We start from the raw sequence: 57,435 nt of genomic DNA on the forward strand, positions 1-57,435 counted from the left end.
CAACGACGGAACCGGAGGGTGATCTCGCGGCACTGCGGTCCTGGATGACCCTGACTCCACCCGACCCGCAGGCCGCGGCGGCTGCCGCCGACGCCGTCGAGGCAGCGGTGGCCGCGATGGCCAAGATTTCCGGCGGTGACAGCGACCAAGCGCGCCGGCTCGCCGCACTGTTGGAACAGGCTCTCGAACACGCTCATACAACGCACGACGCGGCCTGCCCAGTCTGCGGCGCGACCGACCGCCTCGACGACGCTTGGCGTACTGCTACGGCAACGCAGGTCGCCCGGCTGAAGGAGACCGCCGCCGAGGCGGACCGGACCCGGGCTGGCCTGCGCGCCGCGCGCACCGCCGCCGCGGCAACCGCTGCGGCCCCGCCGGCCTTTGCAGAAACGGTGCCCGTGGGTATCGCCGCGGACGGGTTGTTTGAGCGCTGGCGGGCCTGGGCAGAGGACGCCCGGTCGGAGGACGCGCCCACGGTGGTCGCGGCCCTGCGAGACGCCACTGCGCGCCTCGCCGAGGACATAGCGGAGGCAGCGGAGGCGGCGCGCGCGGAAGTCGGTCGCCGCGAGGACGTGTGGCAGCCGGTCGCTCGGCACCTGCAGACCTACGTCGAGCGGGCCCGTGGCGTCGGCGCTCGGGCGGAGGTCCGTGTCGACCTCAAGGCCGCTTGCGACTGGCTCAAGGGCCAGGCTGGCGTGCTGCGCGACGAGGGCCTGGCGCCGATCGCGGCCAAGGCGGCCGAGGTGTGGCGCAGTCTGCGCCGGGAAAGCAGCGTCGATCTCGGACCCGTGCGTCTGGAAGGTTCTAACACCAAGAGGCGCGTCGCCCTCGACGTCACGGTCGATGGCGTGAGCGGCACCGCGCTCGGCGTCATGAGTCAGGGCGAGTTGCACGCCCTCTCGCTTGCCCTGTTCCTTCCACGAGCCATGCTTGACCAGAGCCCGTTTCGCTTCCTCGTCATCGACGACCCGGTCCAGGCGATGGACCCGGCGAAGGTCGAGGGGCTAGCCAACGTCCTGGCCGAGGTTGCCCGCACCCACCAGGTCGTGGTGTTCACGCACGACGACCGGCTGCCGGAGGCCGTCCGCCGACTGCAGATTCAGGCCCCCATCCAGGAGGTTCACCGCAAGGAACGCAGCGTCGTCGAACTGACCTTGTCGGCCGATCCAGTGTCCCGGTACCTGGAAGACGCCCGGGCGGTCGCGTCGACCTCGGGACTGCCCGACGACATCAGGCAGCAGGTCGTCGCCGGGTTCTGCCGAAATGCGCTAGAGGCGGCCTGTCACGAGGTCATCCGCCGGAAGCGGCTAGGGCGGGGGGAGCGGCACGCCGATGTCGAGTCGGCGATCGCTGGCGCGACGACCCTGACCGCCACGACGGCGCTTGCCCTCTTCGACGACGCCCAGCGAGGCGGCGAGGTGCTGTCCCACTACAACGCCCGCCAAGGGCAGTGGGCTGGCGATGTCCATCAGATGTGCAACAAGGGTGTGCATGGTGGCCGGGCGGTCGAGTCGCTGAAGCTGGCGCGCGACACCTATCGGTTGACCGAGTGGCTCCGGGGCCGCACGCCAGTGCGAGCATCCCGGTGACCGGGTCGGCCGAGTTGCTCGCCGAGGCGGACCGGCTGCTCCGAGCGCAGACCTCCGACGCTGGGGGATGGTGGCCGCGCACCGTTGCATTCATCGTCCGCGCGGCTCTCGAGCAGGAACTCCGGTCCTACTGGGACCGTACGGCGCCTGGCACAGACCACGTATCCATGCGGGCGCAGTTGCTTGTTCTCCGGAGCAAGGCCAGCGGCGACGTGGCCCGCGAAGCCGCGGCCGCGTGGCATGGGTTGAGCCGTGCGTGCCACCACCATGCCTACGAACTGGCGCCAACGGCGGCCGAACTCCGCGGGTGGCTCGAGGCCGTGCGCGACCTTGCCCCGGCCCTGCGTGGCACGCACGCTGCTGTCGCCAGTACCTGACACCTTCCATCGAGAGCACCAGAGGGACAACTCCGTGACAGGCGATCTTAGAAACGCGACAGGAATGCAAGTCGTGACGGCTCCCCACCTGCACGCCGTCCCCGCGCACGCGACCCGCGCGGCCCTTTTCGCGGTCACGAGTGCCGGTGGCACCAGCACGGACGAACAGCTTGCGGCCATGCGTGCGTGCGCAGCCAGCCACGGCTGGACGGTCGCGGACGAGGTGGTGTTCATCGGCGATGAGCTGTTCTTGCAGGTAAATCTGTTTGAAGCTTTGCAGCAGCACCGAGGGCAGTTCGATGTCGTCGTGATTGCGTCGCTTGAACGCCCCGACGGCCGACCACGCAGCCTGCTGACCCTGGTGGCTTCGGGGCTCTGTGGCGGCGGGCTGCACGTCGCTGCCGATCACCGCACTTTCACCGCCGATGGAGGGGAGTTCCTCAGCGCGGCAGCCCCGTAGCCGTAGGTTCAGGCTTCCCTTCACTACGGCGCAGGCGCCTGATCGTGGCCGGGGACTGGCTCCTGTACGACTCAATCCACCTGCGTGAACCGGTCAGGTGACCGTCCCGGTGAGCACCCGGCCCGGGCGCTGCGGTAGAAGAATGGCATGGAGCTCGACAGCAAGGGACTGGGCCGACCGTCGCCGCAGAGGCTTCCGGCGCCTCGGACGACACCACGCCAATGTGAAGTCGCTGAACCGGGCAGGAGCCCGGGTAGCGGCCTAATCGGCAAAGCATCTCGGTGGGCCTCGACAGTCCCCGTTCTGGTGTCATCATCTCAGGATGAGCGCACCCGTCGACCCGGACCGAAGTAGGGAGGGAAGCGTGGGGTCCGGCGACCTGGCTCGGTGTTGTCGAACCTCGAGCGGTCGTGCTTGGACAGACTGACGCCGGCGGGTAGCCGATGGCCGCACGAGGCTGAAACTCGGGGGACTTCAGCACACCCGGTAGACTGCCTGCCATAACGTCAAGCCGCCTGGCGGTCGCGCCGAACGGGTCTCGCGTACTCCCAAAACCAGCCGGGAAGCGCCTCGAGCCGGGTGACCATCTGGGGCGTCATCGCACGGGCACCAGCACGGTAGTAGGCTTTCTGGTTCATTATCCAGCTTCGAAGTGCCGGGTCCAGTCCAACGTTGCGCGACTTGAGTGGCCCGAATGCGTCGGTCCACTCTTTCAGCTCGGTGTACCGGCGCTCCCATCTTTCTTCTCGGCTACTGGCAATGGCCACGCGCTCCGCGTTGGTGCTGAGCATGGTCCTAATGGCGGAGCTACTCCAGGTGATTGGACCAGAGGCGCTTTCGACGCCCTCGGTCGCGAAGTGATTAGCGATGGCTCTGAGGGACATGCCGGAGTCGTGCATGGCCCTCGCGCGGGACCTCAGTTCTCCGCTGATGCGCGGCGACTGCCAAAGCCAACCAGGAAGTGATTCGAGAGCCGCTATGTCCTCCGGGCTCATGTAGCCGTGGTTCCGACGATTGCGCTGGGTCTTTATGAACTGGTGCAGCTCCCGCGACGCGCTCGGCCTTGGGAGGTCGCCGTGCGCGGTGATGTAGTCGGCGAGCAGTTGCAGCTTCTCCCAGAAGGGTCTCGTCGTCTGCGCCAGTAGGCGCGTGCACAGGGCTGTATGAAAGTCGCTATCGAGCCGGTCTGGGAGGTCCGCGATGACCTTGCCCGGAAGCGACGGCATCATCGTTCGTGTGCCGACCTGCCCTCGGGCGGCGTCCAGCGCAGCACCGAACGCCGGGTCGTGGTCGCGCAGCGCTTGCAGCACGGTGCACACGTCCTCGAAAGCCGACGAGGACAGGACTGTTTCGGGGTCTTCGGCAGCACTGAGGTAGACGGGCAACAGGATGGTGCCGATTGTCTTGCCGGGTGCCGTCCGCAGCACTCGGCCAACCGCCTGGACGATGTCGACGTAGGAGCTACGCGGGTCGATGAAGGCGACGCCGTCGATGGCCGGCACGTCGACGCCTTCCGTAAGGCAGCGGGCGTTGGTAAGTACGCGCCGATGGCCGGACGGCAGAGTGCGCAGGCTGTCCAGCAGTGCCGTGCGCTCGCCGGCGGACATCCCGCCGTTGACGTGCCCGGTGGACAGTTGGACAGCGCGCTCGGGCGAAAGGAGCGCCGAGGCGATGCCGGGCAATGCGGTCGCGAAGCGCTCCGCGCGGCTCACATCACCGTGAAAGGTGACCATTCGGGTGATGCCGTAGTCCTCCATCGCCTTGAGGACGGCAACGGATGCGGCAGCCTCACGGCCGGTCAGCACGTGATTACCGACGAAGAGCTCGGCGCCCTCCTCCAGTTGCTGCCGGATGGACTCGTCCGTGACGCCTACGACGACGACCTGGTAGTCGCACAGCAGTCCAGCCTCGATGGCCTGAGCGAAGTTGAACCGAAACATAACTGGCCCGTAAAGCGTCTCGTCGTCCATCGACGTTGCGGACCGCGCCCGAGTGAGCCGCGGAGTGGCGGTCATGAAGACCCGCTTCCGCGCCCGAATGCGGTCGGCATCCAGGATGAGCTGGAACGCTGGGGCGGCGTGCCCGGCGGTGCGGTGTGCCTCGTCGGCGAGTGCCAGGTCGAAGGTGGGCGCGCCCATCGCCTGCGCTTCGGCGACTACGGCAGCGGAGTGGTAGGTGGCGAATACGACCGTCCGGCCACCACGCCGTCGGCTGGTCAGGTGCCCAGCGACAACTTCCGGCTGGGTGCTGACCGGTGCCGGGATGTCGGCGACAGAGACCGACGTCTCGACGTCGGTGACCGTGTCATCGGAGCAGACCGCGATTGCGGAGAACCAGCTTAGTGAGTGCTGACGCCATTCTCGCAAGGTTTGCGCGAGCAGGGAGAGGCTAGGCACCAGGACGAGGACCAGTTCGGTTTCCAGCGCCTCAGCCAGCCGCAGGGCGGTCAGGGTCTTGCCTGTACCGCAGGCCATGTGCAACTGCCCGCGATCGTGGTGGGAGAGGGTCTTGGTGGCGGCTGAGATGGCCGCGAGCTGGTGTGGACGAAGTTGAATGCACGCATTGACGTCGAGGGCAGTCTCCGAGAGCTCGGGGTCGACGTTCGTCGGTACAGAGGTGTTGGTCAACGAATGCTCCAGGGGCTTGTGGGTCTTGGCTCCCTGGAAGGTGCGGGGCTGCGCGGAGAGCGCAGTCAACTACTGGTGATTTGTGCCACATCCGGTCGTTCGCTGAGTGGCGTCTACCGAGGTGGTGTGCCAACGGGCCGGGTGAGGGCGTCGGCGTAGAGGTGTAGGTGGCCACCGCGTGATTCTTCGGACTGAGTTCCCACTCAAGATCGAGGAGTTCCACGCGATGACCGCTGCCCCCTTGATCGACCCTGCCCGCTTCCTGCACGAGCAGTTGGAGCAGGCCAGTCCCGACTTGCTGCGTTCGATGCTGACCACGTACATCGACGCGGTGACGAGCGCCGAGGCCGACGCTGTCTGCCGCGCCGAGTACGGCGCCCGCTCGGCCGAGCGGGCCAACGTCCGCAAGGGCTACCGGCACCGGGACTTCGACACTCGCGCCGGCACCCTGGACGCCGCGATCCCCAAGCTGCGTTCGGCAGCTACTTCCCGGACTGGCTGCTGGAGCGGCGCCGCCGGGCGGAGCGCGCGCTGACCACTGTGGTCGCGACCTGCTATCTGCTGGGCGTCTCGACCCGGCGGATGGAGAAGCTGGTCGAGAGCTTGGGGATCACCCGCCCGTCGAAGTCCCAGGTCAGCGGGATGGCCAGGGACCTGGACACGCAGGTCGCCGACTTTCGCCACCGCCCCCTCGACGAGGGGCCTTGCGCGTTCCTGGCTGCCGACGCGCTCGTGCTCAAGGTCCGCGGGGGCGGCCGCGTGGTCAACGTGCACGCTCTGGTCGCCTCGGGGTGAACGCCGACGGGCCTTCCGTGGACGCACGTGAGCGGACCGTTTCGTCGACGACACGCATCGACGAAACCTAAGTTGGGCGGGGGCTCAGGCGCGGGGCAGCCAAGTCCATAAGGCGACGTCGAGCACGCGCAACGGCACCGCGTCGCAGCGCACCCTGTGCGTGGTCTGCACCTGCTCGGTGAGCTCATCGAGCCGATGAAGAATGTCCGGCTCCCCGATCAGGAACGCGAACACCTGCCAGTCGACCCGGCGGGTTCCGTACCGCCGGAGTGGGGTGCCGTACAGGCCCAGTCCCTTGCAGACCACGCGGTCACGCACCGGGAACAACCGAGGGCGCTTGCGGGTGCACAGCTTGGCCGAAGTCACCCACGGATTGGGTGCGGCCACCCACGGGTCGCAGCACCCGGCATGGATGGCCTGCGCCAGTGCCTCCATCGCTTCGAATGTCGAGCGGTCCGCGGCGGCGAGGTCGGCATCGGTCGGTAGCCCGGCCAGGGCCTCGTCGATGCCCGCCCGGATGGCGGAGTCGGACAGCAACCGGCGGGTGATCAGCGCCCCCACGGGCGCATTGAGCACCGTCAGCGCGTGCAGGTCAGCTGCGGTGATGGTGGACGGGGCGACCGGGGGCAGTTCGAGGAACGTCGTGCCAGCGCCCCGCCTGGCCGGGTCGTAGTGCCCCGCGAGCCGCTCGGTGGCCGGGCGGGCGGTGTCATCGGAGAGCGCTTCGGTGGCCACCCGCCGCGCGTCCTCCAGCTCACTGGGTTCCGGCCGCGGCCAGTCTTCGGGAACCTCGGGTGGGGGAGGGGTGGTCACGGCGCTGGACCGTAGCGGGCCCACCACGATGGTCCTGGTATGCGGGGCGGTCGGGGCGTCGGGGGGAGGGCAGGTGCGGCCGGTGTTGGACGATGCTGCGGTGATCGACTGGCCGGGGGTCTGGGCTGCGGTGGCGGCGCGGGTAGCGGCGCATCGGGCGGCCGGCCGCGGACACCTGCTGACCGAGGACACTGTGCGGCTGGAGACGGTGCTGGTGCTTGAGCAGTTCGGTGTCGCACCGGGCCGGCTGGCCGCCGAGGTGCCCGCGCCGGAGCTCGCCGGCGGCAAGCTCGACCTGGCCGTGGACTTCCCCGGCGGCGCCGTCGTGGAGCTGAAGTACCCGCGGGACAGTCGCACCGGCTTCTCTCCGGACACGATGACCTTCGGCGAGCTGCTGCGTGACTTCCTGCGCGTGGCCGCCGTGCCGGCCGGTGACCGGTGGGTGGTGCAGCTGCTCAACGACCGGCTCGTCCGCTACGTGGCCAGCGCCGGCCTCCGGCACGGGCTCGGCTGGGCCGAGTCCGTGGGCGGCACGGTGACGCTGCCCGCCGCGGCGCTGTCCGCGCTGCCGGTGACGGCCGCCCGCGCGATCGGTACCGCCGCGGTTCCCGGCACCGTGACGGCCACCTGCGCCGTCCTCGAGCCGGTCGGTGACGGGCTGAGCCTGTACGCGTTCCGGGTCGACGCGCTGCCCGTCAGCGTCTCGCCCGTCGACGCGCCGAGCACCGGCGCCGGGGGCACCGTGCCGCCGCCTGCCGAGGCGGTGTCCGTCGATGCTGCACCGAGCCGCGCGACGCGGGACGGGGCGCGCGTGGAGATCCTCGCCTCCGCCCGCGCCGTCGTCGCGCGCAGCGGGCAGGAGGCCTTCACGATGCCGGAGGTCATCGCGGAGATGCGTCGCCGCGGCACCGGCTACGCCGACAGCACCATCCGCACGATGATCGCTGCGCACCTGTGCGCCGATGCCACCGGCGAGGGCGTTGCAAGCTACGCCGACTTCACTCGAGCCGGCCGGGGGCAGTACCGCTTCAACTGAACTCACGGGCGTGATGTCGGTGGTCGCTCGTAGCCTGCCCCCGTGACCGTCGAGCCGACCTCAGACGACGCCGAGCTCGCTCGGCGCATCGCTGACACTGAGACGCTGATGCGCGCCGCCGGTCTCGTCCCCGAGGCGTTCTGGCCCGTCGAGGATGACCACGAGCAGGAGCAGCGGTGACAACACCGCGTAGGCCAGCCGGTCATGACATCTTCACCGGCGTCATCGACGGCCTCACCGCCACGCTGCGCGAGCTCACCGCCGCGGACGGCGACCGCCAGCATCTGCTGGAGCAGTGACTCGCTGCCGTGGCCGAGCTGCAGCGGCAGCTACGCGCGACAGCAGCGTCGCTGCACACCGCTGAGGAGGTCGTAGCTCGGTAGAAGGCGCTGCTGGAGACGGCTACGGAGATGATCGAGGAGGCCCGCCGCTGGGCGCGGTCGCTGTGGGACGACGGGCCGGCGTCGGAGGAGCCGACGGTGCTGAACCAGCCGGAGTTCGCGCCGGCGTGGCTGACCGCCGACGGCGCCCGGCACACCGCGCGCCCCGCCGCGCACTCCGGGAGGCCTCCAACCGGCCGTGGCAGCGCGTGAGCTGCGGCTGGCGGCGCTCGACCGGTTGATAGGTGAGGTCGAGGACGAATGGGGTCCGCTCACTGCGGAGGAGATGGCCGCCGCTGTCCGGCGGTTGCGGCCCTAGGCCGTCGATCGAAGGGCGGTACCGGCGGGGCCGCCGGTGTGTGCGGTGCACCATCTTGCCGCTCCTACCTGGACTCGCCGGCGGCTACGGCTACCTTCGGCCCATGCGGGGGAGAGGGCTGCTTGCGGTGGCGGCCGTCTTGGTCGTCGTCGGGGCCTGCAACGACGACGCCGACGACTCCGAGCCAGCGGCCGAGGTGCGTTCGGCCTCGTCCACTTCGGCCCCGTCGGAGTCGCCGTCCGCAAGCTCAGCGCCGTCGCGCTCGCCCTCCGCATCGGCCGCTCCGAGCCCCTCGGCCGCACCGAAGCCTTCGACACCACCGCCTCCGCCACCGGTGACCGTGCAGCCCTTCGCGTTCGTGACCGATGTCGAAGACGAACCGCTTCAGGCCCCGCTGCCCGACCTGCCAACTACACCCGGCGCTTCCGCAACGCTGACCATCAGCGCCGGCTGGGCCGGTGGTCTGCAGACGTCGGAACCGCAGGCCGCTCCGTTCGTCCGGTGCCAGGTCATCCATGCGACTCCACGGATGGGCGGTGACCGCCTCTGGTACGAGGTCAGCTCCAACGGCGAGTTCTCGCAGTTCGTCGACGTCGGCGAGTACTACGTCAGCATCGTCCGCCGCGCCGGCAGCGGGGACCGGCCGATCGAGACCGAGGTCAAGCTCTGGAGTAGGACGGCCACCGACGAGCACTACGAGATGTGGGACAGCACCGGGGTCGTCGACCTCGACGAGCAGCAGATCTCCGTCGCAGCCTCACCGGACAACCGCATGTTCGCCTTCTCGGCGGTCACGGTTCCGATGACCTACCACTGGACGATCGACCCGGACGCCGCGGTCACCTGGGCCCTCGTGCAAGGGACCGTGGCGTGCCCGGTGTCGCCCGGCGCCATCCCGGGCGTCTAGCCGGGTGGGCTGGGATCCGATGTTCGGCGATGGGACAGATGCCGATGGAGGGTCTGGGGTGAGCTCAGCGGAAGAGACGGCGCAGTGGTTCGTCGACGTCTGGGCTGACGAGGTCCGCGGGCGGGTTCGCGATGTACGGGAGGACCGCAAGCGGTTCGACGACCTCGACCACGCCTACGAACGCGGCGAGTGGACCATCACGGAGAGGGACCTGCTCACGCGCGGGCAGCAGTTGTGGGTAGCGCAGCATCATCTCGTGTGGGCCACGAATCAGCTGGAGCAGTGGGTTCGCCGCCTGGCTCGCGAACGAGGCAAGCCGGAGGCGGAGCCGGACCCGGTGCTCACAGCACTCCGTGATGCCCTTGAGCACCTTGACGACGCGGTCCTCGACGAGGACATCGCATCAGCGGGCCCCGGCAAGGGGAACCGTGCCCTGCGCAGGCTGCCGGGGAGTCAGTTGTACATCGGCACCTTCGGGAGCCATCGCATGTTCGGCCTGGTCGACCCGGAGGACATCGAACGCCGAGCCCTCGCCATCGTCACGACCGCCGACCGTCTTGAGCAGCAGGCCGAGGACTACGTCCACGACCTGATGGCTCGCGGCGAATGGCCGCCGGGGGACGGCGACGTCGACGAGTAGGAGTGACCCATCGGCTGAACGGGCAAGTCAGCGGGTGTCGTCCCAGCGCGCCAGCAGCCTCCTCGCTGCGCCCAGCTCCTCCTCGAGCCTTGCCCGAGCGTGAGGACGCAGCGTGGTTGCGCGGCCCAGCTGCCGCTCGATGCTGACGATCCGCGCTCGCAACCGCCGCACTCCCGACTGCTTGTCCTGAGTGCTCAACCGGCGCGGCGTCGGAGACGTCTGCGCACGGGCCTGCGTTGATGACGTCTTCGGCGCGGCGGCTGGCGGTGCGACGTGCTTGTTCCTTCGCCGACGGTCATCGAGCCGCGCCTTGGCCTGGAGTCCGCGCGACCGGAGCTTGTGCAGGGGACTGCCGGCGGGGACCGGAGTGCTCAGTGGTGGCTGCCCGGCGGCCTTCAGCGCTGCGGCGACCTCGGCTATGATCCGCCAGTCCGGGGCGCAGACCTGGCACAGCTTGCTGCGCCCGCTCTCGGGGACGGCCGCCCTCCGGCCGCAGACCCTGCATTGCTCCCCGGGGCGGGTCGTGTAGTTGATGTCGTCTCCCGGCCGTCGCAGCCGTTCGCTCGCGCCCGACGGTTTGAGACGGACCTGCCCTGGACTGACACCGCCTGCGGTAAGCCTGACGCGCCCCATCCCCGGGATACTGCCTCCTGCCGTCACGCCCTGGCGTCACCTGGAGGGGCGAGATGTGTCAGTTCGTCGGCCCGTGGTCCGGCGAGCTACCACAGGCTGACGTCGACGGTCAGGGGTGCGTGGTCACTGCGCCACTTCGCCGCGGGGGAGACCCACTGCTCGTTCCCCCCCGACGACCACGTCGTCGATGCGCCAGCCGACGGGTACGAAGCAGTAGTCGAGGTGGTGCGGCGAATGCTGTCGGTACAGGTTGTAGTGGGTCGGCTCGGTCTCCTCACCGTGCATCTCGCCGCGGTGGGCGTGGCAAGCGGAGACGTAGCCATGGCCAGACAGCGCCTTCACGGTCGGGGCGAAGTCCGCGTCCCATTCCGCACGTCGAACTTCACGTTCTTGTTGAGGTCGCCGGCCAGCACTGCGTTGCCTCCAGCGAACAGCTCCGCATACCGGGACAGGGCGGTGATGACTGCGTCGGAGGCTTCCGCTTCGGGGTCTCCCTGGCGGCTCATCGTGTACGTGTCGCACGTCGCGAAGAGGGCGAACGCCTCCGGGCCGGTGACCTCCAGTGGCAGCACCCAGTGCAGCCCGGGGAAGTAGGTCTCGGCCACCCGCAGTCGGTAGTCCCCGAACGCGGCCACCAGTAGCCCTCGGTGCTTATCGCTTCCGATCCACTGCGCCTGGTCCGGTAGTGGCACGCCCTTGGCGCGCAGCACCGCTGGGCAGGCAGCCTCTTGGACGACGAGGATGTCGGGCGCCAGGTCGATGACCGGGTCCCACTTGCTGTGGAGCGCCTTTGCGCAGTTCCAGCTGAGCAGCCTCATGAATGGTCTCGTCGACGGCCGGCGCCGGAACGAGTCCGCCTCCGGTGAAGCTGATCAGCCATCGGCTGGGGTTGCCCGCCGCCACCGCACCGGCCGCTCGTCTCGAACGCGCACGAGGTAGTTCAGCTCCTCAAGGCGCTTCAGGATGTTGGTCGCGTTCGACGGCGTGTACTCCAGAGCCTGTGCCACCTCGCTGGCCGCCAGCCCGAGCTCCGCGCCCAGGCCGCTGAGATCGAGGACCGCCATCTGTCGCTCACCGAGCGGTTGGGCCCGCCGGATGTCGACGGGCGCCGGCCCCGGCGGCGCGGCCGCGCGGTCCGCGGCCTGCTCGCCCACGTGAAGTGCGCGCAGCCTCCCCGACAGCCGCATCAGTACGCGCGCGCCCTCGTCCAAAGCGTCCGCGAACGCCGCATCCCGCTCACGGTCAGCCGGCACGGCTTCAGAGTTCACTCTTGCCACACTTGCCAACATGGCCTGCTATCTCGGCAAGTGGAGGCCGCTTGGCAAGAAATGTCACCCGCAAGTCTCGGACTGACACTTGGACGAGTCTCGCCACATCGCCCGCGAGCTGGGTGCCTCCCACCGGACGGTGCGCCGGCTCCTCGACGAGGCAGCCGTCCCGCGTCGTCGGCCGGGGTGGCCGCACACTGGGCAGCCCGGTGCTGCTCCAGGTGCGGGAGCCGTGCGCTGAGCGACTACCGATGTGGGAGACGAGCTCGACCCCTCGACGGACCTCTTCCGGCCGATCTGACCGGTCCCGGGGTGCGGAACCTGTTCGAGGGCCCGGGGCGGCAGCTGATCGACGAGCTCGCCGAGCAGCTGGACGCGGTGGTGCGCCCGGCGGGGTAGGCGTTCACCGGGAGCACCACGACGCACCACGACGGCCGCACCACGTCAGCCGGCCCACTACGGCAGTGCGCCGCACCCCGGCCGGCAGGTCGAGCGCGCACAGTCCGCAAGGTCCCCTACTGCTGGTTAGCCGGTCCTGGTACGGGCCGTTCGTCCGATCGGTCCCCGCCACGCGCACGCGTCTCTCCGCCGCATAGCTCCCTTGGTGTCCGGTCGGCGAGCGCCCCGTCCGTCAGTGCCGTCGGGTAGGCAGACGGCATGACGCACGTGGGCGACCCCGGTGAGAACTTCGACGTCCAGCTGGCGAGTGGCCTCAGCCCCGAGCAGCGCGAGGAGGCGCTGCGCATCTTCGCGGGCCTCCGAGCGACCCGTGCGGCCCGCGACGAGCATGAGGGCGACGCGGGTCGTCCGCTGCCTCTCTGCTCGGTGCCGGTCGATGACATGGGCACTCCCTGCATGCTGCCTCTGCCGCACGAAGCCCACCGTGTGCCCGAGGAGCGCGACGAAGGCTGATGGTCGAGGGCGTTCGTGAAGGACCGCGGCAGGGCAACCGTTGGGTCAGCGCATCGACGACGGGTCCGTCCGGTTTCCGGGCACGAGCATCGCCACCACGTACCTCGGCTGACCCAGCTCAGGATCTTCTCGGGACACGACGTCGAAGGAGAAGTCGAGGCTCGGGGTGGGACCGGTCCGCTTGCGCAGATCGAGTACGGCCATGAAGCCCAGGCGCACGTCCGCACTCTGGTAGCCGGAGGTCTGGGACAGGAAGTTGGACCTCTTGACCAGGTCCATCTTCCGGACGTCCTTCTTGAGCTCGATGTACAGGGTGAAGAGAGGGAACACGCACGCCACGTCGACACGGCCGCCACCGACGTGACGAACCTCGGTCTTGGTCCGACCTGCGTGCGGGGTTCCGTCGAACCACGTCTTCAGGTCCGCGGCGAGCTCCTTCTCGAGCGCGTCCGCTTTGAAGAGGTAGGGCATCTCGGCCTCACCCAGACCGTCGCGCGAGCGCCAGAATCGCAGCAGTAGCAGCAGTATCTCGTCGACGGCGAACTTCACGTCGCCGCGGTACTCGGCGCTGGCCGACAGCTCCCGTCGCACGCGAGCGAACGTCTCGTTGATGACCAGCACGTCGCCAGGCGAGGCCCTGAAGCCGGTCCCCTCATGGCCCTCGGCGATGCGCCGTTCCAGGGCCTGGGCCACATGGGCCGGGATGGAGGTGAGAGCGGCGAGGTCGTGGTCCAGCATCATCTCGAGCAAGGGCAGCTCCGGCTGGCCGTCAGTGGAGACGAAGGCGTCGGCGCCGCCCTTCGCTTTTGGGAAGCGCTCGGCGTTTACCACTTTCTCTCGGGCGGCCGCCAGGAGGGAGCGGGCGGCCTCGAGTTCCACGTCGACAGCTCCCTCGTCCGCCGGCCCCCCGACCCCGGTCCCCACCCCGCCGGACGCCGCGATGCCGGCCTCCAGCGCCCGCACGTGGTCGTCGAGGTGCTTCATGAGACCGGCCCGGACGGCGATGCCATCCTCGATGACGGGCCCGAGGATGGCGGCGACGCCGACCTGGTCCTCACGGCGCAGGACGCGACTACATCGGGACGCCGTGTAGGCGGCGAGGACGTGGGCGAGCATCGCCTCCGCCTGGTACCAGCTCGGTTCCGTCAACGCGGCGCTGGAGCGGACGACGTCGTTGGCGAGCCCAACCCAGGCGACCTCGGCATCGAGGCGGGGGAAGCGCCAGTGCGGCAGCCCAGTGGACCAGAACACGTGCTCTCGCACGTGTTCGTCGAGCCGGACTGCAAGGCCGGGCAGGTCCGTCGAGCTGAGGAGGGCGCGTCCGGTGTCGGTGGGGAGATGTGCTGCCAGCAGACGCGAGACGTCGGCCATGGCGGCGGCGTCGACTCTGCTGGCCGCAGCGACGTCCAGTCGCCGCTCCGCGTCCTGCAGGTGCGTCTCAGTGTCGGTCAGCGTCTGCCCACCGAGGGCCTGGAGCAGGGACGCGCATCCAAGCTCATAGGCGGCATCGGCTGCGACTTCGTGGGACCAGTTCTTGGCGGTTTCGGGGTCGACGGGCGCTGCGACGGGGGAGTTCAGGCCCGCCAGCTGCTCCATCGCGGCGACGAGGGCCTGCTCCCGCCAGCGCTCGTACGCTGCCGCGAGGCAGCGCAGCGCGACACGGGCGAACGAGGGCGGGCTGACGGGCGGCAGCTGCACCAGCTGGGCAAGGACCGCGAAGTGGGAGACCCACTCCCCGAGGGCAATCCGGGTGGCGCCCTCTAGGGCCTTGGCCGCACGTAGCCACTCCTGCAGACCAGCTGAGGGCGCCGGCGGCCGGGCCGCTCGCAGGCACATGTCGGAGAGGCGGACCGCCGACGTCTGGAGGACGGACGGGCTTTCCAGCAACGCGGTGAGGCACTCGATGAAGATGGTGGGGCTGGTGGACTCGCCCACCGCATCGATGACGGCGGAGTGGGCGGCAACGGCCTGGGCCGCGTGCGGGGGTTCGTCGACGAGGAGGATCGTGAGGTCGATGAGACCGGGAGTGTTGGCGAGGCCGGCCACTCGGTCGGCGGGGACGGACCAGTCGCCGGCCACGCTGCTGGCTCTGCGCGCGTTCGGGATGACCTGGGGGCTGGCAGCCGTGCCATCCACGCCGTCGTCCGTCATGCCGCTGCTCCTTCGTCGGGGGCTCTCACCGTCCGTGCGGTCGCTCGCGGGGCCAGCCTGTCGCCGACCACCGACGGAACGGTGGCCCTGGCTACCAGAGGTATTCGTCGGGTCTGGCGACCCGCCGACGGTCCGCCGGGACCAGCTCCTCCAGCATCTCGGTGCGCGTCGTCGCGACGATGACCTGCATGTCCGGTGACTCGGCGGCGGCTTGCTGCAGCGCTTGGAGCATCGCGTCGAGGCTTACCTTCGTGGCCTCCTCCGAACCGGGCGAGTCGACCGTCAGCAGGCCGGGGTGGCGCCCGGTCTGGCTGGCGAACCCGGCGCGAAGTAGGGCGACGGCAGTCGCAACCTTGAGCCGCAGCTGCTCACCCGACGTGCACTTCCCGTAGGACGTGGAAACGCCGCCCTTGTGCACCTTCAGCGTTGCGCCGCCACCGAGCTCGACCGACGAGAGCTGCGGGATGCCGAACTCGCGGGCGAGATCTGTGATGTTCTGCGACAAAGTCGTGAGGACGTCGCGCTGGGCGTCCTTCACCCGGTCCGCCGTGACCGTCTCTGTGGCCTTCAGGACCTTGCGCCGCTGCTCGAGGACGACGCGCTCGGCCTCGTCGGCGGACGACATCGTCGGCTGAAGGGCTTCCAGAGCCCCCTGCGCGCGTGCCAGAGCGAGTTCGGCGGTCCGCCGCCGCTCAAGCAGGCCGCCGGCTTCGCCACCGGACCGAGCGCGGGACGCCGCCTCCTCCCGCTCCCGCTCGACGTCCTGGAGCTGGGCCTCCAGCTGCTGCACCCGCAGGGTGGTGTCTGCGAGAACCCGGCGCAGGGCGTCGTCGCCTTCCGCCGGCGTCTCCTCCGACGGCGCGGAACGGCCGTTGAGCATCGCCGCGCCCGCGAGGGCAGCAGCGCGTTCGGGGGCCGGCGCCGAGGCGGCGACAAGGACCTCCTGCCCCAAGGCCTCCAGGTCGAGCTCCGTGGTGCACACCGAGCACTCGTGTCCCTCGGACTCGTGTGCCCGTCGTTCCTCGGTCACCGGTGCGGAACAGCGCGGGCAGGCGCTCGGGCGCAAGGCGTTGAAGAACCGGCGCCCAAGCGCGTCCTCTAGCAGCGCATGCTTGCGAGCCTCTTCCTCACGAAGTTCGCGCCGGGCCCCGCGCTCGACGTCCCGGAGCGCGTCGAGCTGTAGGCGAAGGGCTGCGACGCGGGAGCCCAGCCGGGTCACGCGCTCCACTGCGGCGTCCACTTCTGCAAGACGGACGCCCCCGTCCGGGACGTCGGCCAGGGCCGCCTGAGCCCTGGAGATCTCCGCCTCGACCGCGGCACGCTTCCCCGCCGTGGCCTCCTCCTGCTGCGTCGCTCTCTGGTTCAGCCGGTCCAGGGCCGCGTCGACTGCCCTCCCCGCGGTCGTGGCCTCGGCCCTGCTGGCGGCCCAGGCGGCCCCGACGAACATCGACAGCAGTCGACTGGCCATCCCCCCGAACGGCACGTCTCCCAGCAGCTGGTCGAGCCCCTTGGAAGAAATCGACAGGGCGCCGGCGTAGGCCACCCAGGCGTGCTCCACCGCCTGGTCCTCCTGCCATGCCGCGATGGGCTGCAGGTGGAGCCGCGTCATCATGATGGAGTCCATCGCCTGTTCGAATCCGCCCTCGTCACCGAAGCGCGCGAGCTCGACCCGGCCGGACCCGGTGGCATCCTGCCGGAACACCGACCCCCGGGGCTGGCTGTCGTAAACGGCGAAGTCGACGACGACGTGCTCCTCGTTGACCTGGAACACGACGTGTACGTGGCGCAGCCACGACCGTACGTCCGGCTGGACCCTGGACCGGCCCCGGAGCGCCCAGCGGATGATCTCCAGCACGCTGCTCTTGCCGTGGAGGTTGTCGTGGCTGCCGACCACGTAGAGCCCTGGTCCGAGGTCCCACGAGAACTCGAACGGCTCCTCGGTGACGTCGCCGTCGGATGTCTCAAGCCGCTTGACGCCGGAGAAGGTGACGTGCAGAACCCTGAGCCGAACCGGGGTCGGCACCGTCGCCGACGTGGTGACCCGAGACTCGCGGAGAATGATCTCGATGTCCTGCTGGGACACCGCGCCCTTCAGCTTCTCCGCGACCGCTCGCGCGAGCTCGCTCACGATGCCGTCCTCTCCTTCAGCCGTGACCGCACCCGGTCGCCGATGGGCCCGATGTGGGTGCCTAGCTCGGTCTCCGCGTAGGAGGCCTGCTGGTACTGCCGGGCCTTCAGCTGCGCACCCGAGTGGTCGCGAGCGACCAAGAGCACGAGCTTGACCTGCCGCGGGTACCAGCTCAGGGCAGAGTCGGCGGCCTCGAGGTCATCACCTGCCGCAACGCCCGCCGGCAGGAGGAAGAACTGGTTCCGATGCCCGCCCGGCATGCGGCGCATGGCCGCGAGGCCGTACGCCTCGAGGTGCGCGAAGGCATCGTCCAGCGGCTCGTAGGCGCCGTAGAGCCACCGCGGCATGGGGTAGTGCCGGAGGGAAGGCTCCGGGTCGTCCAGGAGCGCTGAGGCCACGTCGACGTATGACGCGTCCAGCCGCCCGGCCTCCACCTCGGTGAGCAGCTCGGCGGCCAGGTAGTCAGGGTTGCGCAGCCAGAAGTCCAGGGCCTGCAACCGCAACTCGCTGCGCACCGCGAGCACCGCGTTCTGCGGGTCCCCGGGGGCGCCTGCGGGACCGCCGGCCTGCCGCATCAAGGCAAGGAGGCGGATGGCGTGCTGGACCGGGCTTGCAGACGACGGCACGCGTTCCCTCCCTACGGCTGGGCCGCACCGTACCGGGACCGGCTCGTCCGTTCGCTGTGGCCCAACCCACCGACGGTCGGCCATAGGCCCCGCGGGCCTGAGTGTCGCCCATCGGACGGGCAGTGTCGTTCGGCGAACCGCGGCACGTTCGGTGTCGCTGGCCGGACGCCGCGACACTTTCCCCGGATCTCGCGTCGGGACCCCTGCGCATCGCGCAGTGCTCGGGACGGTCGCGCCGCATGGGAGGAGTGGCGCACGGGCCGGGTGCCAAGACGCGGCAGCTGAAGTACATCCCGAAGGTCATCGAGGACTGGGCTGCATTCGATGCTGCGATCGATGCGTACCTGGGCGAGCAAAGCCGCGCGCCGTCGACGCGCTCCAACCATGAGAAGAACTGGGAGCGGTGGAAGCGTCTGTGCGCTGAGACTGGTGTGCGGTTCCGCGAGACGATCGACCCGTTGCGGGCGCCGTTCCTTGTCTTCGAGGACCTCGCGCTCGAGTGCCGCGAGGACGGCCTTCCGCTTTCGGCCGGGACTATCGGAACCATCGTTGCTGCGGTCGGGTGGCACTACGAGCAGGCCGGGCTTGTCCCAGCGCACAAGCAGCCTCAGTACGTCGGTGACTGGAAGGCCCTAATGAAAGGGCTCAAGCGGCGCGACGGGAAGCGCCGCTCGGCTGGCGACTTCCCGCGGCAGCCGGTCAAGCCGCTCCTCCGCCGAGAGATGGTTCAGTTGCTGGTCGCCGAGCCGGCCCGGACGCCGCGCCTCGACGCTGGTCGGGCCGCGGTGCTCCTGGCCCTGGACACGCGACTGCTCGCGGGACAACTGCACCGGCTCCAGCCCGGCGACGTCACGCTGCGGGGCAACCAGGACGTGCAGGCGCCCGGACCGCTCGAGCTGCGCGGGCCGCACGGCGTGCTCGGTCTACCGTGCAACCACACCGACTACGTCCGCGGCGTGCCGTGGGATTGCACTGCCTGTGCGGTGCGTGCCGTGCTCGCTGAGCATCCGGGCGACGGCCCGCTTCTGTCGGCCGGGCGGCGGGAGCTCCGGGACCAGCTGAAGAGCTTGTGCGCGCGGTGGCCGGGGTTGCGGGCGCCGGAGCCCAGGCGGGTGGGGCTGACTCCGGCCCCGACGCTCACGCGTTGGGAGCGGGCTGGCCTCCGGCGCGGCCTGGTCCTCGCGGTCGGGGTCGAATCGGGCTTCAGGTGGGTGCGGGCGCGAGCGTGGACGGTGACCAGCTGGGTCTGCGGCTTCCGGATGAACTCCGACCTGGTCGGCCTGGACCGAAACGCCGTCACTCCGGACCCGGCGGATCGCTGCTACCGGATCCGGCTCGGCGGCACGAAGGACGACCAGCCCGGCGTGAAGGACGTAGGGCGGCCACTGGAGTGGAGCGCCCCCGGCGGCACGTCGGCGGCTCAGGCGATGGCGGAGTACCTCTGCGTGCGCGACGCCGCCACCGGCGGTCGGGAGGGCGTCCTTCTGGTCAAGTCGCCTAGGGAGGCCTGCGAGCCCATCGACCGGGGGACGACCGGCGACGAGCTCGCCGGCGACGACCTCGCGCTGCTTTGCAGCATCGCTGGGCTGCCCGCCGAGTACTCCAGCTACTCCACCCGCCGCGGCTACGCGCAGCAGGCGCAGCTGGACAACTGGCCCCTCGTGGACATCCAGCGGGGCCTGCGCCATCAGCAGCTGCACACGACGCTGATCTACACCGCCGGCGCCGCCGGCAGCCGTGGCCCGGTGGCAAAGCTGTTGGAGCTCGCATGAGCGGCAGGGGGAAGGCGCGGGACGAGGTCAGTGCCGAGGTCGTCGACCGCCGCGGCAGCGAGAAGCAGCGCCGCGACGACCAGGTGCGGCGTTCGCAGTACCTGCGGTGGTGTGCCGCCAACAGCCAGCCGCCGGAGCCCCCCGAACGGCCCCAGCCGGATTACCCGGGGGCTGACCAGGTTCTGGTGCGGTTCTTGTTCGCTCACCACCACACCGTGGTCGGCGAGGAGGACGCCTGGTCGTGGTCGCACGCGACCACGTTCGCCCGAATCGTCGCCGACGAGCAGCGGCGCAACGGCCACCCCGATCCCCGCGGCCGCCGGGTCAGGCTGTTCCTGAAGACGCTTCGTGCCGAGATCGGCACCCTGAAAGACGTACGTACAGACGCGCTCACGCAAGCGCAAGTCAACGTCGCCGCGGAGCGGGCTGGGGCGAGCCTGCACCCTTTGAGCCCGCTCGCGGTGCGGCTGCGCGGTGTCGTCGCCGCTGCCGAGGCTCTTGGAGTCGACCCGACCTCTACCGGCGGCGGGGTCCAGCGGCTGCCCTGGTCGGCGTTCGACGTCCGTCCGGACGCCGTCGTGATCACCGACGGCAGCGGCGAATATCGGCTCGACGCGGTCCGACAGCCGCAGTTCTACGCGGCCCTGACCGCCGCGCTGGACCTGCCCACGGCAGCGGCCACCGACCGTCCGCTGATGCCTCGCGTAGAGGACCGGACCCAACGGGCGAACCGGCGAACCCCGCCGGCCGTGAGCGCCGACTTGCAGCCGCTGTTCCAGGCCTGGGCTCGGGGGTTCCCGGTGGAGGCCGGGAAGGTCGACGGACGGCTGCGGCCGGCCGCGGAGCTCCGGGCCCAGATCGCGGCCACCTGGGACGGCGACAGGCCCGAGGACCGGATGTGGTGGCTTGAGAACCTCGATCCGTGGCTGGGGCAGCGCCGCCGCGACCTGGCCTATGAGCTCTGCGGGGTGGTGAACGGCCGCCGGCACATCGAGCTGGAGCGGCTGACGGTCGGGAAGCTGCAGCTCACCGGGACGGGCGGCTACGGCTACCAGGTCATTGACGAGAAGAGCTCTGACGCGGCCGCACGTCAGGGCGAGGCCAGGCCTAACGTGCTCGCGCGCTATCTCGACCACCTGGCCGACGACCCCGCCGCCTGCCAGCCTTCCTGCCCCGCCTGCCGGATGCGCGACCATCTGGAGATGCGCCGCCGCAGCGGCGCGGGCGATGACGACCCGCTCTTCATCGGTCGGCGCGGGGAAGCGCTGCGGGGAAACGGTGGGCGCCACGCGATCCGCCGACTGGCGCACACTGTGCAGGACCTCGACGCCGCCGAGGACGGCACGGAACGGAACTACGGCACCCGCACTATGCGGGTGACTGCGGCGACGCTCGCCTACAACGAGGCGAAGATGGAGCCCCAGGAGATCGCCGATGAGGTGACCGGGCACCGCTCGGCGGAGATGGCCATGCGGTACGTCCGCATCAACGACCCGGCCGCGAACCACGACCTCGTACTGCCCCTGGACGGTTGCGAGCGGACTCCAACGCGCCGCAATGCCGCAACCGCGGCCGGCTGAGGCCCATCCGGATGCCGAACTCGGCCTGGGTCAGCTTGGTGCGGGCGCGGAGCTTCTCCAGCTCGAGCACCCGGTTCACCCGGTCGACGTCAGCGCCGATCCGCTCGGCAGCGCCCCGGCGGGCGGCGATCTCGTCGCACGGCTCGTCGAACTTGTTGTTGCTCATCGCTTCCTCCTCGACGCTCGTGGGTTGGCGCGCTTCCGGTTGTCCTACCGGCAGGGCGAGCGGCTGTTCGGCGAGCTGAGGCTGATGCCCGGGCGATCCGGAAGGTCTACGCCGACCGGCTCACCGCCCGCGGTGACGCGTTCCGCCCCCGCGTGCAGGTAGCCACCCTGGACTCGGGGGCGGGGATCCCTTGACCGGCCCAGACCGCCTCCCGCAGAGTGTGACGACCTTCATGGCCACGGGGAGCACTCCGCCATGCACACGCACCACCCATGACCGTCGTCCGGGTTCGCCGGTGGCTTGCGGTCGCCGTCGTCGTCGCGGTCCTCGTCGGCTGCACTGCCACCGCTGAGGAACCCACCGCGGAACCGGCCGTGCCGACGGTCGCTGCCGAGGGGACGACCGATGTCCCCGTCACCGACCAGTGGTCGGTGCAGGTGCCGGCCGCCGCCGCGCCCGCGGGAACCGAGATCTTCATCGACACCGTCGACGGTGCCGCCGACGGGCTGTGGGACCTCGAGGGGGTCTCACTGCTGGCCGCCGCCGACGTCGCCCTTGAGTCTGGGCGGCCGGCCGTACCGGTCACCTTCACCTACCGGCTCGAGGAGCCGCTGCCGGCCGGTGAGGTGCTCTTCCTGGCCGACGACACCGCCACCGCCGAGGAGGTGCTGGCCGCTGCCGCTGGCGACAGCCCGCCTTCGGCCGCCCACGTGCGGGTGGCCGAACTCAACGCCGACCGCACGGTGGCCACCGTCACCACCGATCACCTGAGCTTCAAAAGCTGGCTGCGGGTCGCCGCCGACGCCGTCACCAACACGATCGGCAAGGTCTTCGACCAGCGCACCGACCCGCCGTCGTGCACGAGCCCACCGCCGGCGTGGATGACCGAGGAGCCGACCTTCCTCGACGACATCAACGGGCCGCTGCTGGTGTGCGTGGGCCGCGATCCGAGCAGCCCCGAGGACTCGGTGGTCAAGGTGGTGAACAACCGCGGCGGAGCGATCCTGGTGTCGTCCCCGGTGACCCCGAAGTGGGCGTGGCAGCCGCTGCTGTTCGACGGCGGCGCGGTGGTGGACTGGGCGACCAACCTGACCTCGCGAGTGTTGCCGGTCTTCGCGGTACCCGAGGCCGAACAGTCACGGACCTGGCTGCTGTTCCCCGGGTCGGAGGTGCACATCGGCTTCACCCAGGACATGGTCACCGACGCCGGACCGTTGACCGTTCGTGGCCGGATGCCGGCACTGGGCGCCGCCTACGGTGCCGCACTCAGTGCGACCGGGCTGGTCATGTCGCTGAAGGACCGCAACGAGTCGCTGTCGAAGGCGGCGACCATGCTGAGCCTGGCGCTGCTGGTCGGCTGTGTGCAGACCAGTTCGGCGTCGACCGACGGGACCGCGGCCGGGGTCGGGGAGCTGACCCTGGAACTGGTCGGCTGCGTGGTGAGCAACCCGCAGGCGGTCTTCGACGTGCTAGAGGCCAATGTGCCGGCGCAGGCGTGGAACCGGATGCGCGGCGACGTCACCCGGCTGGCCACCTCGGCCAAGCACCGCGGCGGGCCGCTGCTGGCGATCGGTCAAGCGACGTTCGTGCTCACCGACCTGGCCACGACGATGGCACTGGGCGAGGGCGCGTGGACGGTGACGCTGTGGCCACCGTTGCCCCCACGTGCCGCCGGGTCGGTCGCCCTGGGACTCGGCGGCTCGCTGGGGGACCTGGCGGTCTTCGAGGACGCCGACCGGTCGCTGACCTACCTGCGCGCCGAACTCGGCGCACCCGACGACGACTCCGGCTGGGTGACCCCGACGATGTGCGGGCCGCTGGGCAACAGCGGCGCCCTGTGGCGGCTGGTGCGGTGGGGTGACCTCGAGGTGATGTTCCTGGATCAACCGCAGCCGCAGCCGGACGGGTCGACCACCGACGCGCCGGTGGAGTACCTGGCCGGATGGAGCTACCTGCAGCCGGCCGCAGGCCCGGTGCGGCCGGTGCTGGCGACCGCCGAGGGGCTGACGCTGGGGTCCAGCCGGCAGGACGTGCTCGACGTCTACGGCGACCAGGCGTCGGAGGTGGGGGTCTTCGGCGGATCCGCCGTCGGGGCGCTGGGGGTGTCCTTCGGCGACTTCAGCAACCTGGTCGTCGAGTTCGACACCGGCGGGGATGTGGTGGCGATGTCGTCGGGGCAGGGCTGCAACTGAACCTTCCCGCGACCGACCGGTGGTGGTGACCGCTGGGCGGTCGAAGGGTGCAGGCCCCGGCGGGGTGCTCACCGTTGCTCTAACCAGGAGCGGAGCACCGGCTTGGTGGAGTTCTTACGGTGCCGGTGGTGGGGTAGGTGGCGTCGAAGGCGTCGAGGACTGCGTCTGCGTACTCGGCGGGGTCGACCGCCGTGGTACTGGCGGATTCGTCATCGCGGGACCATGCAACTGGAAGGCCGACCGGCTGAGCACGCCCGTGCCCTCAAGGCGACGGCTCCGCCGCTGTCGTCGTCGGGCTGCTGGGCTTGAGCACCTTCTTTGGGGCTACTTCTGCTTCGTGCGCGCGTCGACGAGGACAGCCGGGACGGATACTGCCGCGGCGACATCGACCGACGAGAGGACCGAGTGGATGACCCAGCCGCCAGGCGGCGCCCTGCCCGGGGAGGGGCGGCCCGCGCCGGGTAGCCCGCACCCACCACCGCCTTGGGCTGCACCGGCCGCGCCAGCGGGCTGGCCGCCGCCGAGCTGGGGTCCGCCGAGCTGGCGTCCGCCGACCGGAGGCCCGCCACCAGGCGTCCCTGCGTCACCGCCGGGGTGGCGACCGCCAACGGGCGCACCGCCACCGGGCTGGGGTCCGCCGCCCGGGCCGCCTGGCGGGCCACCGCCGGGCCGGCCGCAGTACTGGATCCTGGGTGTGATCACCGGCGTCGTGGTGCCGCTCCTCCTCGTCGGTGCGCTCCTTGCCGACCTCCGGTCCTCCGGTGAGCCGTCCCCTGACGCCGATCCCATCGCTGCGGCAGCGCCGGCGGAGTCCGCCGTTCCGGAGACGGCCGAGTCGACCCCGCAGCCACCAGGCTTCGGGGACGGCACGTACCTGGTCGGCACCGACATCTCGCCGGGCCGGTACCGGGCCGACGGTGCGCGCTCCTGCTCCTGGCAGCGGCTCAGCGATCTGACCGGCGACTACGACGCCGTCCTGGCCTGGGAGTTCCCCGACGGGCAGGCCTACGTGGACGTTCTGCCGACCGACGTCGCGTTCGCTACCGATGACTGCGGCCGGTGGACGCCGGCGACGGGCGACGTTCCCGACGTCAGCGGCGCATTCGACGACGGCGCCTACCTGGTCGGCTCCGACATCCAACCGGGAACCTACCGCGCCCTCGGCGGCTCGGGCTGCTCCTGGCAGCGACTCAGCGATCTGACCGGCGACTACGACGCCGTCCTGGCCTGGGAGTTCCCCGACGGACAGGCCTACGTGGACGTTCTGCCGACCGACGTCGCGTTCGCCACCGACGACTGCGGCACCTGGAACCGCACCGGCTGACCACGCAGATGCAACAGAGGCGGGGAACACGGTTCGTCCGTCACTTCAAATGGGCTGCTGGGACAGCTTCGCCGCGAGGGACGCCAGTGCGAGGTCCGGTCCCGGACTCGGTCCCGATTTAGGTGGAGCAAGGGCGGGCTGGTTCCGTACGGTCAAGAACGTGGCCACGGTTGAGCTGTTCGTCGACTGGTCTTTGGTCGGCCAGGCGCGCCGGTTCCGCATCCGCGTGGGAGCGCCGATCCGCCGGCAGCTGCGCGCCGGCGACACCGTGGTGGTGCTCGGCGATGACGTCACCCCGGCCCGTGCCCGCGTGCTGGCCGTCGACGACCCCGAGGTCGAGCTCGAGCTGCTGGACGAGCCGGGCCCGTTAGGAAGGACTCGCGCCGACCGGACCAGGTGCACCGCGGTCGACCTGGATGCGGTCCGCGCCGCAGTGGCCCCGTTCGAGGCCGCGCACCCCGGAATCTGCGCGGGCAACTACCCCGATGCCTTCCGGGGCGCCGACGGCCGGCTCGTGGAGTCCGAGGAGTTCTTCGCCGTCAACGAGCTCTACAGCGTCCTCGAGATCGCCGGTCGGCCAGGCAACGGCGTGGCTCCCCGCGGTGGGCATGCCGGGCCGGGGCCGAGGTCGGAGCAGGCCCGCGCGGAGGACCGGGCCGGGGATGCGGAGTCAGCGGCGCGCAGGCTGACCGCGTTGGATGAGTTGCTCGCCGAGTTCGAAGCGAAGCACGCACCGATCGGCGCAGCAGAGATGGATGCGGTGATGCGGCGGCTCCGCGCCCGCTGCCGCGAACACGGAGGTGCCCGGGAGCGTGCACTGCCGCCGCCGCTGGTGTGGCGACAGATCACGGCCGGCGAGACCGAGGAGATGCACGCCGAACTCCGCGCCTTCGAGCAGCGCTACAGCACGCCCAGCGAGCGGATGCTGGAAGTCGCCGAGTTCCACGACGCCGACGGCCAACTCGTCGAGATCGATGACCTGATGCGGTGGTCGTCGCTGTGGGACCGCTACCGGGCACTGACCGAGCGGGAGGACCCGTAGCTGGGGCGAAGGCGCGGTTCCACGTCGACTTCTACCTGAGCCCGGACGGGGTCCGCGCGCTGGCCTCCCGCGGAAGCATCTCCCCGCCGGTGGAGCTGACGTCCGGTGACGTGGTCGAGGCGACCGACGGCGAGCTCCCGGCGGGTGATCGTCGACTCAGTCGACGGCGACACCGTGTCGCTGATGGTGCGATGGAACGACTCTGGGGCCTGACGCCGAGGAGGAACCAGTGGCCAATCCCAGAGTCCATCTCGATCTTCCCGGCCTAGACGCCTACGCCGCCGCACGTAGGGCCTGAGTGCCCACATAGCGCCCGACCGGCGAGGCTCCGGCACCTTTTGTGTCCGGGTGGGCCTGATGATCGGTACGTGACGGCTCACGAGATCGATCCCGACGAAGTCCTCCTGGGCGTGGCCCACAAGCTCGTCCGGGCCCGAGTGCTGTACGAGGGCCTATTCGAGGAGATCGAGCAGGTCCTGACCTCGCCGACCGAGGGCCGCCCCACGGCAAAGGCTGACGGCACGTTCTCGTCCCACTACTGGCCGACGGCGGAGCCGCACCCCGCAATGAGCCTCATGTTGGGCGAGTTCGCGCACAACGCCCGGAGCGCGCTGGACAACCTCGTCACCGCGCTCGTCGTGCGCAACGGCGGCGCCCCCAGGAGCCACCACAAGTTCCCGTTGACCACCCACGCCAACGAGTGGGCGTGCTCGGTCGCCGCCCCCTGGCCAGCAGACGGGCCGCTGGCCGGTGTGACAGGCGAGGACCTCGACCTGATCCACGACGTGCAGCCACTCCACGCCGACGACCCCGCCCGCGATCCACTCGCGCTGGTGGGGCGGGTGAACAACGCCGACAAGCACCAGATGTTGCACGCCGCCATCGCCTACACCGCCCCGGACGCCGACCAGCGGGTGCTGGAGGTCCTCCCAGCGACGACGCGGGTGGAGATCGTTTGGACACCTCCTCGGAGCACGTTGCTCACCCCCGGCGACGAGGCCACCCGCTACCGGTTCCTTGGCCCCGTGCCCGACGAGTGGCTGGTCAAGCTGAACTGGCCCCTCGCCGTGGTGTTCCGCGACCACAAGGGCCGAGACCTCAACTTCTGCGAGCTGAGCCGGATGTACCAGGCAGCAGCCCTAGCCGCCCGGCCCTGGATCGACCCGGAGTATCAGACGTAGGTGATGTCCTCGGCCGGACCGTCCAGCGCCTCGGCCAGCACGGCACCGAGCCGCGGCAAGTCTCTGCGCCGACTCATCGCCACGGGAATACGTCAGTGCGGTAGGTCACGATGGGCGTGTGCCCCAGAAACCGCCGGTTCGACACCACCTGGTCAACAAGGCATACCTGCGCCGGTTCGCCAGGGACGAGCAGCTCGCCTGCGTCCGCTTGACGGGTCAGCGCCACCTGGTCTCCGTCAACGACGCCACGGTGCAGAAGCACTTCTACAGCACCGAGCTGCCCGACCTAGAGGAAGACGCCTACGAGAAGGCCCTCTCTCAGCTCGAAGGCGACTCCGAGGGCGCCTTCAAGCGGGTGGTCGACCAGGGACTCGTCCCGGCCGACGAGGACCGGGTCCTGATCTGCCAGTGGATCGCCGCGCAGTTCATCCGCACCAAGGCATCACGCCGGGCGTTCGAGGACATCGCGCGATCCATGGGCAAGCTGCAGTTCGGCGTGGAGAGCACCTCAGATGTTCGTGAACGGCTGCGGCTACCGGCCACCACACCAGACGCTGAGGTGGAGGCGAAGCGGGCCGAGATGCTGGCGACCGCCGACACCCGCACGGTGAACTCGCAGGGGCACCTGACCAACATCGCGGCGATGCTGCCCGGGCTGACCAACTTGGCCCTGGGGCGCCCCTGGGTCGTGACCCGGTTCGAGCGCAAGGCGTTGGCGACCAGTGACACCCCCGTCGCACTCATACCAGGTCCGGAGGTGCCCCTGGACGGCGTCGGCTTTGGGTCAGCCGAGCACATCTTCATGCCGCTCTCGCGGCGAGTCGCGCTCATGCTCGGTCCCCTCGGAAATCCGATCGGCATTGAGGAGGGCGCAAGAGTCGGCACCGCCCGTGCGGCACGCCTTTACAACGAGATCACCGCCAGGAACGCACGGGAGTTGCTACTGCACCACCCCGACGACGACCCACTGGCTGGGATCGCGCTTCCAGAACCCTCCGGGGCCGAGATCGACGTCAGCCACGAGCACGTCGAGGCGCTGATCGAGGCGTTCGCCAAGCAGCAAGGTCGGACCTCCGGGCTGCCCGCGCACTCGCCGGTGGACGAGTGAGCACCGCTCCTTCTTGAGCCGCCCTAGACTTTGTCGGTCGACCCCGACGCGCAGCAGCGCCATCACCGTGCGGGCGTGGAAGTCGGGTGCGGCCGTCATAGCTGCTCGGCATGATCCGCGCATTCCCGCCCGCCGGAGCCATCGCCGCCGGACTACTGCGGCGGCTGCGACCTCGATCGGCCGCTGTATCGACTGGAGGGAGCCGCCGGACACCATGTGCACCGCTGCCTCGAGTGCTTACGCTCCGCCTTCGCCGGTGAGCTGATCGATCGGCTGCACCGGGAGCGGAACGAAGCCCGCAACGAGCACGGGAGATGTGGGTGACCAGTGGGCCTCCGTGGCTACGGAGCCGGCCCGAGCTGCAGCCGCCGCCCGGCTGGCTGACAGCTCGAGCGGAGCAGCTGCGACCGATCCGTGGCAACGTCCACGAGGCGATCTTCTCGCCGCCGCTGCCAACGCAGGAGCCGCGGCGAGTCGGCCCGCCGTGACCTCGGCAGGGAGTGTTGGCCTGGGTGCCTAGATCGGGTCAGTCCGGCACAGTGGGAGCCATGACGGTCACCGGTGGAAGTGCGGGTGGGGCCCAGCGGCTGGCCGCGCACCGGGCTCGTCTGCTGGCCACCGAGGTGTTCACCTACGACACCCTGCAGCGGCTGCGCGGTGACCGGCAGGCCTCCAGCACGCGCACCTGGGTCGCGCGCACGTGCGCCGCCCGTGAGCTGTTCACCCTCACTCACGACGGGCAGACGATCGTGCCCGCGTTCCAGTTCGCCGCCGACAAGTCGCTGCGCCCGGAGCTGCGGCCGCTGCTCGAGGCGCTGGCCGTCGGCGGGGTCGACGGCTGGCAGCTGTGGACATGGCTGACCTCGCCGAGCGGCCTGCTCTCCGGTGGGGTGCCCCACGAGGTGGTGCGGACGCAGCCGAAGCGTGCCCTGCGCGCCGCGCAGCGGTTCTCCACCCCGAACGCGGCTTGACCGGTCCGCTGTGGCGGTCGGTGGCCACCGACCGAACCCGTCGTCTGGCTCCTGTCGGTGTGGGTGGGAGGCGAGGTCAGCGCTTGAGGTGGCGGTACACCGAGGGGCGGGCGCAGCCGGCGGCACGGGCCACGTCGGCCAGTGTGTGGCCGGCAGTCGCGGCTTCGCGGATCAGCGTCGACCAGCGGTCGTTCACAGCCCGGTAGCGATCCCAGGCCGCCGGGTGCCCGGCGGACCCGAGCCCGTGCTCAGCGGTTAGGTCAGCGATCCGCCGGCGGGCTGCCCGCCGGGCCGCGGCGGCCTTGCGGAGCTCGGTCAGCAACCGAGGCCGCTGGTCGGCGGCCACGCCCGCACCGTAGCCGCAGTCCATGAGGTGTCGGTCAGTCGAGCGTGCGGAGCCGTGTGCCCGGGTGCCAGCCGAGCTCGGCCCCGTCGAACAACGTTCCGTAGTACATGGTGGCCGGGCCGAGCCAGGCACCCTCCTCTGTCTGCAGTCGGCCCCACAGCCAACCCACGACCTTGTCCTCGGTTGCAAGCGCCACCGGCCGTGGTGGCGACACGTGGGACGCGTGCGGCCGGGCGAGCGCGGCCTGCAGTTGTTCGGCGAGCCGTTCATCTGCCGTCGGCGTCCACACGCTCCGAACCGTAAGTGCGGTCGCCGAGCGACACTGAAGTCGTTCCGTACGTGTGTTCGACGAAGGGGGTGTTGCCGGCTCGGCAGTACTTGCCGTGGCTGGCCCGGAGCATCGGCAACGCCTCTGGGTGAAGTTCGACGTCTGCGCTGTCTGCAGAGGCGGCCGTGACGTCGGCCTCTGACCGTAGGGGGGCGACTGGTGTCGCGCCCTGCTGGCCCCGTGAGCGGGGATTTGCGGCAGAGGATGCGTAGAAGTCGGTCGCGGCTAGTTGTGCCACAGCCCGCGGCACAACCTGTCCAGCACCCCGTTGGACGGGTGCGTTGCGGCCGGGAACTGGCGGCTATCTGACATGTACCGTCGGTGCAGCGACCGCGGCGTCGGGAACCCGTACCTCGCTTCGGGGTGCCCCTGTGGCTAGTTTGACCCGATGGTGGAGCCGGCCAGACGGTATAACGTGCCCTACCGGTACGGAGACGCCGCAGCTATTCAAGCCATGTCGTCGGTTGCGGCTCCATTGCTCGCGAGCGGCGCCCTGGTCTTCATCGGCCTCGTGGTGAAGTCCGTGCGTTATCCGGGGCTGACCCTTTTGATCATGCTGGTCGCCCTGCTTGTACTCGTGACGGCTGTTCAGTGCGGGTTTTGGGCCCGTCAGTTCGCATCCACTCCGCAGGAGATCGAGCAGTGGTGGCCCGACATGCCCACCAAGATGCGCAATGAACGGGCGCGCGCCGACCAGTGGCAGGACCGCGCGAGCCATGACATGTGGGCCAACCGCGCCCGATGGGCGTACGGAGTAGGCATCATCTTGCTGTGGTTCGGCGTCGCGGTGGCCCTCATGCCTGCTGCCGATGCCGCGCAGCCAGCGCTTCGGTGGTTGGCCGCAGCGGTTGGGATCCTGGCAGGTATGGGAGAGGCCTTATGGCTTGCTGGAGCTCACGGCCGCGGACCTCGGTGGCTACTGCGGTGGCTATCCGGCCCAGCGGTGTCTCCGCCGCCTGAACTGCCGGCCACGGACCCACCTCCGGACGCTTCATCCGCTTGACCAGGAACCCATGCTGCGGAGGACGCTCCTGGTCCTTCCCGACCGAGGCTAGGAGTTAGGGCAGCCGGGGAGGTGTTGGGAGCCACGAGTTCCGCAGTGGGGGCATCGTCCCCCTGGCCATCCTGGCGGCCCCGTGGGCTCCGGGGGCGGCGGGCCAGGGGGACGATGGTCAAGAAATGTCGTCATCTCACTTTTCCCTCCGTCGGTTTCAACTTGTCACGTTGCGGCGCCCAGCCATAGAGGTCATCTGTGCAGTCAGCTTGACGACAGGAGCGGCGCCATCTTCCGGACAACACACGACCGTCAATGGCGTCCCTTCGTTCCACACGGACCGATCATCTCCGGAGCCGTCTCCCGAGTAGCAACTTCTGGCCGTTGTGCGTCCTTCCCTGTTGGAATGCGGGTAGTCATCAGGCGTCCGGCGTCGCGAGCAGCCGCAGCTGCAGCCAGCCGCCTTCCACCGCCTCGACTCGGGCGCGTGACCAGGCGGCGCGGCTTGTGCCGGCGAACGCCTCCGCGCCGATGGACGGCACCGTGGCGGGCATCCTCGCCAGGACGACGCCGGCCTCGTCCGACTCGAAGTTCAGATCGGCAGCGATCAGCACGCCCAAGACATCGACGCGTACGCGCCGGTCCGGGTTCTCGCCGGCGATGTCTAGGACGCGGACTACCAGCGGCTCTTCCTCGTCCCCGCCGATCAGTACCGCGTCAGGGAAGACCACCGACGGGTCCGCCGCCTCGTCGAGGAACACCCACGGGCCCACCTCGTCGACCTCCTGGGGGTGTACACCGGGCAGGTCGATGTGCACGGGGGGCGGCGGGCTGTCCACGGACCAAATCCTCACTCACCGCTCTGGCCAATGGTTCGGTATGTGCCGTCGATCCCCGGTGGTCCAGTTGGCGTTCCTATCGGTGGTCAGCCGTACGGTGCGGCCGTGGACCCCACAGGACCGGGCATCAGCGAGACGGGCGCCGAGACAAGACTGACCCGTGAGCAGGTCCGCTGGCTGCTACGCGCGCACCTGGTCGCCGGTCACGTCGTCGCCGACCCTGACGGCACTCGGGCTCTGGCCCGGGAGAACCTGCGCCGGACGCGCGCGGTCGATCCGCGGGCCGCGGTGTGGCTCGACCGGCTCGACCAGTGGGCAGCGCTGCTCGACGGCCCCCTGCTCGACCTGCTTGCCGTGCTGACCTCACCCTCCCCGCGGTCGCGGGAGCTCCGGCAGAACATGCCGTTCGCCGGGGTGCTCTCCGAGGAGGAACGCCAGCGGGTGGAGCGGACGCTGCGCGCGCTCCTGGGCGACCTGCCGCCGCTACCGGAGGTCTGTCACCGCTGGCCGCTCTGCCCATGCGACTGCCCCGCGCCGGGCTGCCGGGACATCAGAGCCTGGCAGGCGAGGCTAACCAAGAGCGACAGCCCGCAGGCGCTGGACGAGGAGCTCGACGCTGAGCTGATCCGGCACAGGGCCGCCTCAGACAACGGACACCGGACCGAGCTCGACGAGGTCATCACCACACTCGGCTACGACCGGGCCCAGCGGGAGGCCGAGGACCCCTTGGCGGGAGCGGCTGTGACCGGGCACGACGACCATCTGACCCGCGATCAGGTCCGCTCGCTACTGCTCGGCTACGGGGTCGCCAGCCGCGTCGCCGCCGACCCCGCGGGTGCGCGGGCATTGGCCTGGGAGAACTTGCGCCGGATGCGGCAAAGCGTGGCACGCGGTACCACGCTGCCCTGGTTCGACGAGTGGGAACGGCTGCTCGACGGCCCGCTGCTCGAGCTGCTCGAGGCGCTGACTTCACCGTCCCCGCTGTCGCGCGAGCTCCGGCAGAACACCCCGTTCGCGGGCGTGCTCTCCGAGCACGAGCGGCAGCGAGTGCGGGAGGTGCTCCGGCACTTGGACGACGCCGGCGACGTCGCGCTGATCCGGGCGAGGGGCACGACCAACTCCGGGCAGCGCGTCGACCTCGACAAGGTCATCACCACACTCGGCTACAACCGGGCCGAACTCGAGGCCGAGCTGGATGCCGAATCCGGCACCGGTGACGCCTCCAGGTCCACAGAGACGGGCGAGCAGTTCGTCGACATCACCGGCGTCCGCGTGCTCGCTGGCTACATGCTCCAGCTGACCTGGGCCGACGGTGCGGTGACGAGGATCAAGGCCGAGCCGTACCTGCACGGCCCCGCCCTTGGGCCGCTGCGGGACCCGGCGGTGTTCGCCACGGTCACCGTCGACCCCGACGCGGGCACCGTGGTCTGGCCGAACGGTGCGGACATTTCACCCGTGGAGCTCCGCCGGGCCGGCCGGCCGGTCAGCGCGGCAACACCGGCCGAGCCGACCGCCAGCCGAGATGAGGTGCTCGCTGCCCGTGACCGACTGCGGCGGCTGGCCGCCGACCACCGGATCAGCCGGCCGCGGGTCGACGTCATCGGCACCGTCGTCGTCACGTTGCCCGCCGACGACCCCGGCTACCGGTCGCTGACCCACTTCGCCGCGGCGGCCGCCGAGGTGGTTGGCGGGTGGGTCAACGTCGTCGCCGACGACGCCCCGGCGGCAGCCACGGACACCACGCCGCTGTGAATGCGAAGGAGCACACCTGATGACCGCCGTCACCCGACTGCACCGGGCCGCCGGTCCGGTGACGCTGGCCGACGCGTCCCGCCGGTTCCCGCGCCGGGACGCGTTCGAGCCGACCACCCGGCTGGCCTACGGCCGCACCCAGTTCGCCGGTAGCGCGCGCTCGGGTACGACGGAGGCCGGCGCAGTACAGCAGCAGCTCGAAACCTTCGTCGTCACCGAGTACCACAGCGGCCGCTCGTTGCGGGAGATCGCTGAACTCGTTGACCGCTCGCAGACGGCGGTTTGTCGAGTGTTGGACAAGCACTCCGTGCCGAGACGGCCCATCGGTGCGTCGCGGCTCTCCGACGTGCCCGACTGACCTCCCACCGACCGGCCCTGCTCGGGCGCTACCGCCGTCTGCAAGAACCCACAGCGGGCGTTGTACAGAGAGAGACCCATCCCGTCCCGGTAGGCGGCCAACGCCCACAGTCGCCCACACCCGCGCCTGTACGGAGAAACTAGCTGTTCTTGCCGAGCAGCAGCTTGCGGGCCGCGTTGTTCTTCGGCGCATTGACCTCCCGCCGGTAGTCCATCAGCACGTTGACCGACTTGTGGTCGGTCACCTCCTGGACCTCGGCGATCGACAGCTTGTCGTTGCGGAGTCCCTCGGTGACGAAGCCGCTGCGGAGGGAGTGCGCGCCGTAGGTGGCCCGCTCGCCCGGCTGCGGCTTGCGCATCAGCCCGGCCGCGATTGCGAGCTTCTGGACGACGTCGTTGATGCTCTCGCCGGAGAGCCTGACTGGCTGGCCGTCCTCGTCCACCTTGAGCGTGCCGGCGCCGGTTAGCGCGACGAACACCGGCTCGTCGTTGCGCGGCTGGCGGCCGAGTGCGGCGCTCAGCTGTGCCTTCCACGCGCGCAGCGCGGTGGCCGGGCAGGCCTTGTCCGAGTCGGGCCCTGCCTCTGGCAGCCACTTGACCCGACCGCGGCCCTCCTGGTCGGTCTTGCTGCGTCGCCAGATGACGGTGCAGCCGTCCTCGCCGTAGTCGGTGACGTCGCCCCAGTTCAGCGCGGAAAGGTTGGACCGGCGCGCGGCGGTGTAGAAGCCAGCGAGCAGTAGCGCCCGGTCGCGGGCGGCCACTAGCGGAGTCATCGGGCACTCCGCGGCCAGCAGTCTGGCGAGCAGCCGGTCGGGGAGGGTGGGCAACGCGTCCCAGCCGCCGGCCGTTGCGGCGGCGCTGTGTACGGCCTGGTGTAGCGCCTGCCGGGTCATCGCGTCGCCGATGCTGCGGCTCGGCGTGCGCGCCGGCTCACCCTTCTTCGGCCGGCGCGAGGTGCGGAGCGCCGGGTGGGAGAACACCCGGTCGAGCTTGACCGACATGGTCCGCAGCTCGCGCAACGCGTGGACCAGGCACAGGTCGGGGTTGCGGTGTGCGGGCAGGACGACAACGGTCGGCTGGCCGTGCCGGTGGGCGGGGGCGAGCACGAGGGTGACCTGCTCAGGCTCCAGAGTGACGTCAGGCCAGCCGAGCCGGGCGAGCTGCCCGGCGGTGGCGCCGGTGCGGGCCCGGGTCAGCACCGCCGCTCGGTTGCGGGTGGCGGTGTATCGGGCACCGTTGGCCGCGGACAGGCAGGCATTCACCCGGTCGAGGTCGAGGGCCGCTTTGCGGTAGGCGGGCGCGACGCGCAGCCGGCGCCGGATGCCGCGGACCAACTCCTGGATCCCTGCGTTGTCGCCGGGGCGCGGGAGACCGATGAACTCGGCGGCCTTGTTGAGGGCGGCGACGCGGAGGCCGATGGTGCCGGCGCTGACCGCGGGCATCGGGCCGCCGTCGGCATCCCGCACGACCTCGCCCTCGTCGTCCCAGACGAACGCGTAGTCGAGCAGGTGGTCTGCCACTCTCTCGGCGTGGAACGGGAGCGCCGAGACGCCCTCGGCCTTGCACCAGTCCCGCCAGGCGCGCACGTGGCCGCCGTAGCTGATCAGCGTGGCGTCGGCCCATGCGCTGGCGCGTAGATCGTCGAGCATCCGAGCCCGGTTGAGCCGCCGAGCGCGTTCCTCGGCGGTGCCGTCGCCGAGGTCGGTGAACTCGGCTGTCCGGGCCGGCACCAGTTTCTTGGTCTTCTCGTCGAGGAACGCGTCGAGGACCCGGTCGACGGTCAGGTCGTCGAACGCCGGCTGTACGACGGCGTCATCGACCAGCTCAGCCTCGACGATCTCGGCGGCGTTCTCGGGCGTGACGTCGGCGGCCTCGGCGTCCTCGCGCAGTAGCAGGGCCAGAGCCCGGGTGGTCGGCGTGGCCGCGGTCGGCAGGGCGCGCGGGGGAGCGGACCGGCTCGGGCGACGGACACGGAACGACTGGGGACTGCTGGACAACGGGACCTCCAGAGGCCGGTCGGGGCGGGTGCCCCGGCGTCGGGCTGACGCTGACGGATCAGTGCCGGCAAGCCCGTGACCTGCACTCGAATCCGTCAGCGTCCAGGCGTAGTCCCGCGAAGAGGAACTATCGGGACTACGGCTGGACAGTCAGAAACCGTCCGTAGCCGGACCTGCGACGCCAGGGTTCGTATCACCCGCCTTGCCTCTCCTGTTCCTTGCGCCGCCCGGCTCTGCCACGCGCCACGTCCGGTGGTCGGATTGCTGGCGGTCGGCGACACGAGGCTCCCTGGAGCGAGCCCGGGGGGACTGATGGGCAGTCGCCACGGTCGGCGTCACATTCCGGTCACGGACCGTCGTGGACGGGCGTGCTCCGTCGATGCCTCTTGTCGACGGAACAGAGACTCCGGACGTGGGTCGGCGGCGGGTGTGTGCGGGGTGCCGGCAGGAGTTGGTGCACTCGGGAACAGGCCGACCGCGGGAGTACTGCGGGCAGCGGTGCAGGCAGGCAACGTGGGCACGACGCCGCCGCGTCGAGCAGCGACGCCAGACGGTGCTCGACCGGTCGCAGTGGTGGACTCCGCCGGAGCTCCGCAAGCGGGTGCTCGACACCTGGGACATCGGGCTGGATGCGGCGGCCTGCCACGAGAGCGCTCTGGTCGACCAGTGGCTCGGTCCGACGAGCCCGGTGGAGGAGTGGCGTGATGCCCGCACGGTGATCTGGGCCGACCTCGTCCAGCCGGGGCAGACGGTGTACTGCAACCCGCCCTATTTCCCATCATCCCTGCTCGGGCAGTTCCTCGAGCGGTGCGTCGACACGGCAGTGCGCGGGATCGGGGTCACCGGGCTGATACCGGCCTCGCCGTGCACCGGCTGGTGGATCCGGTGGGTCGCCGAAGGCGGTGCGGAGGTCGACTTTCTTCCCGGCCGGCTCGCCTACGACGGCCCGTTCAGCTCCGGCGGCGTGGCCCCCTTCGGGGCGGCATTGGTGCACTGGCCCGCACAGACGTGAGTTGAGGGCGATGACATAGGGCCCTGACGACGTCGACGAGGGGCAGTCCGACGGACCGGAACAGATGAGCTGGGCCGGCCAGACACCGATGCTTGATGGACCACGCCGACGCTCTGCGGCCCGCTGGGGTCCAACGGCGAACAGCGGCGGCTGGTGCGGTGGCGCGCGCTCGAGGTCATCTTCGTCGACAGGCCGCTGCCTCAGCCGCCGAACTGGGAGGCCAGTGGATCACCGGTGGAGCATCTGGTGGGCTGGACCTACTTCAGCGATGCCGGGCCGGTGTAGCCGGTACTCCAAACCACGGACGGGCTCACGATCGGGTCGACCCGTCACGACGCTGTCGACGTCTACGGCGACCGCGCACAGGAGGTGCTCGCAGGCCCGGCTGACGGGAGGTCGCTGGGCGTCTTCGACGGCGACTTCGGCGACCTGATCTTCGACTTCGGCACCGAGGACGACGTGGCGGCGATGGTGTCCGGTCTCGTCTGCGACTGACCGCGCCGCGCTACCCGGGCCGTGAGCGGACGACCGCAGCAGCGCGGGACCAGGGACCCCCGGCCGGACGAGGCGAATGCATCGGCTGCGTGACCTGTTGCCGGGCAACCTGCCCGTTGTCGACGGCCCCCTTTCGGCCATCATCGACTACGGCGGCCTCAACGTCGGCGACCCGGCGTGCGACCTACAGCCAGCCTGGAACCTCTTTTCCGGTGCGAGCCGCTGACTCCGGCCAACCAAGGCAGCTGCCTCCCGTCGTACGGCGCTGTTGTGGTCGACTTCAGCGACGTCCAGGCCGGGGTCTTCCCGCGTACCGCGGTCGACCAACTTCCGATGTCGGAGGGCACACCGCGCAACAAGCTCCACCTCGCACTCGACACCGTCACGTTGACCGGCGAGGTCGCGGGCTCGGCGAAGGCGCTTGCAGAGCACGCTCGACGGACTTCTTGACCGGCTACACGCACTAGGCAACGGCCACTGATGGGAGCGACCCCGGCCGACCACCGGCATCGAGGCCAGTCGCCTCACCCGTGCCTAACGGCACTCGCTGCAGGCAGCACACCTGTCGTGCACGAGCTCAGATGTCCCCGGGAGAAGGTCGCCGCCAGCGTGCCGGCCGCTCGCCCGGAAAGCAGAACAAGTACTCCAGTTCCTCGGCGGGGCCCGGATGAAGGTGGGTGCAGAAGCCCTCCAGACAACTCATGAGACATCTGGGGCCGTCTGCGGCCCGGTGCGAGGCTACCGCCGGGCCTGCGGCAGCCTCCGGCCTCGCTGCCGGCGCCGCGCTACTCGGCAAGGTCGGCGGCCTCGAGCGGCTCGACGCCCAGCCCGACGGCGATCTCGCCGAACTGCTTTAGGACTGATCCGCTTGGCTTACGGGTTGGTGTCGCAGTCGATGCTGTTGCACCGGGTGTCACTCGTGCTGCCGTCGGAGTAGGTGTTGCGGCAGCTGATGCCGGTGCAGAAGGAGTTGCTGCTCGTGCCGTCGGAGTACCGCGTGCTGCAGGCGTCGTTGCGGCAGATGGTGCTGCTGCTTGAGCCGTCGGAGTAGCGCGTGCTGCAGGAGCCGTTGTAGCAGGCCGAGCTGCTGTTGCGACCGTCGTCGTACTGGGTCTGGCAGGACCCCGCGCTGTAGCAGCTAGTCCGGCCGGACTCGTGCTCGGCGAGCGACGAGTCCTCTTCCGCCTCGTCGGCGTCGGGCCTCAACCGGTCAGGCGTGCCGCCGGCGTCCTCCTGGCCGGTCTCGTCCGGACCGCCGAGGACGTCGCCGGCCGGCAGGTCGATCGAGGCCCCACCAACGTCCCCGCCCGGCGTGGCGCTGTCTGGTGCTGCGTCCTGGCCGCAACTGGTCAGCAGCAGGCACACCAGTGCCGTCACGATGAGGACAAGGCGGCGGTTCACGGAGGTCTCCCCAGGTCAACTTGTGTGGCGACCGTAGGGGACCGGACGGCGTCTTTCGGGTGGGCCCGCCGATCGCCACCCGGTCGTGGGTTCTCGGGCGGCGGAGCAGGCCGCATGTCAATGCCGGGCGACGAGTGTCGTCCAGTGGCTCGACTGGGAGACATGGAGAGCATCGAGCCCGCGGCGCCCGAAGCCGAGACCGAGCTCGACATCTCGGGCAACCAACGAAGGGCGACGACGGTGGCAGGCAATCGACCTGCCCGCGTTCGAGAAGGCCGGCGGACGTATGCCCCGGGACGCCTTCTACCGCGTGGCGCAGTCGGTCCGGTACGACAACCGCGGCCTGGCCGGCTTCTCCACCGCGCAGGCAGCCCTCGTAGAGGTCGAGCACGGCGAGGGCCGCACCGACACCGGGTACCGGGTGCTGACCGACAAGGGCCGCCGGCGATTGGGAGTGAACCGTCACCTGCTGCCGCCCGAGTGAGACCACCGGGCGGCAGCCCAACCATGAACCCCCGTCCATCGTGACCGTGGACGGGGAGGGTTGGTGTGTACGAGGCCTGCTGCGCAGCAGCTACTCGACGTCGCGTGGGTCGAGGGCGATCTGGTGGAGGCAGTCGCGGCCAAGGACGGCGGCGGCGCGCAGCCGGCCGGTGGTGTCGTAGGCATGCCGGCCGGCCCAGTGGCGGACGGAGTGCGGGGGCGACATTCTCACCGGTGATGCCGGCGGCGTCGAGGACGCGGTTGAGGTTGCCGCCGATGGACGCCTGGGCGTACTTGTCCTCGGGGTCGTTGCGGCCGGTGTAGGCGGCGGGCACGGCGGTGCGCGCTGCAGCTTCCGCAGGACGCAGGCGGCAGCGCGCGGCCCCTGGGGGTGCGCGCGGCGGCGTCGCGGGTGCCGACGAGCTGCACATGGGTCGGTGCGGCCAGGTTGTCGAAGTCGGTGCCGCGCACGCAGGGGATCTCACCGGCGCCAGCGCCGGCCTCGGCGAGCGCCCACGTGATGGTGCCCTGGTCGCGGCTGGCCGGGTTCCAGCCGGCGACGGTGAGCCGGCCGGCGACAATCTCGATCTCGGTGAGCGGCCGGTCGGGCAGCACGTCGGTCGGCTGCGGCTTCTTGCCGGCGCAGCGGGCCTTCGCGGCGCGGGCGCGCTGCAGGTCGGTGAGCCGGAGCAGCTGCGGGGCGGGAACCTCCCCGGCGGGACCGCGGCGGCACTGTGCGGCGGCCATCCATGCCGGGCCGTCGGCGACGTCGGCCGCGCCGGCGGTGGGGATGCCGAGGTGGTCAAAGGTGAGCCAGATGACGATCAGTGTCATCCGCCGCCAGTGCTTGTGCTCACGCGTCGGCTCGCCGTCGAACTTGCCGTTGATGAACCTGTTGGCGCAGGCGGTGTCGACCTCGCGCAGGTCGGCGACCTTGTCGGCGGGCAGCCAGGTGGCGAGGCGGATCAAGGTGGTGACCCCGGCGTGCAGACCGTCCTCGCGCGCGGCGCAGGTCTGGTCCGCCGGGCACCCGACCGCGGCAGTGGCACCGCTAGCCGCGCAAGCCGGCCTGTACGCCGTCATCGTCGCTCGCAACCCGGCCATCGCCCAGCCGGCACTGCGGCTCCCGCTCCGTCGGCGGGGCCGACGGTGAGCGACCTGGGGGACGGACTGTGCGATGCCCCGCCGCACGGGGTCCGTTCTGCACTGACCTCGGCACGAGCTCGGTGCTGAGCCCCGCGGGCAACGGTGCTAGGCAGCAGACAACCACGCCGGTGACGGAGCGCTAGGTGTCCCTTCGGTTGCCACGAGTCGCAACCAGCAGAGCCAGGACCGAGAACGCGGCCTCCCGTCGTACCCGGCTCCGCGAAAGGGCGGCGACGAGGGCGAGCGTGGCGACGAGCGCCAGCACGACTGCAACTAGCCCCCCGAGCACCGCCAGTGCCGCGTTGCCACCATCCCGTGTAGCGGCCGTGATAACTGTTGCAGCGGCCACGGCGGTGGCCGCGCCGCCACTCAGTCGACCGGTACGAGGAGCGCTGGTGTCGGGACGGCTTGTCATCTCGGCTCCCACGGGTTCGCGGCGGCTGTCGCTGTCCACGGTCCTGCCCGCAGGTGCGGGCTGGGTCCGGTCCGGTTGGCCGGACACCGGACGGACACCGGACACGACCCGATCCAGCCGGTACCCTCCCGGTCGTCGGCATGGCCAGCCACTTGGGGGAGGGTGGTACGTGGCGCGCGATCCGATCGCCGAGCTCCGCCGCCAGCTACAGAACCTCTTCAGCGAGTTGAAGGTGCCGCAGGCGCGACTGGTCAAGCTCGCCGAACTGCATGCCCTGCCTCTGCGGAGGACGACCCTCAGCGACCTGCTGCACGGTTCCGGGGAGCCGCAGTGGACCACCGTCGAGGCGTTCGTTTTGGCGTGCGAACTCATGCGGTCCCGCGCGAAGGCGCCCGCGGTCGGGCCGATCCGCGAGGCGCTTCTCGCGCCGTGGCAAGCCGACTACCAGCAAGCCACTGGGCACAGCGGTCCGGCAATCCCGCGCAACGACCGAGTCCCCGCCAAGGCGGCGATCCTCAGCTGGGCATCGTGGCGGCAACTGAATCCGGTGAAGGCACTGGAGGTGCACCCGGCCATCACGGCATCCCGCGGCGAGTCGACTGGCGCACCGAGGGGGGAGATGCCGGCGCTGCCGGCGTACGTATCGCGCGCGCACGACAAGGCGTTGACACAGACCGTGGACGCCGTCGGCTTGCGCAGCCAGTTCGTGGTGCTCGTCGGCGGGTCGTCGACCGGCAAGACCCGCGCCTGCTGGGAGGCGGTCCAGCGCCTACCGGAGGAGTGGCAGCTGTGGCATCCGCTCGCTCCCACCCGCGCCCGGGCGCTCCTCAACGGCCTCCGCAGCCTCTCTGGGGTCCTGGCGCCGCGGACGGTGCTGTGGCTCAACGAGCTACAGGACTACCTCGTCCCGGAGGGAGATCCGGACCTGGGCGAGCAGGCGGCTGCGGAGTTGCGGGAACTGCTGCGGGACCGGAGCCGCGGACCGGTGCTCGCGCTAGGCACGCTGTGGCCGGAGCACTGGCAGCGTCTCACCGCCGTCGACGGTGACAACACGCCTTTGCATCCGCACGCTCGAGAGCTCTTGGTGGGCAACGAACTGCGCCTTCCCGAGACGTTCGCGGGGTACGAGGGACAGGTCGCCGAGGCGGCAGAGCGCGACCCGCGGTGGCGCGCCGCGATGGACTACGGCCGAGGCCGGCCCACGCAGTACCTGGCCGGCGGGGTGTTCCTGCTTGAGCGCTACACCAACGCCACTGCACCGGAGCAGGCGCTGCTGAACGCGGCCGGCGACGCCCGCCGCCTCGGTCACCCTCGGGTTTTACCCGAGGCGTTCCTGCTACAGGCCGCCGAGGACTACCTCGCCGAGCCCGACTGGGTGGCGCTGCCGGGCACCCGTCGCCGCGACTGGGCGAAGCACGCCCTCACCACGCTGCAACCGGGCCGATGGGGCGTCCCCGGTCCGCTCCGACCGGTCCGGGGCACCCCGGGAGCAGTCGAACTCGCCGACTTCGTGGAACAGCATTTGCGACGCACGCGGGCGCGGCTCGCCCCGCCTGCGTCGCTGTGGACCGCAGCAGTCGGTACCGGCGCGGAGGCCGAGACCTGCAACTCACTGGCGCGCAGCGCCGAGGTTCGCGGGCGATACCGGCACGCGGCCGAGCTGTACCAGGCGGCCGCCGACGCCGGCGATCTGGGCGCCTTGATTCGCTTGGCCGAGCTGCGCAAGCGGGCCGGGGATCGGGAGGAGGCCGAGCGTCTGGTGCGGGCGGCCGCCGACGCCGGCTACCCGGACGCCCTGGCCCTGGTGGCCCATGAGCGGGAGCGGGCCGGGGACCGAGCGGAGGCCATACGACTGCTGCGCGCGGCCGCCGACGCCGGCCACCCGGACACCCTGGCTCGCTTCGCCGAGCAGCGAATCTGGGCCAGGGACCGAGCGGAGGCAGAGCGACTGGCGTGGGCGGCCGCCGACGCCGGCCGTCCGCGCGCCCTGGTCGACCTGGCCGAGCTGCGAGAGCGGGCCGGGGATCCGGAGGGGGCCGAGCGACTGGCGCGGGCGGCCGCCGACGCCGGCCACCCGCGCGCCCTGGTCGGCCTGGCCGAGCTGCGGGAGCGGGCCGGGGACCGGGAGGAGGCCGAGCGACTGGTGCGCGCCGCCGCCGACGCCGGCCACCGGAGGGCCTTGGCCTCTCTTGCCTTGTGGCGAGCGCGGGCCGGGAACCGGGAGGAGGCCGAGCGGCTGGTGCGGGCGGCCGCCGAGGCCGGCGATCCGGGCGCCCTGGCCCACTTGGCCGAGCTGCGGGAGCGGGCCGGGGATCGGGAGGAGGCCCAGCGGCTGGTGCGGGCGGCCGCCGAGGCCGGCGATCCGGGCGCCCTGGCCGACCTGGCCCGCCAGCGGGAGTGGGCCGGGGACCGGGAGGAGGCCGAGCGACTGGCGCGGGCGGCCGCCGAGGCCGGCCACCCGGAGGCCCTGGTCCACCTAGCCTGGTGGCGGGAGCGGGCCGGGGACCGAGCGGAGGTCGAGCGACTGTTCCGGGCGGCCGCCGACGCCGGCCACCCGGACGCCCTGGTCAGCCTGGTCTATGAGCGGGAGCTGGACGGGCACCGAGAGAAGGCCGAACAACTGGCGCGGGCAGCCGCCGACGCCGGCCACCCGCAGGCTCTGGTCAGCCTGGCCTATGAGCGGGAGTGGGCCGGGGACCGAGCGGAGGCCCAGCGGCTGGCGCGGGCGGCCGCCGACGCCGGCGACCCGGATGGCCTGACAGCCCTGGCTGAGCTGCGCGAGCGGGCCGGCGATTTGAAAGGGGCGAATCGGCTACGCCGCGTGGGCCTCACCGCAGACGGACAGGAAGCCTGAGCTGCTGGCGTGCCGGCAGCGGCACTGCGCCTTTGGCGGCGGAGAACGCCCGCCCGGGCTCCGCCTCACGCAGCTCGATGACCGCACGCTCCTCGGACTCTTGGCCGACGTGCAAGACCCCTACGAAGCACCCTAGGAACCTCTGGCCAGCGCGCTCGTCGCCGACGCTGGGACACAGTGATCACCGACGACATCCCCTGACCGCACAAGCGCGGCCGCAGCAGCCGCGATCGATGCGTGGAACGGCCGCCCGAGGACTGCGCCGGACGCCGCCGAGGGGCATCGCCGGGCCCTGTAGTCCCGACGCTGCACGAGCTGCTGACCGCGGGGGCCGTCGCCTCCGTCCGTCTCTGGCTGCTGACCGGCATCGCTGGCCCGGAGGAGCACACGGAAGCTGTTCTCGGCCGTCACCGGTGACGTGCTGCCGTGGCCGGCGGTGCAGCGGCTCTGGGACGGGCGACTGGGCGGCGCCGGCGACCGCGCGGCACGGTGCCCGGCCGTACGGGACGACTGGTGGAGGCACGGTCGCTCGCCGGCGCCGCTGCTGCCCGAGCACAGCGGCTGCGTGCTGCACCCGAGCCGGGTGGCATGCCTGCTATCGGCCGCACGGCGCGCCCTGACCATCGCCACGCTGGACTCCGAGCGGATGCGCGAGGGACTCCAGCACGTCGAGGCGCGTGCGAGCACGACACCAGAGACGTCTGCGAGCTGCGCGACGCCGGGCGGGACACCTACACCCCTGCGACGGACGCGCTCGCGCAGCTGCTTCCCGCGGAACACCGGTTCGTCGACGTTCACGCCGGCATGCTGGCCACCGCCGGCGACCGGCTCGACCTCCCGACGGGCGCGGTACCAGTGCCGGCGCACATGCGCCGCTCTCTCATGCGCCAGCGGACAACGTCTGTGCTCTGCAACGGCCCCACCGACTGGCCCCTACTCACTCTGTTCGACAAGTACCAGAGGGCCTGACACGACCGCGGCCAGCGCACCGACCGTTCCCAGTTCCACCTTCACCCAGTGGTCACTTCTGGCCGCGGAGCGGTGACGCGCGAACCGCACGGGGTGGCGGGTCGGTCGGGGCGATGCCGCGGGTAGGAGACCGGAGCGGCTCAGATCCAACTGACACGTCCTCACCGCCTCGCTTCGACACTCGGAGGCGACGATCAACGAGGACGAGCTTGAGTGAGGAGGTGGTCACGGCCAGCTTGGTGCTCGTGCCCTCGGCGCGATTTCCCAGCCGGAAGTCCACCTTCTCGATCTCGGCTGCGCGGAACACCTCGACGAGGTGGCGGACGAACTTGGCCAAGGTGGTCTCGTCCGCGATGGGACGCTCTGCTGGCTGCATGGTCGGATTCCTTCGGCTGTCGGGTGCGAAGGAGCCCCGGAAAGCGAAGGAGCTCCTCCTTGTGGTCGCTCCGGACGGACGTCCTTCGCGAGCCGAGCGCCAGTTGTTGCTTGGCGGGCCATCGCGTGACCACAGATAGGAAGAGCTCGAGCAGGGGCGATGGTAGCGGGAGCTTCACGCGGCGGGAAGTCCCTGCTCTGCCCTCGGGAGTGCTGCGCCGGCCATTGCAGGTGTCCGAAACCACCCGGCGAGCGGGTGACTGAACGATCGCGAACACTGCGACCGTGTCCCTCCTTTCCAGGCTCGCCACGAAGATCGACAAGCTGAGCACCGAGCTGGCCGCCACGGAGGCGCTTGGGCTCATCCTGGCCAGCCCAGCGGCTGCCATGTCAGTGACCGCCGTGCTCCGCGCGGTCGCGCCGAACCTGCCGGCGCCGCTGCGGTACACGACCCAGGCCGGGGACGACGACGGTCGGCCCGACATCATCGGTCGCGACGACCACCGGGAGGTGCTCCACGTTGAGGGGAAGTTCTGGGCCGGCCTGACCGATGCCCAGGCCCGCGGCGGCTACCTCGAGCGCATGCGTCGGCAGCATGCCGAGCACGCTCCCGAGCACCCGCATGTCGGCGCGCTGGTGTTCATCGTGCCCCCGCGGCGCACCGCGACCCTGATGGATGAACTGGAGCGGCGCTACGGCCTCACCACACCCGAGTCGAACGGCGGGTGGTGGTCGGCGCAGACCGTCGACGGGATGACGGTGGCGGTGACGAGCTGGGACGAACTGCTGGGTCGGCTGGCCGGTATGGCGAAGCAGGACGTCGCCGAGGACGCCCGTCAGCTGCTGGACCTCGTGAAGCAGGTGGACCACGGCAGCTTCGTCCCCTGGTCCGCGGAGCAGCTCACCGACCAGGACGGTCCGCGACGTCTTCTGACGCTGGCATCCATGGTCGAGGCGGTCCACAGGAGGCTCCTCAGCACCGACGTCGCGACTTCGGTCTCCACACGGACAACCATCACGCAGGGCGGTCCGCTCTCATTCGGGAAGCGGATGCGACTGGGGGGCGTGGTGGTGACCCTTCGGGTGCACCTTGAGCTGTGGGCGCGGCACGGGCGGTCACCGCTGTGGCTGGCGTTCCGGGCGAGCGGGGCACCGGCCGCGCGGCGCGTCTTCGCCGAGCGGCTCGTCGAGGCCGACTACTGGATCGCGGTGGCCGTCCCGCTGCCCGAGGGGCAGGTCGGGGACGACGTCCGGGAGCACCTCGTGGCTTGGTTGACCGACGCCGGCCGGCAGCTGGAGGCGGCGCTCGAGGCGGGCGTCCCCCTCGGCGATGAGACAGCAGAGGAGGGGGACGAGGACCCCGGCGAGGACGTCGGCGAAGCCCCCGTCTGACGGGCTCTGGCTGCTTGACGCGTGCCCATGGAAGTTGTGCAGCAGGTTTGCGGCCCAACTGCATGTCGTCGCCGACGGCACCATCGCCGCGAGCGTCGCGGTGGTGCTGGTGCTGTTCAGCGCGGTGGTGGTCTACAACCGGCGGCTGTCGACCTTCGAGCGGCTACCCGACGCGTGGCGGTGCCGAGTTCACCTGTAGACAGGCCTGCACCGTCTCCAGCGCCGGGCGGGCGAAGACGGAGTCGTCGGGCACCGCGAGCTGGTAGGGCACCGCAGCCAGGCCCTCACCCTCCGCGCCCTGAGCGGCCCGAACCTCCGGCGGCTGCTGCCGGAGTCGGCCGCCACGTCGTTGGGGCATCGGGTCGTGCACCTCGAGCAAGCCGAACTCAGCCAGCTCGTGCACGGCCTCGTACGCCTCACCGGAGAGCCCGTACCGCCGGTCCCGAGTCGACCGGGGGATGCCGACGCCGGGCTGACCGGGAGCCCGCGGCAGCGTGACAGATGCGTGCCGAGCAACCAGGAGCGTGGCGAGCTCCGCCGTGGACAACACGACGCTCCACCCCCGGCGGACGAAGTCCCCGGGCAGCGTCACGACGTCTGGCCAGGAGTGGGACTTCCCCGGGACCTTGTAGGTGACGCCGCTCCCGTTGTCGGAGAGCAGTGTGAACCCCTCGTACCGGCCCTGCTCCTTGTGCCCGCCCAGCTGAATGAGGTCAGCGCGCGCCAGGTCATCCAGGTCGCGGTTGAGCCGCATCCGTCGCGCTCTGGGGGAGTTCGCCCACCGGCCGGACACGACGGACCAGGGGGCGCGTCCGCCGTTCTTGTTGACGTTGCCCCGGCGGTTGGTCCAGCCGGGCTTCACCGCTCCCGGGTCCGCCTGGGTCGCGTAGACCAGGGCGAGGTAGGTCGCCAGAGCGTGCGACTTCCGCATGGCCAGCCGTGTCAACGGTGGGCGCGTGGCCCAGTCGCGGCGCCGGCGTTCCGCGACCGAGATCTCGTCCGGGTCCTCCTGACCGTCGGGCTGCGCAGCGGGCCGAAGGTCAGCGAGGGCGATGAAGGGCGAGCGGAGCCGGAACTCGACGCCGGGGTCGTCGAGCTCCTCGTAGGCGTCGCGCGCGCGGCGCACGGTCTCCTTGGTTTCGTCGCTCTCGAGCCACCGCCGCCGGCGCGTCCGCTCTTCGGTCAGCTTCCGCACCGACTGCGCACGCCACTCCTGTTGCCGCTCGGCGTGAGCGAGGTCCTCGAGCGTCGGGACCGGGATTCTCTCGAACGGGATCTTCATCTTCGACCTTCCGGTCACGGACCCGCCGGGCACGTATGAGCGGTACCCACTAATGGGTAAAAGTGTAGTAGTTGCTATGTCCCGCCGGTACGTGTCCTTTATGCCGCTAAAGCGTGTCCGTGCATGTAGTGGACGGCCTCCCACTTCACGCGGACGCTCGCGTTATGGCCTCATCCGCTCCGCGGCACCGCGCACCGGCCCTAGCCCGCATCAGCGGCGGCAAGGGGCGGACCGTGCGGCTGCTCGGCCTGCTCCTTGCCGCGGTGGTCATCGCCGTCTTCGGCAGTGCCCTCCCGAGCATCGCGGCGATGGTCGTCGTGCTGGTCCTGGCGCCCCACGTGCTCGGGGAGATCGACTACGGCCCACTCACGCGGGCGCTGGCCCAGGTGGCGGACCTCCTGAAGCAGCAGGAGTGACCGCCGGGACCGCGGTGCGACGGGGTGTCGTTCATCGGACGGCGAGTGTCATTCCGCGGACTGGTCGCGCAGGCAGTGTCGCCCGTCGGACGGGCACATTAGTGTCGTTCGCAGGAGCCGCCGAGGCGGAACGGCGACACTCTCGCCGGATCCTGCGCCCGTGTGAAGGCCCGGTGCGAACGTCGCCCTCCAGTGAGCGGGGATTTCAGGCAGCCGGATTGTCAGCGCGCAGCTCGAGAACTGAGGGCAGCGGGTCCACGAGACGGCCGCATGGATGCCGCGATGTCCACACGCGCACCATCGGTGGTGCGCAGTCGTGGGCGGACAACGGCGCCCTTGCCGGCGGTTAGGCAGCGATGCGACGGAACCCGGAGGACCTGGCTCTCGCCGCCTCCAACGCCGGGGTGTAGGGCACCGGGCCGGCATCCCGCAGTGCTCCATCTCGTCCAGCGTGGTCTCGCCGAGGGCGCCGGTTAGGCAGACCAGAGCTCGTGTGTCGGGAGATTCCTCTCGGTTCCGTCCTCGCTGTCGTAGTCCGGAGCGCCGAGCCGCGTGATCAGCATGTCCCTCGCCACCGTTCGGTACTGCTGCGGCGCCGTCTCGGTACGTCCATCGCGTGGTGCCTCCGCTACTGGTTCGGCCCCCAAGCCACGCCACAGAGCGAGGACGGCCTTTTCGGTGGCCACGGCGTCGGTGTGGGTCAGCCCGGTCCACACGGCGACGAGCTGGTATCCGCGGCGGCACAGATTGTCGATGCGGGCCGGCTGGCTGGCGATACCCACCTTCACCGCGCCTGCGCGCGAGTGAACGACGAGGTACAGGCGGTCGAAAGCCACGACGCATTCGCCGCAGGGCCCCTGGCCCTGCTGGAGGCTGCCTGGTGATGGCGCGCACCTGTGCTCGTTCTTACAGATGAGAGGCACCGGTGTGTGGCGGTTGATGTAGGTCGCCCCGGGGGCGAGCTGCGCCCCGAGGGCCGCTACTCGCGCCAGGAACTCGGTCTCGGCGGCCGCGGGATCGTTGCGAGCGCACTTCTGGCACGGGCCCTGGCCTTGCTGCAGGTGGGCCGGACGAGGAGCGCAGTCGTGTCCCTTGGCGCAGATCAACCGCACCGGGGTCAGGGTGCCGACGTAGGAGGCGCCGGGGGCCAGCCGGGCACCGAAGGCCGTCACTCTCTCGAGGAACTCCGTCTTGGCGGCCGAGGGGTCGTTGCGGGCGCACTTCTGGCACGGGCCCTGGCCTTGCTGCAGGTGGGCCGGACGAGGAGCGCAGTCGTGTCCCTCGGCGCAGATCAACCGCACCGGGGTTCGGTTGTTCACGTAGCAGGCGCCGGGGGCCAGCCGGGCACCGAATCGCTTCACGCGCTTGAGGAAGTCGGCCTTGGCGACCTGGGAATCTCTCTGGACGCAGGTCGGGCAGGGCCCTTGGCGCTTGAGGCTGGCCGGCCGGGGGGCGCAGCGGTGGCCCCGCCGGCAGATCAGCTGAACCGGCGTCCGATTGTTGACGTATTTAGCGCCTGGGGCGAGCGTCGCCTTCACCTCGTACACCCGGGCGAGAAACCGGCCCTCGGCGGTCTTCCGGTCCCTGTCAGCGCAGACAGGGCAGGGCCCCTGGCGCTTCAGACTCGGCGGCAGCGGGGCGCAGCGGTGGCCCCGTCGGCAGATCAGCTGGACCGGGGTTCGGCTGTTGACGTAGCGGGCGCCGGGGGCGAGCTTCGCCCCCAACTCGTGCACCCGGGCGAGGAACCGGCCCTCGGCGGTCTTCGGGTCCTTACCGCCGCAGACCACGCAAGGTCCTTGGCGCTTGAGGCTGGCTGGTCGGGGGGCGCACGGATGGCCCAGCTGGCAGATCAGCTTGACCGGGGTGTCGACGTTGATGAAGCGGGCGCCGGGCGCGAGTTCTGCGCCCCACCTGTCCACTAGGGCGAGGAACGCGGCCTCCACCTTCTCGGCCTGTGCAGGTCGGGCACAGGCCCACCGAGGGCAGACGCCGCCGCCGCGCAGCACCCCCTCCGGCAGCGGCGCGCAGTTGTGTCCGTTGCGGCAGGTCAGGGGCACCGGGGTCTTGGTGTTGATGTAGGCCGACCCCGGCTCCGGTACCGCCCCGAGTTCACCGACTCGGGCCCAGAAGGCGGCGGCCGCCTGACGGGCGGAGCGCTTGCGCATGCTCCTCTACACCGCCTTCCGGCTGTCGGACCGGTTGCAGGCCAGGCACGGCCGCTGGCCCTGCTTCAGGCTGACCGGACGCGGCGCGCACTGGTGGCCCTGCTGGCAGATCAGCTGCACGGGGGTGTGGGCGTTGACGTAGCGGGCACCGGGTGCCAACTGCGCGTCGAAGGCGGCGACCCGGGCGAGGAATTTGGCCTCGGCGCTGCGCGGGCTCCTCCGGGCGCAGACCGGGCACAGCCCCTGGCCTTCCTTCAGGTCGATCGGACGCGGAGCGCAGCGGTGGCCCGCACGGCAGATCAGCTGCACCGGGGCGAGCGGGCCGGCCCACGTCGAGTTAGGGGCGGGGCGGGCTCCGAGTGCAGCGACTCGGGTCCAGAACTCCGCGGCCGTAGGGGAACTCGCCATGTCTTGTCTCCTTCTGTGGGGCGTTGGCTGGTGCCGAAGGAGAATGAGACGGCTCGCGGACAGCAGGACGATCTTTTGACGCCGCACGGGCTGACGCCGCGGAAACAGAAACCCGCGTTGACCTGCGGATTCCCAGGGAGGCTCACCCTGTTGGGTAAACATTTTCGGTGCGATCGTCGCGATCGTGAAAAACACCCGACGACATTATCCGGGGGAGGGGGAATGGTTCGGTTGCTGCACGCTCGCCGGACATAAGTCCAGCTTTGGGCAGCAAGGCCGCTGGTACACGCGACTCGTTGGGGTGGCGCCGCTGCCCTGCCCCGGCTGCGGAAGTCACGTCGCCTGTACGGACTCGTGCGGGAAATGTGGCCGAACGGAGGGGGTCCGGCGGTTTCGTCGACGCGCTGCGTCGACGAAACGACTCATCCCTGCGCTGCGTCCTGGGCTTCGAGAGTGACGAAATGATCCCGGGCGGAGGCGCCCCGGGCCGGCCGGTTCTGGGCGGGGAACGTCCGATGTTCGATGGTCGGGAGGACCATGTGGGCTACGTCCGCTACCGGTTCGGCGAACTTGGCGGTGTCGCCACACGTCCTCTCGCGAGGCACCAGACGGTGTAAACGGGCGGGAACGGCCTTATGTGGTGTCGAACTGCCACAGGTAGACAGCCATCCACCGTGGCTGAGCGGTGCGGGCCCGCCACCGCGGCGGGGCAAGCGGAGACGTTCCTCTGGTCGCGGCTGGTGACTTTCGCAGTCTTTGCAGAACCGGCCCTGCGCGTTCTCCACCTGAGTGCTGAGCCAGTCCTCAAAGTGCGCAGATAGCTGTCCGGACGAGTCGTGAAATGTAGAGGTATCGGCGGACGGCTGCGTCCCTGACGGCGATCCTTCGCTCGAGTCCACCCCGCCGGCGAATGATCACAGAGCCCCGGTCATCGCCGAATCCGCGCAGCACCGTGCGCGAACCGTGTGCTGATGTGTTTTCGCCGGCTCGCAATGGCGCGCTGCTGGCGCCGGTTGGCGTATCGAGGGCCCGCGAGAGGGAAACGGGTTTCTGCGAGAACGAGCTCGCGTCAGGCTCCGTGTGCCGCTTCGGGGGGCTCGGCCTCCGTCATCCGTCTTTCCCTGGCGCGGCGGTTCCGCACGTCGAGCTCGTACAGGTGGAGCTCCCGGTCCAACGCGACCAGGAACTCTTCTCCGTCGATGTAGCCCTGGTCGAGCCCTTCCTCGACGATGCGGCGCGCTCGCTGCATGCCGTCGACGACACCATCTTCGAACGCGGCGAGCCCACTCACGCCCTGAGTATGCCGTCACTCGCAGGCGGTGGGTGCTGCCGCGCCGGGGCGGACGGCCCGGTGCCCCTTCCCCCGCCCAACGGCGTGGCTGAACCGGCCGGACTTCTGCGGCGGTGGCGGAGGACAGCGGCGCGGCCGGCGTGCAACAGGCGCGAGATCGCTCGCCTCACCAGCTTTAGGACTCGACGCGGCAGGCGGAGACGACGTTGCTTCGCCACGTAGGTGGGCGTGGGCAGCGTGCGTCGCACGGCAGCCACCGTTGTGGGCGAGAGGCCAACGCGGCGCGCGACTTCGGCGTTAGACAGGTTTGGGTTCAGTGAGAGCGTGCGCGCGGCTTCGGCGCGCCGTTGCGAACGGTCCATCGGATGACGGGAGCCGTCACGACCGATGCGAGCGTCCAGGTGCGGCGGCGCCGCACCTGGACGCTTCTGCTGGGCGCGTGCGCGGCGGATCGTGGCCTCGTGGACGCCGGTCAGCTCTGCGATCCGACGGTTGCTCCACTCCGGGTGGAGCTCGAGAATGCGTCGAGCGGCCCCCGCCCGTTGGCGGGAGGACAGCGGGAGTCCGTGGCTGGCATTGTTCGCCACCGCGCGGAGCCAGCCGCTCGTCTCGTCCTCGGCCCACTCGACGGGCAGTTCCCCTCGGCCTGCCGCCTTCGCGGCTAGCACACGCATGTGCCCATCAAGCACTCGCCTCGTCGGGCGGTGAACCAGAATGGGCGGGACGCGGTCGATGACCGCCGTCAAGATGCGGACGTGCTCTTCACTCGGTCGACGCAGTGCCGCAGACAGGTCGAGGGTGTCGAGCTCGACCGTGGACGTCAGTGACCTTTGGATCATGGCCGGACGGTGCGTAGGCCCGACGTGGAAGCATTCGGCCTGGGCCCACGTCCGACGTCATCGGTTGCGGACGGTGCAGTGCGGCCCACCTGGCGGGTGGCTCGTCGCATGTGAGCCACCGCATGTCCTCAAGAGCCGCTGCCCGCCGGTGCTGTGGGGGCAGTGATGACCGTCCCGTCTCCCGGCGTTGAACGGTTCACGGCGCAGCGGTCGCAGTCACAGTCCCAGCCGTCGATGGACGCGCAGCCGTCGCAGTACACGCCTGGTGTGGCGGAGTGCAGCACCGTCCAGTCCTCGACGCGGCCGCAGTCCTCGCACATGCCGAGGTTCGTGTCGTCGAGGTCGGGGCCGCGAAGCAGGCTGAAGGCGGGTCGGTAGATCCACGGGTCGAGCGCGGCTTGCGTCCGCACGTAGCCCGGGTCGCAGCCGCAAGGCGGGTGACCGAACTGGCCACCAGCGTCGTTCCAACAGTCGTAGCACACGGCCATGGGATGCCAGGTGTCAGCGCCATGCGTGCCGGGGCTCTCGTCGAGGTCCTTCTTGCACACGTCGCAGGTGTGGTCTGCGCCGTCACTGACATAGGGATTCGCTGTTCGGCGGACAATCGGGGACTCAGTAATGGCCGCTGAGTCTTTGCGCGGCGGATGACTGGGGCCTTGAGTGGGGCGGGTGCTCGTTGGTTCTCCACCTTTCTGACGTAAGTGACCGGTCTGGAAGATGCGTGCGGGCCGCATGGAAAGTGACTGATTCGGGCTCGCCGGGAAATGAACTGCGTGAACTGGTCAATCACCATCGGCGACGGCCTTCCTGCTCACGATCCGGGGAGGCGTCTGTCGAATGCGGGGGCGCGGGGTTCGTTCGATACGGACCACGGGTGTGGTCTCGTGAATCTGGGGCAGCTGGCCGTCCGCCTGTGGCCGTAGCTGGACTTGCATCCGGTAGCCGAGGACGGGCTCGGGCCAGCTCAGCAACGCGAAGGGCTGACCGTCTCGTCGCATGTCGGCCCCTTGGTGACGGAGCCGGACCCCGGTCATGGACCGTGGGTCGAACTCGTACACCGCGCCGATGGTGACCACCCGCATCGGCCGTCCTGCGGCGGGTGCGGCTTCAGGCGTCGACGGGAGCTGGCTGTGGGTCAGGCGCGTTGGCTGTGTCCTGGTACTGCGCGCGGCGAGTGCGGCGCGTGCGCCGCGCTGGGGTGGGCGGGATCAGTCATGGTTCTCCTCGGTCGTTGTGTCGGTCGGCGACCTGTGGGCGCTGCCGGCAGCGCCCAGGGGCGGCGGAAATGCGGGTTCTGCCGGATGGCAGGGGTGCAGGGAGGTCGTCTTGTGGGCCGCCGTCGGTGCCGGCCCGTTGGTCTGCGGGCGGCGGCGAGCCATGCCCAGTGCCACCTGCTGCATCGGAGGCCAACGCCAGGGCGTCCTGGCGTCGGCCTCCGACCCTGACCGTCCTATCCGGCGGCGGCCTGTGCTGCCTGTGCCGCCATCAGCAGGTCCTCGTCCGGGAGGCGGATGTCCGCGTCCCACGTCCTGTGCGGCGCGCAGATCGCGGCCAGCACCTGGGCGGCTGCTCGCGTCATCTGTGTGGCCGAGAGGAGCGCTTCCTCCAGCTGCTGGGCCTGGTGCCGGGCTTCCTGAAATGCCGCGGCCTTGGCCGCGGGCGTGCTCAGGCGGGTCATGTCCCGGCGTGTCGTGGCCCAGGAGAGGGTGCCGTCGCGGAGGACGCGGTGGTCGAGAGCCATCATGCGGAAGTCCCGGGCCGTCTTCACGAACACGTCGTAGACCCCGTGGGCGCGGATGAAGTGCACGTTCAGCACTTCCCGCTTGGTCAGCCAGCGATGCTGCTGCCGCTGTTCCCACTGGGTCTGGACGAGCACCCGCAGCTGTTCCGCCAAAGCCTCCTCGCTGGGCTGGGTGGTTGGGTCGGTGCTCCCTGTGGCTTCGTCGGTGGTCATGCCCCCGACGGTGTTGAGCAGCCGGGGGCCGGCATTCGTCCCGGTGACCCTGTCGGGTGAGCTGCGGTGCGGTACCCCACGCACGCCGCCACGACACCGATGGGACTGGGCGCAGCACCGGCCGACGACTACCTGCCCGCCTCGTCGGCGTCGTGGTCGGCGGGCGGGGAGAACAGGTCGCGCTTGAGCTGAGCCAGCTGCTCCATGCGCTCCTTGTAGTAATGCTCGCTGGTCGCGCCGCCGTCGTGGGCGAGTTGGAGCTTGGCCGCGGCCTCGCCGCCGGCTTCGTAGAACAGGCGGCCGCTGGTGTGCCGGATGTCGTGTGGCCGTAGGCCTCGGGCGTCGAAGCCGGGGTGGTAGCGGCGGATTCGAGTGAACAGTGACTCGAACCGCTTGCGGGTCAGGGGCCGCACCCGGCGGCTGACGAAGAAGCCGTCGGCGTCGAAGGTGTCGACCGGCCGGTAGTAGAAGACCGGATCCTCCGGGGAGGGGGCCGGGATGCCGGTGCGGCGCAGCTCCTCGGGGGCGTCTGGCGGGGCGGGGACGCGGGGGCCGCGCTCGAGCGCATGGGCGACCAGCGCGTCGAGGTGCTCCGGGGTCGAAGGTCGGGTGCGGTAAGTGTCGCGCTTCTCGTCCCAGTAGGTGACGGTGCACTCGTCGCGGTTGACCCCGCGGCAGCGCAGAGCGAGCACCCCGCCACGGCGGGTGGCCTGGATGAGCATGTGCCGCAAAATGAGCCCGTCCAGCGCCGGATCGTCCCCGGTCGACGTCGCCAGAGCGTGCAGGGTCAGGAAGTCCGGCACGGCGAGGCTGCGGGCGACGGCCTCCTGGCGGTTGGGCATCCGCACGTCCTTGGCCACGTTCGCCGGCACCACGCCGTCGCGGCGCATCTCTTCCCACAGCCACCGGGTGGCCTGAATCATTGCCTCTTGGGCGCCGCGGCCGTCGTGGTTGTGCAGCGCCCGGCCGGCGGCCGTCCGCTTGGCGTTGCGCACCGCGGTGCGCTGCATCGCGTGCCGGCGAGCCCACCAGGCGGCCTCGCTCAGGTGGTGGCGGGTGATGGACCGCACGTCCTCGCCACCCAGGGTGGTCATGCGGGCGGCGCAGTCGATGTCCGACTCCGGCGCGCAGCCCTCCCCGTGACCGCCGGCGGTGCACGGGCAGGAGCCGGTCGCGCAGGCCAGGCAGACGCACGGGCAGGTGTCGGGCAGCCCCACAGCCAGCCGGTGCAGATACAGCGCCCACGTGCCGTAGGTGCCCTTGTGGTCGCGGCGCAGCGCGGGCAGCCGCAGCTCCAGCTGCTCGGCCAGGGTGAGGCCGGGCGCGGCGCCGAGCAGGCCGGCCACGTCCACGCCGCGGCGGCGGGCCTCGGCGAGCAGCACGGCGAGTTGGTCGGTGAAGTCCTCGGGCGGGCCGGGGTGGCTGAGGGTTTCGGTCATCGTGGGTACCGCCTTCAGTTGATGCCGCGATGCGGCAGTTCGGGAGCCGGGGCGGAGGGTGCGCCCGCGGGGGAGGGGTGCAGTCGTCCGCCGGGCAGGGCGGTGAGAACGGGCCGGTCGTCGGCGGCGGCGGCGGAACCGGCGGGCTGCGGGGCACGCCGGTGCGCGTCGAACAGTTCGTCCAGCTGGTGCTCGACGCGGCTGGCAGCCATCAGCTCCAGCACGCCGCGCGCAGCATCGGCGCGGGCGATGACGGTGGCGTCGGCGGCCAGCCCGAGCTGGGTGCGCAGCGCCGGGCCAAGCAGCAGCCGGCGGCGGGGGTCGACGCGCAACGGCGCGGTGTCATAGCCCGGACGGGGAGCCGCGGCGGCGCCGGGCAGGAAGACGACCAGCACGCCACCGTCACGTTCGGCGGGTAGCTGGGCGTCCAACACCGGGCACAGCGGCAGCGGCAGCCGGCCCTTGGCGTCCAGCTTGGTGACGGTCAGCTCGGTGCGTGCCGGCGCCGGCTCGGCCGCCCGGGCGTGCAACGGGGTGAAGTCGTCGCCGGCCGGGGCACGCTGGTCACGCTCGCCGAGCAGGTCGGTGTTCAGCCAGAGCTCGTTGAGCTCCGCTGCCGAGGGGGCGCTGCCGCCGAACGCCCAGCCGCCGGGCAGGGCCGGGCCGACTGCCGCGCCTCCGAGGGCGGGCACGGTGGCCACATGAAGCGAGGAGCGCGGCGTGCGGGTGGTCTGGCTGTCGCGGCGCCGGGCGAGCGCCGGGGCCGGTGGTGCGGGTCGTGGCATGGCCGTAGCTGTGCCGGGCGTTTTGCCAGGTGCGCTCGGATTCGGCCGATTCGCGGCCTTCTCACCCGAAAGAGGGTGGGACGGCTCCCACGTAGAAGTGTCCGAGGGGGGACTTGAACCCCCACGCCCGATAAAGGGCACTAGCACCTCAAGCTAGCGCGTCTGCCATTCCGCCACCCGGACAAGGTGAGCACTCCGCGGAGCGCCTCGATGAGCATAACCGAGGCCGCTCCCGGTCCGGGACAGGGGCCGGTGGCACCATCGACCGCATGTCGCAGCCCACGCCCCTGGCCGGCGCCCAGTCCGAGGTCGCGGACCTGCTCTCCGACCTCATCCGCATCGACACCACCAACACCGGTGACTCCGCCACCAGCGCGGGGGAGCGGAAGGCCGCCGAGTGGGTCGCCGCCAAGCTCGACGAGGTCGGGATCGGCAGCGTCATCCACGAGTCCGAGCCGGGCCGGGCCAGCCTGGTCGCCCGGATCGAGGGCACGAACCGCGACCGCCCGGCGCTGCTGGTGCACGGCCACCTGGACGTCGTCCCGGCCGACCCGGCCGAGTGGAGCGTCCACCCGTTCAGCGGCGAGCAGCGCGACGGCTACGTGTGGGGCCGCGGCGCGGTCGACATGAAGGACATGGACGCGATGACCCTGGCACTGGTGCGCGACTGGGCCCGCACCGGCGTCAAGCCCGACCGCGACATC

At 70.7% G+C, this 57,435-nt stretch carries 54 protein-coding genes, 1 tRNA gene and 1 pseudogene (2 of these 56 cut by a window edge); 30 read left to right on the top strand and 26 right to left on the bottom strand.

The window, feature by feature from the left end:
- On the top strand, positions 1-1,589 hold the 3' portion of the coding sequence (locus O2W20_RS09555) for an AAA family ATPase (protein WP_269172863.1). 847 nt of this gene lie to the left of the window's left edge; 1,589 of the gene's 2,436 nt are visible here — the last part of the coding sequence; the start codon falls outside the window, past its left edge; it ends in the stop codon at positions 1,587-1,589.
- Between the two features lie 450 nt (positions 1,590-2,039).
- The gene (locus O2W20_RS09560; RefSeq protein ID WP_269172862.1) at positions 2,040-2,426 is read left to right on the top strand and encodes a hypothetical protein; all 387 of its coding nucleotides are present in this window, start codon (positions 2,040-2,042) and stop codon (positions 2,424-2,426) included.
- 506 nt (positions 2,427-2,932) lie between these two features.
- On the opposite strand, the gene O2W20_RS09565 is transcribed toward O2W20_RS09560, so the two are convergent.
- Entirely contained in the window at positions 2,933-5,053 is a 2,121-nt protein-coding gene (locus O2W20_RS09565; RefSeq protein WP_269172861.1) for a DEAD/DEAH box helicase, read from the bottom strand.
- Between the two features lie 226 nt (positions 5,054-5,279).
- Between O2W20_RS09565 and O2W20_RS09570 the strand changes: the two are divergent.
- Positions 5,280-5,845: pseudogene (locus O2W20_RS09570) on the top strand (transposase); the annotation flags it as partial.
- 87 nt (positions 5,846-5,932) lie between these two features.
- Here the strand turns inward: O2W20_RS09570 and O2W20_RS09575 are convergent.
- A complete protein-coding gene (locus tag O2W20_RS09575; protein WP_269172860.1) occupies positions 5,933-6,661 on the bottom strand; it encodes a DUF6308 family protein in 729 nt (242 codons plus the stop codon).
- 82 nt (positions 6,662-6,743) lie between these two features.
- On the opposite strand from O2W20_RS09575, the gene O2W20_RS09580 reads away from it, so the two are divergent.
- The 6 genes from O2W20_RS09580 to O2W20_RS09605 all read left to right on the top strand — a co-directional run bounded on the left by O2W20_RS09580 (position 6,744) and on the right by O2W20_RS09605 (position 9,943).
- Complete coding sequence (locus tag O2W20_RS09580; RefSeq protein WP_269172859.1) at positions 6,744-7,697, top strand: DUF7669 domain-containing protein; 954 nt, start codon at positions 6,744-6,746, stop codon at positions 7,695-7,697.
- A 42-nt stretch (positions 7,698-7,739) separates the two neighbouring features.
- Positions 7,740-7,877, top strand: a complete 138-nt coding sequence (locus tag O2W20_RS09585) for a hypothetical protein (RefSeq protein ID WP_269172858.1) — start codon at positions 7,740-7,742, stop codon at positions 7,875-7,877.
- Positions 7,874-7,996 carry a hypothetical protein gene (locus O2W20_RS09590; protein WP_269172857.1) on the top strand — a complete coding sequence of 41 codons (123 nt, stop codon included), beginning with the start codon at positions 7,874-7,876 and terminating at the stop codon, positions 7,994-7,996. Before O2W20_RS09585 ends, O2W20_RS09590 begins: the two co-directional genes overlap by 4 nt.
- A gap of 111 nt (positions 7,997-8,107) precedes the next feature.
- A complete protein-coding gene (locus tag O2W20_RS09595; RefSeq protein ID WP_269172856.1) occupies positions 8,108-8,290 on the top strand; it encodes a hypothetical protein in 183 nt (60 codons plus the stop codon).
- A gap of 635 nt (positions 8,291-8,925) precedes the next feature.
- Positions 8,926-9,303, top strand: a complete 378-nt coding sequence (locus tag O2W20_RS09600; protein WP_269172855.1) for a hypothetical protein — start codon at positions 8,926-8,928, stop codon at positions 9,301-9,303.
- 58 nt (positions 9,304-9,361) lie between these two features.
- Positions 9,362-9,943, top strand: a complete 582-nt coding sequence (locus O2W20_RS09605) for a hypothetical protein (protein WP_269172854.1) — start codon at positions 9,362-9,364, stop codon at positions 9,941-9,943.
- 756 nt (positions 9,944-10,699) lie between these two features.
- On the opposite strand, the gene O2W20_RS09610 is transcribed toward O2W20_RS09605, so the two are convergent.
- Genes O2W20_RS09610 through O2W20_RS09620 form a run of 3 tightly spaced genes read right to left on the bottom strand, consistent with a single transcriptional unit; the run spans position 10,700 to position 11,844 of the window.
- Complete coding sequence (locus tag O2W20_RS09610; protein ID WP_269172853.1) at positions 10,700-10,918, bottom strand: hypothetical protein; 219 nt, start codon at positions 10,916-10,918, stop codon at positions 10,700-10,702.
- Positions 10,915-11,394, bottom strand: coding sequence for a hypothetical protein (locus tag O2W20_RS09615; protein ID WP_269172852.1), 480 nt, complete (start codon positions 11,392-11,394; stop codon positions 10,915-10,917). The genes O2W20_RS09610 and O2W20_RS09615 overlap by 4 nt, the downstream gene beginning before the upstream one ends.
- A gap of 54 nt (positions 11,395-11,448) precedes the next feature.
- The gene (locus tag O2W20_RS09620) at positions 11,449-11,844 is read right to left on the bottom strand and encodes a MarR family transcriptional regulator (RefSeq protein ID WP_269172851.1); all 396 of its coding nucleotides are present in this window, start codon (positions 11,842-11,844) and stop codon (positions 11,449-11,451) included.
- 657 nt (positions 11,845-12,501) lie between these two features.
- Between O2W20_RS09620 and O2W20_RS09625 the strand changes: the two genes are divergently transcribed.
- Positions 12,502-12,756, top strand: a complete 255-nt coding sequence (locus tag O2W20_RS09625; protein WP_269172850.1) for a hypothetical protein — start codon at positions 12,502-12,504, stop codon at positions 12,754-12,756.
- A gap of 45 nt (positions 12,757-12,801) precedes the next feature.
- On the opposite strand, the gene O2W20_RS09630 is transcribed toward O2W20_RS09625, so the two are convergent.
- From O2W20_RS09630 to O2W20_RS09640, 3 genes are all read right to left on the bottom strand, one after another.
- Complete coding sequence (locus tag O2W20_RS09630; protein WP_269172849.1) at positions 12,802-14,907, bottom strand: hypothetical protein; 2,106 nt, start codon at positions 14,905-14,907, stop codon at positions 12,802-12,804.
- A gap of 91 nt (positions 14,908-14,998) precedes the next feature.
- Positions 14,999-17,035 carry a hypothetical protein gene (locus O2W20_RS09635; RefSeq protein WP_269172848.1) on the bottom strand — a complete coding sequence of 679 codons (2,037 nt, stop codon included), beginning with the start codon at positions 17,033-17,035 and terminating at the stop codon, positions 14,999-15,001.
- Positions 17,032-17,661 (bottom strand): hypothetical protein, encoded by a 630-nt coding sequence (locus tag O2W20_RS09640; RefSeq protein WP_269172847.1) that lies wholly within the window; start codon positions 17,659-17,661, stop codon positions 17,032-17,034. The genes O2W20_RS09635 and O2W20_RS09640 overlap by 4 nt, the downstream gene beginning before the upstream one ends.
- A gap of 239 nt (positions 17,662-17,900) precedes the next feature.
- Here O2W20_RS09640 and O2W20_RS09645 point away from each other — a divergent pair, with 239 nt between their 5' ends.
- The 9 genes from O2W20_RS09645 (at position 17,901) to O2W20_RS09685 (ending at position 28,997) form a co-directional block, all read left to right on the top strand.
- Positions 17,901-19,433 (top strand): hypothetical protein, encoded by a 1,533-nt coding sequence (locus O2W20_RS09645; RefSeq protein ID WP_269172846.1) that lies wholly within the window; start codon positions 17,901-17,903, stop codon positions 19,431-19,433.
- A complete protein-coding gene (locus O2W20_RS09650) occupies positions 19,430-21,013 on the top strand; it encodes a hypothetical protein (RefSeq protein WP_269172845.1) in 1,584 nt (527 codons plus the stop codon). The genes O2W20_RS09645 and O2W20_RS09650 overlap by 4 nt, the downstream gene beginning before the upstream one ends.
- Complete coding sequence (locus O2W20_RS09655; protein WP_269172844.1) at positions 20,991-21,341, top strand: hypothetical protein; 351 nt, start codon at positions 20,991-20,993, stop codon at positions 21,339-21,341. Before O2W20_RS09650 ends, O2W20_RS09655 begins: the two co-directional genes overlap by 23 nt.
- 110 nt (positions 21,342-21,451) lie before the next feature.
- A complete protein-coding gene (locus O2W20_RS09660) occupies positions 21,452-23,371 on the top strand; it encodes a hypothetical protein (protein WP_269172843.1) in 1,920 nt (639 codons plus the stop codon).
- A 694-nt stretch (positions 23,372-24,065) separates the two neighbouring features.
- Positions 24,066-24,695 carry a hypothetical protein gene (locus O2W20_RS09665; protein ID WP_269172842.1) on the top strand — a complete coding sequence of 210 codons (630 nt, stop codon included), beginning with the start codon at positions 24,066-24,068 and terminating at the stop codon, positions 24,693-24,695.
- A 160-nt stretch (positions 24,696-24,855) separates the two neighbouring features.
- Positions 24,856-25,737, top strand: coding sequence for a hypothetical protein (locus tag O2W20_RS09670; protein WP_269172841.1), 882 nt, complete (start codon positions 24,856-24,858; stop codon positions 25,735-25,737).
- A gap of 368 nt (positions 25,738-26,105) precedes the next feature.
- Complete coding sequence (locus tag O2W20_RS09675) at positions 26,106-26,918, top strand: hypothetical protein (protein WP_269172840.1); 813 nt, start codon at positions 26,106-26,108, stop codon at positions 26,916-26,918.
- 118 nt (positions 26,919-27,036) lie between these two features.
- Positions 27,037-28,026 (top strand): DUF4238 domain-containing protein, encoded by a 990-nt coding sequence (locus tag O2W20_RS09680; protein ID WP_269172839.1) that lies wholly within the window; start codon positions 27,037-27,039, stop codon positions 28,024-28,026.
- A gap of 548 nt (positions 28,027-28,574) precedes the next feature.
- Positions 28,575-28,997, top strand: a complete 423-nt coding sequence (locus O2W20_RS09685) for a hypothetical protein (protein ID WP_269172838.1) — start codon at positions 28,575-28,577, stop codon at positions 28,995-28,997.
- 76 nt (positions 28,998-29,073) lie between these two features.
- Here O2W20_RS09685 and O2W20_RS09690 read toward each other — a convergent pair whose 3' ends face one another.
- The 3 genes from O2W20_RS09690 to O2W20_RS09700 form a co-directional block, all read right to left on the bottom strand.
- Positions 29,074-29,343, bottom strand: coding sequence for a hypothetical protein (locus O2W20_RS09690; protein ID WP_269172837.1), 270 nt, complete (start codon positions 29,341-29,343; stop codon positions 29,074-29,076).
- A gap of 34 nt (positions 29,344-29,377) precedes the next feature.
- Positions 29,378-29,632: a hypothetical protein gene (locus O2W20_RS09695; RefSeq protein ID WP_269172836.1), complete on the bottom strand. Its 255-nt coding sequence runs from the start codon at positions 29,630-29,632 to the stop codon at positions 29,378-29,380.
- A 1,452-nt stretch (positions 29,633-31,084) separates the two neighbouring features.
- Positions 31,085-31,504 (bottom strand): hypothetical protein, encoded by a 420-nt coding sequence (locus O2W20_RS09700; RefSeq protein WP_269172835.1) that lies wholly within the window; start codon positions 31,502-31,504, stop codon positions 31,085-31,087.
- Positions 31,505-31,609: 105 nt separating this feature from the next.
- Between O2W20_RS09700 and O2W20_RS09705 the strand changes: the two genes are divergently transcribed.
- Both O2W20_RS09705 and O2W20_RS09710 read left to right on the top strand, forming a co-directional pair.
- Positions 31,610-33,256 (top strand): DUF2442 domain-containing protein, encoded by a 1,647-nt coding sequence (locus O2W20_RS09705; protein WP_269172834.1) that lies wholly within the window; start codon positions 31,610-31,612, stop codon positions 33,254-33,256.
- Positions 33,257-33,275: 19 nt separating this feature from the next.
- A complete protein-coding gene (locus O2W20_RS09710) occupies positions 33,276-33,614 on the top strand; it encodes a helix-turn-helix domain-containing protein (RefSeq protein ID WP_269172833.1) in 339 nt (112 codons plus the stop codon).
- A 139-nt stretch (positions 33,615-33,753) separates the two neighbouring features.
- Here the strand turns inward: O2W20_RS09710 and O2W20_RS09715 are convergent, their stop codons facing one another.
- A complete protein-coding gene (locus tag O2W20_RS09715; RefSeq protein ID WP_269172832.1) occupies positions 33,754-35,610 on the bottom strand; it encodes a tyrosine-type recombinase/integrase in 1,857 nt (618 codons plus the stop codon).
- Positions 35,611-35,989: 379 nt separating this feature from the next.
- Between O2W20_RS09715 and O2W20_RS09720 the strand changes: the two genes are divergently transcribed.
- The 4 genes from O2W20_RS09720 to O2W20_RS09735 all read left to right on the top strand — a co-directional run bounded on the left by O2W20_RS09720 (position 35,990) and on the right by O2W20_RS09735 (position 37,567).
- A complete protein-coding gene (locus O2W20_RS09720; protein ID WP_269172831.1) occupies positions 35,990-36,622 on the top strand; it encodes a DNA N-6-adenine-methyltransferase in 633 nt (210 codons plus the stop codon).
- A gap of 369 nt (positions 36,623-36,991) precedes the next feature.
- The gene (locus tag O2W20_RS09725; RefSeq protein WP_269172830.1) at positions 36,992-37,117 is read left to right on the top strand and encodes a hypothetical protein; all 126 of its coding nucleotides are present in this window, start codon (positions 36,992-36,994) and stop codon (positions 37,115-37,117) included.
- 76 nt (positions 37,118-37,193) lie between these two features.
- On the top strand, positions 37,194-37,343 hold the full coding sequence (locus O2W20_RS09730; RefSeq protein WP_331254107.1) for a phosphotransferase: 150 nt from the start codon (positions 37,194-37,196) through the stop codon (positions 37,341-37,343).
- A gap of 44 nt (positions 37,344-37,387) precedes the next feature.
- Positions 37,388-37,567 (top strand): hypothetical protein, encoded by a 180-nt coding sequence (locus O2W20_RS09735; RefSeq protein ID WP_269172829.1) that lies wholly within the window; start codon positions 37,388-37,390, stop codon positions 37,565-37,567.
- A 423-nt stretch (positions 37,568-37,990) separates the two neighbouring features.
- On the opposite strand, the gene O2W20_RS09740 is transcribed toward O2W20_RS09735, so the two are convergent.
- On the bottom strand, positions 37,991-38,518 hold the full coding sequence (locus O2W20_RS09740) for a hypothetical protein (protein ID WP_269172828.1): 528 nt from the start codon (positions 38,516-38,518) through the stop codon (positions 37,991-37,993).
- A 286-nt stretch (positions 38,519-38,804) separates the two neighbouring features.
- On the opposite strand from O2W20_RS09740, the gene O2W20_RS09745 reads away from it, so the two are divergent.
- A complete protein-coding gene (locus O2W20_RS09745) occupies positions 38,805-39,002 on the top strand; it encodes a hypothetical protein (RefSeq protein ID WP_269172827.1) in 198 nt (65 codons plus the stop codon).
- Positions 39,003-39,092: 90 nt separating this feature from the next.
- On the opposite strand, the gene O2W20_RS09750 is transcribed toward O2W20_RS09745, so the two are convergent.
- Positions 39,093-39,227 (bottom strand): hypothetical protein, encoded by a 135-nt coding sequence (locus tag O2W20_RS09750; protein WP_269172826.1) that lies wholly within the window; start codon positions 39,225-39,227, stop codon positions 39,093-39,095.
- A gap of 2 nt (positions 39,228-39,229) precedes the next feature.
- Positions 39,230-39,970, bottom strand: coding sequence for a hypothetical protein (locus tag O2W20_RS09755; RefSeq protein WP_269172825.1), 741 nt, complete (start codon positions 39,968-39,970; stop codon positions 39,230-39,232).
- Positions 39,971-40,392: 422 nt separating this feature from the next.
- On the opposite strand from O2W20_RS09755, the gene O2W20_RS09760 reads away from it, so the two are divergent.
- Entirely contained in the window at positions 40,393-43,416 is a 3,024-nt protein-coding gene (locus O2W20_RS09760) for a hypothetical protein (RefSeq protein WP_269172824.1), read from the top strand.
- 1,021 nt (positions 43,417-44,437) lie between these two features.
- On the opposite strand, the gene O2W20_RS09765 is transcribed toward O2W20_RS09760, so the two are convergent.
- Positions 44,438-44,761 carry a hypothetical protein gene (locus O2W20_RS09765; protein ID WP_269172823.1) on the bottom strand — a complete coding sequence of 108 codons (324 nt, stop codon included), beginning with the start codon at positions 44,759-44,761 and terminating at the stop codon, positions 44,438-44,440.
- A gap of 284 nt (positions 44,762-45,045) precedes the next feature.
- Between O2W20_RS09765 and O2W20_RS09770 the strand changes: the two genes are divergently transcribed.
- Entirely contained in the window at positions 45,046-46,152 is a 1,107-nt protein-coding gene (locus O2W20_RS09770; RefSeq protein WP_269172822.1) for a hypothetical protein, read from the top strand.
- 163 nt (positions 46,153-46,315) lie between these two features.
- On the opposite strand, the gene O2W20_RS09775 is transcribed toward O2W20_RS09770, so the two are convergent.
- The gene (locus tag O2W20_RS09775) at positions 46,316-47,434 is read right to left on the bottom strand and encodes a hypothetical protein (protein ID WP_269172821.1); all 1,119 of its coding nucleotides are present in this window, start codon (positions 47,432-47,434) and stop codon (positions 46,316-46,318) included.
- Positions 47,435-47,598: 164 nt separating this feature from the next.
- On the opposite strand from O2W20_RS09775, the gene O2W20_RS09780 reads away from it, so the two are divergent.
- Complete coding sequence (locus O2W20_RS09780; protein ID WP_269172820.1) at positions 47,599-47,850, top strand: hypothetical protein; 252 nt, start codon at positions 47,599-47,601, stop codon at positions 47,848-47,850.
- A 473-nt stretch (positions 47,851-48,323) separates the two neighbouring features.
- On the opposite strand, the gene O2W20_RS09785 is transcribed toward O2W20_RS09780, so the two are convergent.
- From O2W20_RS09785 to O2W20_RS09820, 9 genes are all read right to left on the bottom strand, one after another.
- Positions 48,324-50,015, bottom strand: a complete 1,692-nt coding sequence (locus O2W20_RS09785) for a hypothetical protein (protein ID WP_269172819.1) — start codon at positions 50,013-50,015, stop codon at positions 48,324-48,326.
- 6 nt (positions 50,016-50,021) lie between these two features.
- The gene (locus O2W20_RS09790) at positions 50,022-50,324 is read right to left on the bottom strand and encodes a hypothetical protein (protein WP_269172818.1); all 303 of its coding nucleotides are present in this window, start codon (positions 50,322-50,324) and stop codon (positions 50,022-50,024) included.
- 1,168 nt (positions 50,325-51,492) lie between these two features.
- Positions 51,493-51,714: a hypothetical protein gene (locus O2W20_RS09795; protein WP_269172817.1), complete on the bottom strand. Its 222-nt coding sequence runs from the start codon at positions 51,712-51,714 to the stop codon at positions 51,493-51,495.
- Positions 51,711-52,553 carry a winged helix-turn-helix transcriptional regulator gene (locus O2W20_RS22775; RefSeq protein WP_442929193.1) on the bottom strand — a complete coding sequence of 281 codons (843 nt, stop codon included), beginning with the start codon at positions 52,551-52,553 and terminating at the stop codon, positions 51,711-51,713. Before O2W20_RS22775 ends, O2W20_RS09795 begins: the two co-directional genes overlap by 4 nt.
- Positions 52,554-52,681: 128 nt before the next feature.
- Positions 52,682-53,101: a hypothetical protein gene (locus O2W20_RS09800; RefSeq protein ID WP_269172816.1), complete on the bottom strand. Its 420-nt coding sequence runs from the start codon at positions 53,099-53,101 to the stop codon at positions 52,682-52,684.
- Between the two features lie 902 nt (positions 53,102-54,003).
- Positions 54,004-54,507 carry a hypothetical protein gene (locus tag O2W20_RS09805; RefSeq protein WP_269172815.1) on the bottom strand — a complete coding sequence of 168 codons (504 nt, stop codon included), beginning with the start codon at positions 54,505-54,507 and terminating at the stop codon, positions 54,004-54,006.
- A gap of 128 nt (positions 54,508-54,635) precedes the next feature.
- Positions 54,636-55,946, bottom strand: a complete 1,311-nt coding sequence (locus O2W20_RS09810; RefSeq protein ID WP_269172814.1) for a hypothetical protein — start codon at positions 55,944-55,946, stop codon at positions 54,636-54,638.
- A gap of 14 nt (positions 55,947-55,960) precedes the next feature.
- Entirely contained in the window at positions 55,961-56,731 is a 771-nt protein-coding gene (locus O2W20_RS09815; RefSeq protein ID WP_269172813.1) for a hypothetical protein, read from the bottom strand.
- A 98-nt stretch (positions 56,732-56,829) separates the two neighbouring features.
- A tRNA-Leu gene (locus tag O2W20_RS09820) sits at positions 56,830-56,914 on the bottom strand.
- An 86-nt stretch (positions 56,915-57,000) separates the two neighbouring features.
- Between O2W20_RS09820 and O2W20_RS09825 the strand changes: the two genes are divergently transcribed.
- Positions 57,001-57,435: the 5' end (the start) of a M20/M25/M40 family metallo-hydrolase gene (locus O2W20_RS09825; protein ID WP_269172812.1), read on the top strand. It continues 888 nt past the right edge of the window; the window shows 435 of its 1,323 coding nt (coding positions 1-435); its start codon is at positions 57,001-57,003; its stop codon lies off the right edge, out of view.

This window comes from Modestobacter sp. VKM Ac-2982 (assembly GCF_026967935.1).
Taxonomy (GTDB): Bacteria; Actinomycetota; Actinomycetes; order Mycobacteriales; family Geodermatophilaceae; genus Modestobacter.

Bases quoted from the DNA above. Each gene is read 5' to 3' on its own strand.
- O2W20_RS09805 (WP_269172815.1), bottom strand. From the start codon at position 54,507: ATGACCACCGACGAAGCCACAGGGAGCACCGACCCAACCACCCAGCCC.
- O2W20_RS09775 (WP_269172821.1), bottom strand. From the start codon at position 47,434: ATGAAGATCCCGTTCGAGAGAATCCCGGTCCCGACGCTCGAGGACCTC.
- O2W20_RS09615 (WP_269172852.1), bottom strand. From the start codon at position 11,394: ATGAGGCTGCTCAGCTGGAACTGCGCAAAGGCGCTCCACAGCAAGTGG.
- O2W20_RS09785 (WP_269172819.1), bottom strand. From the start codon at position 50,015: ATGCGCAAGCGCTCCGCCCGTCAGGCGGCCGCCGCCTTCTGGGCCCGA.
- O2W20_RS09655 (WP_269172844.1), top strand. From the start codon at position 20,991: ATGCCGCAACCGCGGCCGGCTGAGGCCCATCCGGATGCCGAACTCGGC.
- O2W20_RS09765 (WP_269172823.1), bottom strand. From the start codon at position 44,761: ATGCAGCCAGCAGAGCGTCCCATCGCGGACGAGACCACCTTGGCCAAG.
- O2W20_RS09810 (WP_269172814.1), bottom strand. From the start codon at position 55,946: ATGACCGAAACCCTCAGCCACCCCGGCCCGCCCGAGGACTTCACCGAC.
- O2W20_RS09745 (WP_269172827.1), top strand. From the start codon at position 38,805: ATGCCCCGGGACGCCTTCTACCGCGTGGCGCAGTCGGTCCGGTACGAC.
- O2W20_RS09600 (WP_269172855.1), top strand. From the start codon at position 8,926: ATGGGCGGTGACCGCCTCTGGTACGAGGTCAGCTCCAACGGCGAGTTC.
- O2W20_RS09750 (WP_269172826.1), bottom strand. From the start codon at position 39,227: ATGTCGCCCCCGCACTCCGTCCGCCACTGGGCCGGCCGGCATGCCTAC.
- O2W20_RS09730 (WP_331254107.1), top strand. From the start codon at position 37,194: ATGCATCGGCTGCGTGACCTGTTGCCGGGCAACCTGCCCGTTGTCGAC.
- O2W20_RS22775 (WP_442929193.1), bottom strand. From the start codon at position 52,553: ATGATCCAAAGGTCACTGACGTCCACGGTCGAGCTCGACACCCTCGAC.
- O2W20_RS09630 (WP_269172849.1), bottom strand. From the start codon at position 14,907: ATGACGGACGACGGCGTGGATGGCACGGCTGCCAGCCCCCAGGTCATC.
- O2W20_RS09595 (WP_269172856.1), top strand. From the start codon at position 8,108: ATGATCGAGGAGGCCCGCCGCTGGGCGCGGTCGCTGTGGGACGACGGG.
- O2W20_RS09780 (WP_269172820.1), top strand. From the start codon at position 47,599: ATGGCCTCATCCGCTCCGCGGCACCGCGCACCGGCCCTAGCCCGCATC.
- O2W20_RS09660 (WP_269172843.1), top strand. From the start codon at position 21,452: ATGACCGTCGTCCGGGTTCGCCGGTGGCTTGCGGTCGCCGTCGTCGTC.
- O2W20_RS09645 (WP_269172846.1), top strand. From the start codon at position 17,901: ATGGGAGGAGTGGCGCACGGGCCGGGTGCCAAGACGCGGCAGCTGAAG.
- O2W20_RS09650 (WP_269172845.1), top strand. From the start codon at position 19,430: ATGAGCGGCAGGGGGAAGGCGCGGGACGAGGTCAGTGCCGAGGTCGTC.
- O2W20_RS09685 (WP_269172838.1), top strand. From the start codon at position 28,575: ATGACGGTCACCGGTGGAAGTGCGGGTGGGGCCCAGCGGCTGGCCGCG.
- O2W20_RS09710 (WP_269172833.1), top strand. From the start codon at position 33,276: ATGACCGCCGTCACCCGACTGCACCGGGCCGCCGGTCCGGTGACGCTG.
- O2W20_RS09720 (WP_269172831.1), top strand. From the start codon at position 35,990: ATGCCTCTTGTCGACGGAACAGAGACTCCGGACGTGGGTCGGCGGCGG.
- O2W20_RS09815 (WP_269172813.1), bottom strand. From the start codon at position 56,731: ATGCCACGACCCGCACCACCGGCCCCGGCGCTCGCCCGGCGCCGCGAC.
- O2W20_RS09625 (WP_269172850.1), top strand. From the start codon at position 12,502: ATGACGCACGTGGGCGACCCCGGTGAGAACTTCGACGTCCAGCTGGCG.